Below are 54,414 nucleotides of genomic sequence, written 5' to 3'. Positions count from 1 at the left end.
GTCGCCGCCGCCGGGGACGCCGCCCACCGGGCCGCCGCCCAGGCCGCCCAGGAGTACGCCCGGCACGCGCGGCGCCTGGGCCTCGACCACGCCGCGGCCCGCGCCACCGTCCACGACGCCCTCCGCGCCACCTACGACCCCGCCTGACGCCTCACCCAGCGACCCCAGGCCACGAGCCCGGCCACCACTCCCGGCGCCCACGGGGACTCGCCCGTCCGCAGGGGGAGGCCGCACCGGTGGCCACGGCCCCGGACGCCACGGGTCGCGGCGGCGCGCGTCAGCCCCGCCTCACCGGGCAGCTCGCGTGGCAAGGCGTCGGCGCCCCGCAGGGGAGGGGCACGCGGACCGCGGGCCGGTGTGGGGGGCGGCCTCGCGGGTGGGCGGGGGTCGTTACAGGTAGAGGCCCTCGTGGGGCGGGGCGGGGTGGGTGGGGGTGCCCGCGGGGGTGACGCCGCGGCGCAGGGCGTAGAGCTCGGCCAGGGTGGCGCCGTTGGGGCCCACGCCCTCCTCGGTGCCCAGCCAGCTCACCGCCTCGGTGCGGGAGAGCGGGCCCACCTCCACCCGGGCCAGGCACCGGCCCGGACGGACCACGGCCGGGTGCAGCCGCTCCAGGTCCTCGTTGGTGGTGATGCCCACCAGCACCTTGCGGCCCTGGCCGAGCAGACCGTCCGTCAGGTTCAGCAGCCTGGAGAGGGCCTGACCGGTGGCGTGTTTGGCCTCGCCGCGGATCAGCTCGTCGCAGTCCTCCAGGAGCAGCAGCCGCCACCGGCCCTGGCCGCCGGTCTCGTCGTCCTCGCCGATGGCGATGTCCATCAGGTAGCCGATGTCGTTGAACAGCCGCTCGGGGTCGAGCACGCAGTCCACCTGGCACCAGTCGCGCCAGGCGCGGGCCAGGGTGCGCAGGGCGGAGGTCTTGCCGGTACCGGGCGGGCCGTGCAGCAGCAGGAGCCGCCCGGCCACGTCGTCGGCCGTCAGCTTCATCAGGCCGTCCAGCGCGTCGGCCACCGGGGCGGTGTAGTTGCCGCGCACCTCGTCCCAGGCGCCGGCGGCGATCTGCCGGGTGGTGCGGTGCGGGCCGCGCAGGGGCGAGACGTACCAGAAGCCCATCGTGACGTCCGTGGGCTCGGGCCGCGGCTCGTCCTCCGCGCCCTCCAGCGCCTGGCTCAGCCGCTCGTCGGCCAGCTCCTGGCTGACGGCGGTCACCGTCACCTGGGCGTTGCGGCTGCCGTAGCGGGAGACCAGCACCGTCCAGCCCGTGCCCTCGGCGAGCGTGAAGCGCCCCTCGCCCTCCCGGGCGGCCCGCAGCACCCGGGCCGCCGGGGGCAGGAGCGTGCTGCCGGGTTTGACGCGCTCCAGGGTGCGTCCGGTGGAGAAGGGCTGCGCGCCGGTGGCGAACCGGCCGAGGAACAGGGCGTCGATGACGTCGGAGGGGGAGTCGGCGTCATCCATCGTCAGCCGGATGGGCAGCGCCTCCTGGGGCGGCGGGGCGGTGGTCAGATCCTCGCGCTCGTTGGGCATGGCGCCCATGATCCGTCACCCGGACGCCGTACGCACGGGGGTTTCCGGCCCGTACCGTGCGGCGCGTCGCCACGCTGGGCCGGTGACGTCGCACTCCGCGGGCACGGCGGAGCGCCGCCGGGCGCTGCTCGCGGGTGCCGTCCCCGCCGTGGGCCTCGGCCCGCCGCCCGCGCTGTGCCGCCCGGTGCCCGGCGGCCGGGACGACGGCGGGCCTTCGCCGGAGGCGTCCGGCACGCCGGTGCCCGGTGGACGGCCCGCGGGCCCCGCGCCCGGCCGGGCTTCACCCACACGCCCTTCAGCGCCGACGCCGGGGCGGACGCCGCCCGGCAGCGGGTGGCCGAAACCCTCGCCCCGCACCGGCCGCCCCAGGTCCAGCACCTGATGGGCCGGGGCCCGGAGAACCCCGGGCCCGCCCCGGCCGGTACGCCTTCGCCGCCCCGGACAGCCGCGTCGCCCTCGTCCGCCGCGCCCGGCCCGCGGCGAGCGCGAACCGCGCGGCGGGGAGGGGTCGGCCGGCTCGGTGGCACCGCCGCCCGCGCCGTCCGCCCGCAACGCCGTCCACCCGCAACGCCGTTCATCCGCAACGCCGTTCACGCCTCGCGACCGGTGCCGGTCAGCTCCCGGGGCCGCGGACGTCGGCGGCCACGTCACCGCCCCCTCGGCGGGACGCGCCCGGACGCCGCGTGCGGGCGGCGTCCGCGCAGGCGGCGGCCAGCAGCCCCAGCGCGCTGAGCGCCGCCACGGCGGCCACGCCGCCGCGCACCAACCAGTCCCCGGTCGCCAGCATCGCCTGCGCGACCACGAGGTTGGCGGCCACGGACCCGCCGAAGGCGCCACCACGGTGCGGCTGAGCGGGTCGAGCCCGCCCAACCACCACGCCAGGGCCGCGCCCGGCGCGGTGAGCAGGAAGAAGAAGGTGAGCGGGGCGTGTACCGGCGGACCGGTCGCCCCCAGCGCGAGCCCCGCGCCGATCGCCGCCACCGCGGCGCCGGCGGCCAGCGGCGCCGCCCACCCGGGGCGGCCCGGCGGCTCCTGCGCCCCGCGCCGGTGGCGCTGCTCGCCACCGAGCCCGGCACGGCGGAGTCCACCGCGCTGAGCCCGCGGGGCCTGCCGGCCCCGGTGACCGCTGAGATCCTCTACGTCCTTCAGGCCCGCACGGACGCCGAGGTCAAGACCCCGCCCGTCCTGCTGCGAGGCGTCGTCCGACACCTGCGCGAGCAACGCGTCGAGCAGTTCGACGACATCCTGGTCCCCCGCAACACCCATCTCGCGGGCATGATCCACCGGCATGGTGACCTGCACGCTGCCGTTCTCGCCCGAGCGGGTGAACCGCCTCCCGGTGCGACGGCCGGAACGCAGGTCAGCGGCCAGTCGCTGCTGGCCGATGTCGCGAACCTCACGGCCCGCAACGGCCGCCTGTCAGAGCACATCATCCGGCTGGAACGACGTCTCTCCGAGGCCCTCGGTGGCAGGCCGCCTGGGAGGCGTCTGGCCTCGGCGCCCCCACCGACGTCGAATCGCTCACCCGCCGGGCCACCGAGCTGGAACAGCAGATCCTCGATCTCCGCGCCGAACTCGCAGAGACGGGACGAGGACCTCGCCGCCGCACGCGCCGCGCACCGGGAGCTGATGGCGCAGCCGAACCGCTGACTACCTATGTGACGCCCCTCGTCGAACGGTCCGATCATCCGGATAATGCGGCTTCAGGCGGTTGGGCAGTGGCAGAATCGGCTCCGTGACGACCGTATGTGGGGACTTCGAGCTGACCATGGATGAGCTGCGTGTCGTCGCACGCTACGTGGTGGAGAGCGCCGAGGAGGTTCTCCCCGTGTTCGAGGCCGCCAACCCCAGCGATCCTCGACCTCGTGCAGCCATCGACGCCGCATGGGAGTTCGTGAACGGCGCGAGAAGGACCAAGCTCCAGCGCACCACCTCCTTGGACGCTCACCGCGCGGCGAAGGAAGCGGCCACCGAAGCCGAACGGCTCGCCGCGCGCGCCGCCGGTGATGCCGCCTCTGCGGCTTACCTTCATCCGATTGCGAAAGCCACCCAGGTAGGCCACATCCTGCGAGCCGCTGCGAGCGCGGCGCTCGTGGGGGAACTGAACGCAGGCGGCGATTTCACCGTCGGGCTCAAGCTGATCGAGCAGGCCGGGCAACGCGCCACACCGGTCCTGATCGATGTCCTCAACCGGTACCCCCTCGCGCCAACCGGCAAGAGCCGTGCTGCACAACTCATGACGATCTTGGACAGATCCCTGCGCACGTCCCTCTGAGGGAGACCATCCGCCGCCGTCCTCGACACCTGTCGCGCACCTACCACCCACCGTCGCCTGCCGCTGAGCTGGGCAACCATCGCACTTCCCCGCCGCTCCAGCCGAGCCACCCCGGAAGAAACGCGGTGCCGGGCGCACGCCTCGCACGCGGGGGCGCACGGGGCGGGCACGGTGGCACAGCGGCGTTCCGTGCGGGGTGGGAGGGGGTGGCGGGCCGCCGCCGACGGGTCCGGTGCGGTGCCCGGAGATGTGTCAACCGCCTTGCCGGGCAGGTGAATCACATGCCCGGGATACCCGCCGGTCCCCGTCGGGCGATAGTCTGTCTCTGCCCGGGCCGGGTGCCGTTCGTACGGGTGGGGAGTGACATGGAGCAGATAACAGTCCGCAGCAGGGCGCGGGTGCCCGCGATCAACTGCCATACCGGGGGGACGGGTTCCCGTCTCGACCGGCACCTGAGCGTGATCGGCGGCCCGGCCGTGCCCCAGGGGAAGGCCGAGGAGGCCACCACCCTGATGCGGGAGATCACCACGCGCGACGTCACCCGCGGCCGCGTCAGCCGCAGCGCTCGCGTCTCCCTCTTCGCCCCCCTGCGCCGCCTGCGCCGCTCGCTCTTCGGCGACCGGGGCTGACCGTGCGGCACGGCCGGGGCCGACGCTGTGCGCGCCGGTCCCGGCCGTCCGGCGCCCGCCCGTCCGGCCCGGCCACGCGGGGCAGCGCCCGCTGCCCCGCCCACCGCGGCGTCAGTCGTCGGTGACGTTCTCCACCGTGACGGAGAAGGAGAAGCGGTCACCGCGGTAGTGGATGCGGGCCACGTCCACCACCCGCTCCCGCTCGTCGAAGGTCACTCCCGTGTAGTGCAGGATCGGGCTCAGCAGCGGCACCTGCAGCAGCCTGGCGGTCTCCGGGTCGGCCAACCGCGCCTCCACGGTGTCGGTGATCCGGCTGATGCGCACGCCCACCTCGTCCCGCAGCAGCTTCGTCATCGGCATCCGCCGGAGCGCCTCCGGGTCGACGTGCGCGGCTATCTCGGGGTGGATCAGGTTCTCCGCCCAGTTCGTCGGCTCACCGCTGTCCCGGTCCCGGCGCAGCCTGCGGTACGACACCGCCTCGGCGGTGCCGGGGAAGTGCTCCACCAGCTCGGTGGGCACGGGCGCCGGACCGTGGCCCAGCAGCGTGGTGTCCTCGCCCGACTGCTGGGCCACGATGGTGTCCACCGAGCCCAGCAGCCGCACCGGCCGGCCCCGGCGGGCGCCGGGCTCGATGAACGTCCCGCGCCGCCGGTGCCGGCTGATCAGCCCCTCGCTCTCCAGCTCCTTGAGCGCCTGCCGCATGGTGAGCACGCTGACGCCGTAGTGCTCGGCGAGCGCCTCCTCCGTCGGCAGCCGCAGCGGGGCCTGGGGCGGGCGGCCCAGTATCGAGGCCCGCAGCGACTGCGACACCTGGTACCACAGCGGCAGCTTCCGGTTGAGCTCGACCGAGTCAGGAGCGAAGAGGGTCACCGTTGGCCTCCGGGTCACCCGGGACGGACGCCGGGCGCGCCCGGTGCGTCAGTTGCGGAAGTGTCGCTGAAGACCCTGCCACACATCGTCGTAGCCCTGTTGCCGGTGTCCGGCGTCGAGGGCCTGGGCCGTGGCCGTCACCGGCCAGCGGGTCTCGAACATGAAGGCCAGCCCGTCGTCGATCTTCTGCGGGCGCAGCTCGGCGGCGCTCGCCGCCTCGAAGGTCTGCCGGTCCGGGCCGTGTGCCGACATCATGTTGTGCAGCGACCCGCCGCCCGGCACGAACCCCTCCGCCTTCGCGTCGTAGGCGCCTTCGATCAGGCCCATGTACTCGCTCATCACGTTGCGGTGGAAGTACGGCGGCCGGAAGGTGTCCTCGCCGACGAGCCAGCGCGGTGCGAAGACGACGAAGTCCACCCCGGCCAGCCCCGGGGTGTCCGAGGGCGCGGTGAGCACGGTGAAGAGGGACGGGTCCGGGTGGTCGTAGCTGATCGTGCCCAGCACGTTGAACCGGCGCAGGTCGTAGACGTAGGGCACCAGGTTGCCGTGCCAGGCGACGACGTCCAGCGGCGAGTGGTCGTACCGTGCCGCCCACAGGGTGCCGCAGAACTTGTTCACCACCTCCACCGGCCGGTCCGCGTCCTCGTAGGCGGCCGTGGGGGCGAGGAAGTCGCGCGGGCTGGCCAGGCCGTTCGCGCCGATCGGGCCGAGTTCCGGCAGGGTGAAGGGCTGGCCGTAGTTCTCGCACACGTAGCCGCGGGCGGCGCCGTCCGGCAGTTCGACGCGGAAGCGCACGCCGCGCGGCACCAGCGCCACCTCGCCCGGCCCGGCCGACAGCCGCCCGAACTCGGTGTGCAGCTGCAGCCGCCCGGACTGGGGGACGATGAGCAGCTCCCCGTCGGCGTCGCTGAAGACCCGGTCGGTCATGGACGCGGTGGCGGCGTACAGGTGGATGGCCATTCCCGCCCGCTGCGTCACGTCCCCGTTGCCGCCGAGGGTCCACAGGCCGGCGACGAAGTCCGTGCCCGGCGCCGGCTCCGGCAGCGGGCCCCAGCGCAGCCGGTTGGGGTCCGGCGCCTGGGTGAACGGCGCCGTCAGCAGGGCGGGGTTGCCGCGCTCGTCCGCCATCGGGGTGAACCTCGGGTGCGCGGCCGACGGGCGGATGCGGTACAGCCACGAGCGCCGGTTGTGCGCTCGCGGCTCGGTGAACGCGGAGCCGCTCAACTGCTCCGCGTACAGCCCGAGCGGTGCCCGCTGCGGCGAGTTCCGCCCCACCGGCAGCGCCCCGGGCACGGCCTCGCTGCTGTGTTCGTTCCCGAATCCGGAGAGGTACTCCAGTCGTCCCTCGCTGCTGCCCATCGCTCGTCTCCTGCCGCCCGGACGTATTCCTATGCAGCATCATAGGAATACAGGGGCGGTGCGCAAGGGGCCCGCCCCGGCGAGGGCCTGTCCCGGCGCAGGCCCGCCCCCGCGGGGCCCGTCCGGCGAGGGCGCGCCTGCGTCGGGGCGCGCCCGCCCCCGGTCGTCGGCTCGCCCGGTCGCCCGGTCGCTCGGTCGCCCGGTCGTCCGCGCGGAGAATTCGGGCGACCGGCGCGCGGGCGTGCTGTTAGCTTCTGCGACGTGGAACCGATGACCGAACGTGGGATACGCGCCAGTTTCGTCAACTGCTCCAAGGGTGAGGCGGGGCGCCTGCGGCTGCCGGCCGCTTTCGCCGACGTTCCCTGGGCCGAGCTGGACTTCCTCGGCTGGCGGGACCCGGGGGCGCCCGATCGCGGCTACCTCGTCGTGCCCCGGGCCGACGGCCCCGTCGGGGTCGCTCTGCGCGCGTCGCAGAACATCAACCGCAGCTTCACCAAGACCACTCTGTGCTCGCTGTGCCTGACCGGGCACCCGGGTTCCGACGTCTCCCTGCTCGCCGCCCGCAGGGCCGGCGCGGCCGGGCGGCAGGGTGACTCGGTGGGCGCCTACATGTGCGCTGACCTGGCCTGTCCGCTCTACTTGCGGGGCCGGAAGCAGTCCCGGCTGGTGGTGCGGTACCGCGAGGGGCTCCCGCTCGCGGAGCGCGTGGCGCGCATGCGCGGCAACCTCGACGCCTTCCTGGAGAAGGTGCTCGACGGCGCCCGGTGAGCGCCGCGACCGCGTGCGCGGCGGCGCCCCGCGCCCGGTCACGCGCCCGGACGTGGAGCTGTGCCGGCGCAGCGGCCCCGCACCCGTTGCGCCGGCACAGCCCCACGCCCGGACGGGCGGGGGCGCGGGCTCGCGGGGGCGCGGGTGTGCGCGGGTGCCGACGTGCGTGCGGGAGCCGCCGTCCCGACGGGTGCCGTCCCGGCGGGTGCCGCGTGGGCGGCCCCGTGACGCACCGCACCCGGCCGCGCCGCTGACAGCGGCAAACTAGCGGCGCTAGGTTGGGGGCATGCAGGCACACGACGCGCTCTACATCGACGGCGCCTGGCGGCCCGCCGCCGCCGACGCCATCGAGGTCCGCAACCCCGCCACCGAGGAGGTCATCGCCCGCGTCCCGGCGGCCACCGCCGAGGACGTCGACGCGGCCGTCACCGCGGCCCGGGCCGCGCTGCCCGGCTGGGCCGCGACGCCGCCCGCCGTGCGCGGCCGGCACCTGGGCGCCCTGCGCGACGCGCTCGCCGCCCGGCGCGACGAGATCGCCGAGACCGTCACCGCCGAGCTGGGCGCGCCCCTGTCCTTCTCCCGCGCGGTCCACGCCGACCTGCCCATCGCCGTCGCCGGGTCCTACGCCACCATCGCCGCCGAGTACGCCTTCGAGGAGCGCGTGGGCAACTCCCGGGTGCTCCAGGAGCCGATCGGGGTCGTCGGCGCCATCACGCCGTGGAACTACCCGCTGCACCAGATCGTCGCCAAGGTCGCCCCCGCGCTCGCCGCCGGGTGCACCGTGGTGCTCAAGCCGGCCGAGAACACCCCGCTGGTCGCGCAGCTCTTCGCCGAGGCCGTGGACGCGGCCGGGCTCCCGGCGGGCGTGTGCAACCTGGTCACCGGCTACGGCCCCGTCGCGGGTGAGGCGCTGGCCGGACACCCGGGCGTCGACCTGGTGTCCTTCACCGGCTCCACCGCGGTCGGCCGCCGGATCGGCGCCACCGCGGGCGCGGCCGTCAAGCCCGTCGCGCTGGAGCTGGGCGGCAAGTCCGCCAACGTCATCCTGCCCAGCGCCGAGCTGCCCAAGGCCGTCAAGGTCGGGGTCGCCAACGTGATGGCCAACTCCGGACAGACGTGCAGCGCCTGGACCCGCATGCTGGTGGACGCCGACCGGTACGAGGAGGCCGTGGCGCTGGCCGCCGAGGCCGTGGCCAAGTACGTCCCCGGGGACCCGACCGAGGACGGCACCCGGCTGGGCCCCGTCGTCAGCGCGGCGCAGCGCGAGCGCGTCACCGGGTACATCGCCCAGGGGGAGCGCGAGGGCGCCCGCCTCGTCGCCGGCGGGGCCGAGCCCCCGGCGGGGCGCGAGCGCGGCTGGTACGTGCGGCCCACCGTCTTCGCCGACGTGACCAGCGAGATGACCATCGCCCAGGAGGAGATCTTCGGCCCGGTGCTGTCGATCCTGAAGTACCGCGACGAGGAGGACGCCGCCCGCATCGCCAACGACACCGTCTACGGCCTGTCCGGCGCGGTGTGGGCGGCCGACGACGAGGAGGCCGCGGCCTTCGCCCGCCGCCTGGACACCGGCCAGGTCGACATCAACGGCGGCCGGTTCAACCCGCTCGCCCCCTTCGGCGGGTACAAGCACTCCGGGGTGGGCCGCGAACTGGGCACCCACGGGCTCGCGGAGTACCTGCAGACCAAGTCGCTCCAGTTCTGACCCCGCCCCTACCACCACAAGGAGCCACGCGCCGTGGTCCGTGCCGCAGTCCTGCCCGCCGTGGGCGCCCCGCTGGAGATCACCGAGATCGCGCTGCCCGAGCCAGGCCCCGGGCAGGTCCGCGTCCGGCTGGCCGCCGCCGGGGTGTGCCACTCCGACCTCTCCCTGTCCAACGGCACCCTGCGCCAGCCCGCCCCGGCCGTGCTGGGCCACGAGGGCGCCGGGACGGTGGCCGGCGTCGGCGAGGGCGTCACCGCCGTCGCCCCGGGCGACCCGGTGATCCTCAACTGGGCGCCCGCCTGCGGCCAGTGCCGGTTCTGTGCCGAACTGCGCGAGCCGTGGCTGTGCCCGCACGCCAACGCGGCCACCACCGTCCCCTACGCGCGCGGCGCCGACGGGCGGGAGCTCTACCCCGGGCTGTCCACCGCCGCGTTCGCCGAGGAGACGGTCGTCCCCGAGCGGGCCGTCCTGCCGCTGCCGGACGGGGTGCCGCTGGCCGACGCCGCGCTGCTGGGCTGCGCCGTGCTCACCGGGTACGGCGCCGTCCACCACAGCGCCCGGGTGCGCGCGGGGGAGTCGGTGGCCGTCTTCGGCGTGGGCGGGGTGGGCCTGTCCGCCCTGCAGGCGGCGCGCATCGCGGGGGCGGGCCCCGTCGTCGCCGTGGACGTCTCGCCGGAGAAGGAGGAGCTGGCCCGCGCGGCCGGGGCCACGCACTTCGTGCCCGCGTCCAAGGCGACACCCAAGGAGCTGCGCGGGCTGACCGGTGGCGACGGCGCCGACGTGGCCGTGGAGTGCGTGGGCCGCGCGGAGACCATCCGGGCCGCCTGGAGCTCCACCCGGCGCGGCGGGCGCACCACCGTCGTCGGCATCGGCGGCAAGGGCGAGCAGGTCTCCTTCTCGCCGCTGGAGATCTTCCACTTCGCCCGCACGCTGACCGGCTGCGTCTTCGGCGACAGCGTCCCGGCCCGGGACGTGCCCGTCCTCGCCGAGCACGTGCGCGCCGGCCGCCTGGACCTGGGGATGCTGGTCACCGAGCGCATCGGGCTGGACGGCATCCCCGCCGCCTTCGACGCCATGCTCGCCGGGCGCGGCGGCCGCGCCCTGGTGGTCTTCTAGCCGCGCCGCGCGCTCACGGGGCGTCCGGGCGCGGTCCCGGGCGCCCCGCCGCCTGCGGGTAGCGCAGTGCCAGGCCGTCCAGCAGCGCGCGCAGACCCGTCTCGAACGCGCCCTCGTCCACCCGCTGCTGGTGCTCGGCCAGCAGGTGGGCCTGGTCCAGATGCGGGTAGTCGCGGGCGTAGAGCGCGGCGTCGTCCACGAAGCCGCGGGCGAACGAACCCAGCGCGGACCCGGCCACGAAGTACCGCATCAGCGCGCCGATGTGCGTGGCGTGCGCGCGCGGCCAGCCCGCCGCCGTCATCGCGCCGAAGACCGCGTCGGCCATGCGGAGCTGGCTCGGCCGGCGCCCGGGGCCCTGGGCGAGATGGGGGACGATGTTCGGGTGGGCGGCCAGCGCCGCGCGGTAGGAGCGCGCCCAGCCCTCCAGCGCCTCGCGCCATTCCGTGCCGTCCTCGAACACCGACAGGTCCACGTCCGCGCAGACCCGGTCGGCGACCGCGTCCAGGATCTCGTCCTTGGTGCGGAAGTGGTGGTAGAGCGACGGGCCGCTGACGCCGAGTTCGGCGGCCAGCCGCCGGGTGGAGACGGCTTGCAGGCCCTCGGTGTCCACGAGCGCGAGCGCGCACTCCACGATGCGGTCGGGGTTCAGCAGGGGCTTGCGGGGGCGGGCCATGCGGCTCATAGTAGAGCCCGTCACCCAAAAACTAGCGCCGCTAGGTTAATTCGGAGGTACCGGCCGTGGATCTGGAGCTCTCCCCGGAGCAGCGGGCCGCCCGCGGCCTGGCCCGGGACTTCGTGGACCGCGAGGTCGCCCCGCACGCCGCCGCGTGGGACCGTGCCGAGTCCATCGACCGCGGCATCGTCCGCCGCCTGGGCGAGCTGGGCTTCCTGGGACTGACCCTCCCCGAGCGGTACGGCGGCTCGGGGGGCGACCACCTGTCCTACTGCCTGGTCACCGAGGAGCTCGGCCGGGGCGACTCGGCCGTGCGCGGCGTGCTCTCCGTCTCCCTCGGCCTCGTCGCCAAGACGATCGCGGCCTGGGGGGAGGAGGAGCACAGGCGGCGGTGGCTGCCGGCCCTCGCCTCGGGCGAGGCGCTGGGCTGCTTCGGCCTCACCGAGCCCGGCACCGGGTCCGACGCCGGCCACCTGACCACCCGGGCCCGCCGCGACGGCGCCGACTGGGTCGTTGACGGCGCCAAGACGTTCATCACCAACGGCACGTGGGCCGACGTCGTCCTGCTGTTCGCCCGCAGCGGCGACGAGCCCGGCCACCGCGGCGTCACCGCCTTCCTGGTGCCCACCGACTCCCCGGGGCTGACGCGCCGGGAGATCCACGGCAAGCTCGGCCTGCGCGGCCAGGCCACCGCCGAGCTGGTGTTCGACGGGGTCCGGGTGCCGGACGCCGCCCGCCTGGGCCCCGAGGGCAAGGGGTTCTCGGTGGCGATGTCCGCCCTCGCCAAAGGCCGGATGTCGGTCGCGGCCGGGTGCGTCGGGATCGCGCAGGCGGCCCTGGAGGCGGCCGTCGGGTACGCGGGGGGACGCGAGCAGTTCGGCAAGCCGATCGCCGGGCACCAGCTCGTGCAGGAGCTGATCGCCGACATCGCCGTGGACGTCGACGCCGCCCGCCTGCTCACCTGGCGCGTGGCCGACCTCATCGACCGGGGCAAGCCCTTCCAGACCGAGTCCTCCGTCGCCAAGCTGCACGCCAGCGAGGCCGCCGTACGCGCCGCGAACAACGCGCTCCAGGTGTTCGGCGGCTACGGCTACATCGACGAGTTCCCCGTCGGCAAGCTGCTGCGCGACGCCCGCGTCATGACGCTCTACGAGGGGACGAGCCAGATCCACAAGCTCGTCATCGGGCGCTCGCTCACCGGCGTCTCCGCGTTCTGACGCCGTCGCCCCGCGCGGACCCGGGCGCCGCCCCGTACGCGACCGGTCGGCGCCGCACCGTCCGCCGCACGCCGTCCGCCGCACGCTGAGCAGGCGCTCAGCGTGCGGCGGACGGCGATGTATGGTGTTCGCCCGGTCGACGGAAGCGGGGCGAGGAGCAGATGGCACAGGCGGCCAGAGCCGGAGCACAGGCCCGGGGCGGATCTCCGGACGACTCCTGGGGCGGCGTCTCACCCGACGCCGCGCGCCGCCTGCTGGTGGCCGCCGTCGAGGCGTTCGCCGAGCGCGGTTTCCACGCCACGACCACCCGCGACATCGCGGGCCGGGCCGGGATGAGCCCGGCCGCCCTCTACATCCACTACCGCACCAAGGAAGAGCTGCTCTACCACATCAGCCGGGTCGGCCACGACCGCTCGGTGCGGCTGCTGTCCGAGGCGGCCGAGGCGGCGGGCCCGTACCGGGAGCGGCTGGCCGGGGCGGTGCGCACGTTCGTGCGCTGGCACGCCGAGCACCACACCACCGCCCGCGTCGTGCAGTACGAGCTGAGCGCGCTGGGCGAGGAGCACTACGCGGAGATCGTCGGCCTGCGCCGCCGCTCGGAGAAGGTCATGCGCGACCTGGTGGCCGCCGGGGCGGAGGCCGGTGAGTTCGCGGTGGACGATCCGCGCGCGACCGCGCTCGCGGTGCTCTCGCTGTGCATCGACGTCGCGCGGTGGTACTCGCCCGGGCGGCGCACCCCCGAGGAGATCGGCGCCTTCTACGCCGACCTCGCCCTGCGCATGGTCGGCGCCGCCCCCCGCTGACCCGCTGCCCCGGCGGACGTCGGTCGCCGGCGCCCTCGCTCCCGCGCGCGGCGCCGCCGCGCTCGACGGCGCGGTGGCCGCGCCCGGTCACCGCGACGGCCCGCGCGTCGCCGCCGGCCGTGAGCCGCCGCGCCGGGGCGGGCCCTCCCGCCGGCGCCCGCACCTCCGGGCCCGGGGCGGCCCGCCGTTCCGGGCGGACGCGTTCCCCGCGACGGGCCCGGCGCACGCCGTCGGTCGGGTGCGCGGTGCCGTCGCCGCGCGCGCGGCGCGGTACGCCGTCGGACGCACCGGGCGGTGGGCGTGGGCGGTCAGACGTAGTAGCGGCTGACGCTCTCGGCCACGCACACCGGCTTGTCGCCGCCCTCGCGCTCCACCGTCACCTGGGCGGTGAGCTGGACTCCGCCGCCCGCCTCGGCGACGTCCGCGATCCGCACCCGGGCACGCAGCCGCGAGCCCACCGGCACGGTCGCGGGGAACCGCACCTTGTTGACGCCGTAGTTGACGCCCATGCGCACCCCCTCGACCCGGAGCACCCGCGGCACCAGGGCGGGCAGCAGGGACAGCGTCAGGTAGCCGTGCGCGATGGTCTGTCCGAACGGTCCCCGGGCGGCGCGCTCGGGGTCGACGTGAATCCACTGGTGGTCGCCCGTGGCGTCCGCGAACAGGTCGACGCGCTCCTGGTCCACCTCCAGCCAGTCGCTGGGGCCGAACTCCTCGCCGACCGCCGCCCGCAGTTCCTCGACCGACGTGAAAACCCGGGGCTCCGCCATCTGTGCACCCTTCCGCTGCCCTGTGGGATTGCTAAGCGCTTGCTCAGCATGCGTCGGTGCCGCGCGGCTGTCAACGCCGGGTCGACGCCGGGTCGACGCCCGTTCGACGCCCGTTCGGCGCCGGGTCGACGCCGGTCGGGGCCCGGTCGGCGGCGGTCAGCGCCCCGCCAGCGCCGGTGCCCGCGGTTCGGCGTCCACGCTCGCCTCCATCGCCGCGATCAGCCCGCGCAGCACCACGGCCAGCGGGGCGCGCGGTGGGGCGGCCGGGTCGTCGAACGGCAGCAGCGCGCGCCCGCCCCAGGTGTTGCGGTGCCAGTCGTCGAGCGCGGTGGGCTGCCGGATGCCCAGGTGCTTCTGCTCCCGGCGCCGTCGCGCGAACTCCTCCTCGTGGGCGAGCCACACCGCTCGCGCCTCCTCCAGTTCCTCCAGTGCGGCCACGAGCCGCCAGGGCTCGGGTGCGCGGTCGTCGGGCCGTATGCCGGCCCGGGTGCACAGGTGCTGCCAGGTGGCGCGGTGTCCGTAGGGAGCGAAGCGCTCCAGACACTTGCGCAGGGCCCGGCGTCGTTGGGACGGCGCCCGGGCGGGGTCGCGGACCTGTGCGGCGAGTGCTCTGAAACCGGCCAAGGTATCCCACCTCCGTCTGCAAGGGACCTCACTGGACCGAGTGGCTGCGGATGGGACGTGCCACACCACTGTTTGGCTCCCGTCTACCCGCACATGCCGCGCGCAGTGACGCGATCTGCTCCCCGTGGCCGGTGCGCCGCCCTTCCGCCCTGGCATACCGACTGGTTAGTCTGCGAGGTGGCAGGCCCGGCGGCGGCCGGGTTCCAGGCACTCCGGCGAAGGGACACCACATGGCGACGCGGCGTGACGAGGCGGTCGTGGTCACCGGCGCGGGCAGCGGCATCGGCGCCGCCCTCGCCCGCAGCTACGCGGCCCGCGGCGCGCGGGTCGTCGTCAACGACCTCGACGCCGACCGGGCCGGGCAGGTGGCCGAGGAGATCGGCGGCATCCCGCTGCCCGGCGACGCCTCCGCGATCGTGCCGGCGGCGCTGGACGCCCTCGGCGGCACCGTCGACGTCTTCTGCGCCAACGCCGGCATCGCCCCGCCCGGCGGCCCGGAGGCCGAGGAGCCGGTGTGGGAGGCGGCCTGGGACGTCAACGTCATGGCGCACGTGCGGGCCGCCCGGGCGCTGGTGCCGCACTGGCTGGAGCGCGGCCGGGGCCGCTTCGTGGCGACGGTCTCGGCCGCCGGGCTCCTCACCATGGTCGGCTCCGCCCCCTACAGCGTCTCCAAGCACGCCGCGCTGGCCTTCGCCGAGTGGCTGTCGGTGACCTACCGGCACCGCGGCATCGACGTGCACGCCATCTGCCCGCAGGGAGTGCGCACCGACATGCTGCGCTCGTCCGGCGCCGCGGGGGAGCTGGTGCTGACGCCGACGGCGATCGAACCGGAACAGGTGGCCGACGCCCTGCACGCCGCCGTCGACGCCGGGCGCTTCCTGGTGCTGCCGCACCCGGAGGTGGCCGGATACAGTGCGGCTCGCGCCACCGATCCCGACCGGTGGCTCGGCGCGATGAACCACGTCCAGCGGAAGCTGGAGCAGGGAGCCCACTGATGACCGCCGCCACGCCCCGCCGCGCGGCCGCCCAGGCCCGGCCGGACGACGCCCCGCCGCCGGTGCCCCAACGGCTGCTGGCCACCGCGACCCGGCTGTTCGCCGACCGGGGGTACGACCGCACGTCCGTGCAGGAGATCGTCGAGGGCGCGGGCGTCACCAAGGGGGCGCTGTACCACTACTTCGGCTCCAAGGACGACCTGCTCCACGAGATCTACGCCCGCCTGCTGCGCCTCCAGCAAGAGCGGCTGGACGCCGTGGCCGACCGGGACGCCCCCGTCGAGGAGCGCCTGCGCGACGCGGCGGCCGACGTCGTGGTCACCAGCATCGAGAACCTCGACGACGCGGCCATCTTCTTCCGCTCCATGCACCAGCTCAGCCCCGGCAAGCAGAAGCAGGTGCGCGCCGAACGCCGGCGGTACCACGAGCGCTTCCGCGCGCTGGTCGAGGAGGGGCAGCGCGGCGGCGTCTTCACCGACGCCGTCTCCGCCGAGCTGGTGGTCGACTACCACTTCGGCTGCGTGCACCACCTGTCCGCGTGGTACCGCCCCGGCGGGCGGCTCACCCCGCGCGAGGTCGCCGACCAGCTCGCCGACCTGCTCATGCGCTCCCTGCGCCCCTGAGCCGGACCACCCCGGCGGCACCGGCCGCGCCGGCGCCCGGCGATCCCGCCCCGCCCCGCCCCGGGCCGGGCCGGGGGGCGGCGGCGGGTGGAAGGCCTACGAACCCGCGCCGGCCGGAGATGGCGGGGGCGGGGGGTGTGCCCCGCGCCCCGCGACTCCGGCGGGCCCGGACGGCGGTGCGGACCCCGCCCCGCGCGGGGCGGGGCGGCGGCCCTGCGCGCGGGCGGGGCGCGGAGTGCGGCCCCGGCCCGTGCCGCACCGGGGCGGCGGCCCGCGCCGGACTCCGCCCGCGCGGGGTGCGGCGGTCAGCGGTAGGGCCGCAGTTCGCGGCGGGCCAGGGAGCGCTGGTGCACCTCGTCCGGGCCGTCGGCCAACTGGAGCGTGCGCGCTCCGGCCCACAGCTCGGCCAGCGGGTAGTCCTGGCTGACGCCGCCCGCCCCGTGGAGCTGCACCGCGCGGTCCAGGATGCCCACCACCGTGCGGGGCACGGCGATCTTGATGGCCTGAATCTCCGTGTGCGCCCCGCGGTTGCCGACGGTGTCCATCAGCCATGCCGTCTTCAGCACCAGCAGCCGCAACTGCTCGACCGCGACCCGGGCGTCCGCGATCCACTCCCGCACCACGCCCTGCTCCGCCAGCGCCTTGCCGAACGCCGTGCGCGCCACCGCGCGGCGGCACATCAGCTCGATGGCCCGCTCGGCCATGCCGACCAGGCGCATGCAGTGGTGGATGCGGCCGGGTCCGAGCCGCGCCTGCGCGATGGCGAAGCCGCCGCCCTCCTCGCCCACGAGGTGGGCCAGCGGCACCCGCGCCCGGTCGAAGACGACCTCGGCGTGGCCCCCGTGCCAGTGGTCCTCGTAGCCGTAGACCCGCATCGCCCGCCGCACCCGGACCCCCGGGGTGTCGCGCGGCACGAGCACCATGGACTGCTGCCGGCGCACGTCCGCGCCGCCCGGGTCGGTCTTGCCCATCACGATGAACACCGCGCAGTCGGGGTTCATCGCCCCGGAGATGTACCACTTGCGGCCGGAGACGACCCAGGAGTCGCCGTCCCGCTCGATGCGCGTCTCGATGTTGGTGGCGTCGGACGAGGCGACGTCCGGCTCGGTCATCGCGAACGCCGAGCGGATCTCGCCCGCCAGCAGCGGCTCCAGCCAGGTGCGCCGCTGCTCGGCGGAGCCGAACTCCGCCAGCAGCTCCATGTTGCCGGTGTCCGGTGCCGCGCAGTTCAGCGCGGTGGGCGCGAGCTGCGGGCTGCGCCCGGTGATCTCGGCCAGGGGCGCGTACTGGAGGTTGGTGAGCCCGGCCCCGTAGGCCGGGTCCGGCAGGAAGAGGTTCCACAGCCCCTGCCGCCGCGCCTCGGCCTGCAGTTCCGCCACCACCGGCGGGGTCCGCCAGGGGGAGTCCAGCGCCGCGCGCTGCTCGGCGGCCACCGGCTCGGCCGGGTGGACGTGCGCGTCCATGAAGGCCAGCAGCCGCTCGCGCAGCTCCTCGGTGCGTGCGTCGTAGGCGAAGTCCATGGCAGTCGTCAGCCCTTCCTCAGTGTCGCGAGGCCCGCCTCGGTGAGCCGGGGAACCAGCGCGCCGATCTGGTCGAAACCCGCGCCGACCGTCTGGCCGAGGGTGTAGCGGTAGTGGATGCCCTCGGCGATCACCGCGAGCTTGAAGTAGGCGAACGCCGTGTACCAGGAGATCCGCGACAGGTCCCGCCCGGAGGCGGCGGCGTACCGCTCGACCAGCTCCGCCGGCTCGGGGTGCCCGGGGGCCTCCCGGGTCGTGGAGATCGGCGCCCCGGCCACCGCGCGCTGCTCGCTGTACATCACCAGCAGGCCGAGGTCGGTGAGCGGATCGCCCAGGGTTGACATCTCCCAGTCCAGGACGGCGGCGATCCGGTCGTCGGCGCCCACGAGCACGTTGTCCAGCCGGTAGTCGCCGTGCACGACGGTGGGCGCGGGGGAGTGCGGCACGTCGGCGGCGAGCGCGTCCCGCAGCGCGTCGACGCCCGGCAGCTCGCGGCTGCGCGAGGCGGCGAGCTGCTTGCCCCAGCGCCGTAGCTGGCGCTCCAGGAAGCCCTCGGGCCGGCCGAAGTCGCCCAGCCCGACGGCGTCGGGGTCCACCGCGTGCAGCCGCACCAGCGTGTCCGGCAGCGCGAGCACCACGTTCCGGGTGCGCTCGGGGCCGAGGGCCGACAGTTCCGCGGCGTCGCGGTACGGCGTGCCGCGCACGTACTCCATGACGTAGAACGGGGCGCCGAGGACGTCGGCGTCCTCGCACAGCAGGACCGTCTCCGGCACCGGCACGTCGGTGTCGCCCAGCGCGCTGATCACCCGGTGCTCGCGCGCCATGTCGTGCGCCGTGGCGAGCACGTGGCCCAGCGGCGGGCGGCGCACCACCCACTCGCCGGCGCCGTCGGTGACCCGGTAGGTGAGGTTGGACCGGCCGCCCTCGACGAGCCGGGCCCGCAGTTCGCCCCCGACCAGGCCCGGACGCTCCCGGTCGAGGTGGGAGCGCAGCCGGGCCAGGTCCAGGCCGGGTGGATCGTCGGTGTGCGACGGTGGGCGCGAACTCATCGGACCTCCAGCGGGTGACGGACCGCGCGGTGCTCGCGCGGGCCCGCGCGGACGGGCGGCACGGGCACCCCCGATCATGCCGACTAGTCGGTATGGAGTCCAGAGGAAGTGACGCGCACCCCTCTCCGGCCGCCCACCCGGCCGCGCCGCCGCCCGCACGCGGCACCCACCGCCCGCCTGCCGCCCGCCCGTGCGCCGCCCGCCCGTGCGCCGCCCGCCCGTGCGCAGCCGCCCGTGCGCCGCCGCGGCCCGTGCCCGGCCGGGCGCGTCCGCCGCCGGACGGTGGCGGGCAGGTGAGGGAGTGGGAATTCGGGGTAGAGCCATCGACATGCCTGTTCGACCGCGTCTGCGAAGCTGGGACCACGCGCTCTTCACCGCGGTGGCCGAACGCCACTGGCCCGGCGCCGAGGGTCTGCTGCCCCGGCTCTCCCACAGCGCGGACCGCGGCAGACTGTGGTGGGGGATCGCCGCGGGCATGGCCCTGTCCGGCATCGGCGGCGTGCGGACGCGCCGTGCGGCCGTACGCGGTGTGGCCTCCCTCGCGGTGGCGTCCGCGAGCGTCAACACCCTCGGCAAGTGGGCGGTGCGGCGACCCCGGCCGTTCCTGGACGCGGTGCCGGCCATCCGGCGGCTCAAGCGCCAGCCGGTCACCACCTCCTTCCCCTCCGGCCACGCCGCCTCCGCCGCGGCGTTCGCCACCGGCGTCGCGCTGGAGTCCCGGGGGTGGGGCGCGGTCATCGCCCCGATCGCCTGGTCCGTGGCCTTCTCGCGGGTCTACACCGGCGTGCACTACCCCAGCGACGTGCTGGCCGGCGCCGCGATCGGTGCCGGGGCGGCCCTCGCCGTCCGCCTCGCGCTCACCCCGCGGCCGCCCGCGCCGCCCGCCCAGCCGCTCGTGGCCGCCCCCGCGCTGCCGGCCGGGCGCGGCCTGGTCGTGGTGGCCAACAGCGGCTCGGGCGGCGCCGAGAGCCTGCCCGAGACGCGGGCCGCGCTGCCGGAGGCGGACTTCGTCGTCTGGGAGCGGGAGACGGAGTCGCTCCGCGCCGCGCTGGAGAGGGCCGCCCGGCTCGCGGCCGAGCGCGGGGGCGCGCTGGGCGTCCTGGGCGGCGACGGCACCGTGAGCGCCGCCGCGCCCATCGCGCTGCGCCACGACGTTCCGCTCGCGGTGCTGCCGGGCGGCACCTTCAACCATCTCGCCCAGGACCTCGGCATCACCCGGCCGACCGACCTGTCCCGCGCGCTGGAGGGCGGCGACGCCATCGCCGTCGACCTCGCCCGCTTCACCCCGGGCCGGGACCCGGACCGCGCGGACGCGCCCGGCCACTTCGTCAACACCTTCAGCCTGGGCGCCTACGGCGAGCTGGTGGAGGTCCGGGAGCGCTGGAGCCGCCGGGTCGGCTCCTGGCCGGCCTCCGTCCTCGCCGCCGTCCACGTGCTGCGCCACGCGCGGCCGGTGGACCTCGCCATCAACGGGCGCCGCCGCTCGGTGTGGCTGCTGTTCGCCGGGAACTGCTCCTACGCGGGCCTGGGCGGCAGCGCGCCGCGGCGGCCGAACCTCGCCGACGGGCAGCTCGACGTGCACGTGGTGCACGGGGGCCGCTGGGCGCGCGTGCGGCTGCTGGCCGCGGCGGTGACGGGGTTGCTGCACCGCTCCCCGGTGCACGCGGCGGCGCGGGTGCCCGCGATCCGCATCACCGGCATCCAGCCCGGCACGGTCTGCGCCTACGACGGCGAGACGGCGCCGGCGCCGCCCAGCCTGACGCTGGACAAGGAGCGGCGCGCCCTGACCGTCTACCGTCCGCTGCCCACCTGGATGACCGGCATCGACCCCACCTGGTGAACCGCCGGACGCCCGCCGGTACTGGACGCCCCCCGGTACTGGACGCCCGCCGGTACCGGGCGTGCACCTGGGCGTGCGCCGGCGCCGGGCGCCTACCGGGGGCGCGCGTCCACCGGCGTCACGCGCCCGGCACGAGGGCGGCCGTCCGGGCCACCACCTGCTCCGGGGTGCCGTCGATCGAGACGACGCCGCCCGCCTCGTCGGCGTCCAGCCGCTCCAGCGCCTCCAACTGCGAGCGCAGCAGCGCCGGGGGCATGAAGTGACCGCTGCGCCCGGCCAGCCGCTCGGCGATCAGCTCGGGGGAGCCGTCGAGGTGCACGAAGAACAGCCGCGGCGCGGCCTCGCGCAGCCGGTCGCGGTACCGGCGCCTGAGCGCGGAGCAGGTGACGACGCCGCCGCGCCCGGCGTGCTCGGCCAGCCAGGCGGCGATCGCGTCCAGCCAGGGCGCGCGGTCCGCGTCGTCCAGGGGCGTCCCGGCGGCCATCTTGGCCACGTTGCCCGGCGGGTGGAAGTCGTCGGCCTCCGCGTACGGCACCGACAGCCGGGCGGCCAGCCGCTCGCCCACCGTCGTCTTGCCCGAGCCCGACACGCCCATGACCACGACCAGTGCCGTCACCGGAGCACCACCATTCCCACCATCGCGAGGACCACCGTGCAGAGCGCCACCGCACCGGCGGCACGCGGACGCAGCGGAGCCGGGGGCGCCGCGCCCAGCCCGCCGGTTCTGCGGTGCGCGAGACCGGCGAGCAGCAGCCCGGTCACCAGCACCGCCGCCACCGCACCGTACCCGGCGGGCCCGGGGTGATGCGCGAGCACCTGCCGCATCAGCAGCGCGCCGGCCACGGTGTAGGCCAGCGTCGTGCGCCGCCAGGCCAGCCGGGTGCGCTCGGGCTGCACCCCGGCGTCGCGCGGCGCTCTCACCGGCCCGTGCCGTCCAGCGCCACCACGGCCGCCACCAGCAGCGCGGCCAGCCCGGTCCCCACGGCCAGCGCGGCGGGGAAGCGGGACGGGGGCAGGTCCGCGCCGCGCCGCATCGCCCGCTCGCACCGCGCCCAGTGGTCGACCGCCCGCACCGCGCACACCGCGCCGGTGACCAGCAGGGCCACGGCGATGGCCGTGCGCGCGCCGGGGCCGAAGCGGGTGAGGAACTGGTCCACCGCCAGCCCGCCCGCGACCAGGGCGAGGGCGGTGCGGACCCAGGCGAGGAAGGTGCGCTCGTTGGCCAGCGAGAAGCGGTAGTCGGGCTGCGGCCCCTCCTCGCGGAGCCGCCCGGGGGAGAACCACAGCCGTACGGACCGTCCGAGCCTTCCAGTCATGCCCCGAGCGTATGCGGCGGGGGGACGGCCGGCCGCGCCCGGGGCGGAGTGAACCATTCCGGAAAGCCACAGGACGGGGTAAAACGCACCCGAGGAGTCGCAAAACGCGCACTCTGCGCGCAAGTTCGGTAGCGGAATGCTCATCTCGGGCTTGACGCCCGCACCCTCACCCGCTTGGGTGAGCACCGACCATGAACCCACCGCCCCCTTCCTTCCCGCTGGGCCGCCGGGGCCAGGGCCAGCGCACCGACCCCGCCCTGGACGACTTCGAGCTGGCCGACGCCCGCGACGCCCTGGTCCGCGGCCGCTGGGCCGACGCCCGCGCCCTGCTGCTGGCCACCGGCGCGGACTGGGACCGGCGCGGCCACCGCGCGCTCGTACTCGCCCAGGCCCCGGGCAGCGGCACCTGGGCCCGCGAGTGGCAGCTCACCGAGCCGGACAGCGCCGACGCCGCGCTCCTGCTCGCCTGCGTCGCCGTCACCCGGGCGCTGCGCGGCAAGCGCACTCCGGCCAGCGCCGAGGAACCCCTGCGCCTGGCCTCCGAGTTAGCCCCGGCCGACCCCACGCCGTGGCTCGCCCGCCTGCTGCTGGCCCGGCACCTGGGCGCCGCGGAGGCCTGCCGGGAGGCCTTCGCCGAACTGCGCGAACGGCACCCCGAGCACCACCACGCCCACCACCTGATGACGGCCCAGCTCGCGCTCGCCGAGACCCCGTCGGACCACGCGCCGCACCCGGTGTACGCGTTCGCCCGCCAGGCCGCCGAGCGGGCACCGGCGGACTCGCCGCTGGCCCTGCTGCCCGTCGTCGCGCACGCCGAGCGCTTCCACGCCCTGGCCGCCGCCGGACGGCTCCCCGCCGACCCCGCCGCCGCCGGCCACTGGACCACCCGGCGCGCCCTGCTCACCGTGCGCGGCGCCTTCGACTGGTGGCTGGAGTGGGGCACCGAGGAGACCCACCCGCGTCGGCTGGTGGACCTGAACTACCTGGCCTACGCCAAGTTCCACGAGGGCCGGATGGCGGAGGCGGCCGCCCTGTTCCAGCGCATCGGCCCGCACATCACCGGGGCGCCCTGGGACTACGGCGGCCGGGACCCGCGCACGGCGTTCCACACCGCCCGCAGCCGCGCCTTCGGCCTGGCCTGACGGCCTCCGCCCGCAGGCCCCGGCCTGAAGGCCCCGGGGGCGCGCCCGCCGGGGGACCCTCGCCCCGGGCGCCCACCGCCTGACCAGCGCACGCCGCACCCCGACCGGAGAGGACACGACATGCCGACGCCGGGCCGCACCACCGGAAGTCGCGACGACACCCCCCGCGCGCACGGCTCCCCGGGCGCCCAGCCCGCGCGGGAGATCAGCACGTACGTGGGCCAGGAGCGGGCGCTGCGCGCGGGGCGGCTGGGGACCGCGGGCCTGCTGCTGTCCGTGGTCGCCGCCACCGCGCCGCTGATGGTGGTGGCCGGCGTCATGCCCACCACCTACGCCGTCATGGGCATCACCGCGCAGCCGCTGCTGTTCGTGGTGCTCGGCGTCATCATGGCCCTCTTCGGCGTCGGCTACGCCGAGATGAGCCGGCACGTCCACAACGCCGGCGCCTTCTACGCCTACATCGCCCGCGGGCTGGGCGGCACCGCGGGCGCCGGCGCCTCCTTCGTCGCCCTGGCCGCCTACAGCGCACTCCAGGTGGGTGTCTTCGGCCTGTTCGGCTTCGAGGTCGCCACCCTCATGGAGCGCTACTTCGAGGTCGGCGTCGCCTGGTGGGTGCCGGCGCTGCTGGCCGTCGCGGCCACCGGCGTGCTCGGCGCCCGCAAGATCGACCTCAACGCCAAGGTGCTCGGCGTGCTGCTGCTCATCGAGGTGGCCCTCGTGGTCATCGTCGACCTCGCCTTCCTCGCGGACCCCGGGCCGCAGGGGCTGTCGCTGGCCGCGTTCGACCCGGCGGCGCTCGCCGGCGCGGGCGTGGGCACCGCGCTGTGCTTCACCGTCGCCGCCTTCCTCGGCTTCGAACAGGCCCCGGTCTACGCCGAGGAGACCCACCGTCCGCAGACGATCGTGCGCCGCGTGATGTTCCTGGCCGTCGGCGGCGTCGCCGTGTTCTTCGCGCTGACCTCGTGGCTGATGAGCACCGCCGCCGGCCCGGACCGCATCGTGGCCAACGCCCAGCAGCAGGGCCCGGCCCTCCTGTTCGCCCTCACCGACCCCCGGCTGGGCTCGGCCTTCACCGACGTGCTGCACGTGCTGTTCCTGACCGGCATCTTCGCCTGCATCCTGGCCTTCCACAACGTCGTCGCCCGCTACGCCTTCGCCATGGGCCGCGAGGGACTGCTGCCGGCCGCCGTGGGCCGCGCCTCGGCCGGCACCGGCGCCCCCGCGCTCGGCTCCTTCCTCCAGACGGCCGTGGCCACCGTGGTCATCGCGGCGTTCGCGATCGGCGACGACCTGCCGACCGGCGACCCCACCACGCCCGTGCTCCGGCTGTTCACCTGGCTGGGCAACATCGGCGCTCTCGGCGTCATCGCGCTCATGGCCGTGACCTCCGTCGCCGTCATCGCCTTCTTCGTCCGCCGCGGCGCGACCCGGGTACAGGCCGGGCGGCTGGTCTGCGCGGGCCTGGCCACCGTCGGTTTGGGCGTCGTCTTCGGCTACGCGCTGGCCGACTTCGACATCCTGCTCGGTGCCGACCCGCGGTCCGCGCTGCGCTGGGCACTGCCCGCCGTCGTCGGCGTCGCCGCCCTGGCCGGCGTCTGCGTCGGCCTGTTCCTGCGCGCCACCCGCCCGGAGACGTACGCCAGGATCGGCCTGGGCAACGAGGCGTTCCAACTGGAGAAGGCCGCGGGCGACGCCCCGGCCGCCCCGACCACCCCCGCGCAGTAGGAGCCCGCCATGGCCGACCACCCACTCGACCCGCTGACCGCCGACGAGATCGCCACCGCCCGGGCCGTCCTGACCGACGCGGGCAAGGTCACCGAGGCCACCCGCTTCCCCCTGGTGCTCCTGGACGAGCCCGAGCGGCACGCCGCGGCCAGCCACCGCCCCGGCGACCCGGTCACCCGCCACGTGCGCGTCACCCTCCTGGACCGCGCCACGGGACGCTCCGCCGAGGCCGTCGTCGACGTCACCGCCCGCGCCCTGGTCGCCTGGCGCGAGCTGGACGCGGCCACCGACGGGCAGCCGCCCATCCTCTTCGAGGAGTACGAACTGTGCGACGCGATCGTCAAGGCCGACCCGGACTGGCGCGCGGCCATGGCCGGGCGCGGCCTCGACGACGACGCGATCGCCCGGGCGGTCGCCGCGCCGCTGGCCGCCGGGAACTTCGCCCGCGAGCAGGAGAGCGGGCGGCGCATGCTGCGCTCGCTGACGTTCCTGCGCTGCGACGAGACCGACAACCCCTTCGCCCACCCCGTCGCCGGCCTGGTCGCCGACGTCGACCTCACCGAGCGGCGCGTGCTGCGCGTGCTGGACACCGGGGCCGTCCCCGTCCCCGCCGAGTGCGGCAACTACGACCCCGCGCACACCCCGCCCCCGCGCACCGACCTGCGGCGGCTGGAGATCACCCAGCCCGACGGGCCGTCCTTCCACCTCGACGGTCACCACCTGACCTGGCAGAACTGGGACCTGCGGCTGGACTTCAACGCGCGCGAGGGCCTGGTGCTGCACCAGCTCGCCGTGCGCGACGGCGACCGGCTGCGCCCCGTCCTGCACCGCGCCTCGCTCGCCGAGATGGCCGTCCCCTACGCCGAGCCCGACCCCGCCCGCGACTGGGTGTGCTACCTGGACGCCGGCGAGTACCTGCTCGGCCGCAACGCCAACTCGCTGCGCCTGGGCTGCGACTGCCTGGGCGAGATCCGCTACCTCGACGCCGTGCTCCACGACGACCTCGGCCACCCCGAGACGCTGCGGCACGCCATCTGCGTGCACGAGGAGGACACCGGGCTGCTGTGGAAGCACACCAACATCTTCGACGCCAGCGGGGAGACCGCCGTCGTCAGCCGCCGCTCCCGCCGCCTGGTGATCTCCTTCGTCACCACCCTGGGCAACTACGACTACGGCTTCTACTGGTATCTCCACCAGGACGGCACGATCGCCTTCGAGGCGAAGTCCACCGGCATCGTGCAGACCTCGGCCACCGAGCCGGGCGCGCACACGCCGCACGCCACCGAGGTCGCCCCCGGGCTCCAGGCCCCCTTCCACCAGCACCTGTTCTGCGCCCGCCTGGACCCGGCCGTGGACGGCCCGGCCAACACGGTCGAGGAGGTCGAGGCGGTCCGGCTGCCGATGGGCCCGGACAACCCGAACGGCAACGCCTTCACCACCCGGGCCACGCCCCTGCGGCGCGGTGCGGACGGCGGCCGCCTCGCCGATCCGGCCGTCGCCCGCACCTGGCGCCTGACCAACCCCGGGTCCCGCAACCGCACCGGCCGCCCCGTCGCCTACACCCTGGTGCCGCAGGCCAACCCCGTGCTGCTCGCCGACCCCGAGTCCTCCGTGGCCCGGCGCGTCGGCTACGGCACCCGCCACCTGTGGGTGACGAGGCACCGCGCCGACCGGCGCTACCCGGACGGCGACTACCCCAACCAGCACCCCGGGGGCGCGGGCGTCACCGCGTGGGCCGCCGCCGACGAGCCGCTGGAGAACACCGAGCTGACCCTCTGGCACACCTTCGGCCCCACACACCTGCCACGGCTGGAGGACTGGCCGGTCATGCCCGTCGACGCCACCGGCTTCACCCTGCGCCCGACGGGCTTCTTCGACCGCAACCCCACCCTGGACCTCCCCGCCGAGTCCGACCTGTCCCCCGGCGGCCACTGCCACACCTGACGGCGCGGGGGCGGACGCCGCCGCCTCCGGCGCGCCCGCCTCCGGCCGCACCGCGCGGCATGGGGCACCGGGCGGCCGGGGGCGCGGCCGTCAGCCGCCCAGCGCGTCGGAGAGGTCGTAGGTGGCGACCTCCTCCAACTGGGCGTACGTGCACTCCTTCGGGGCCCGGTCCGGGCGCCAGCGGCGGAACTGGGCCGTGTGCCGGAACCGGTCGCCCTGCATGTGGTCGTAGGCGACCTCGCACACCCGCTCCGGGCGCAGCGGCAGCCAGGACAGGTCCTTGCGCCCGCTCCAGCGGCTCGGACCGCCCGGCAGCCGGCTGGAGGCCTGCGCCTGCTCGTCGCGCCAGGCGGCCCACGGGTGCCCGGCCGCGTCCGCCATCCGCAGCGGCTCCAGCTCGGCCATGAGCTCGCGCCGCCGCGCCATCGAGAACGCGCCGCACACGCCCACGTGCTGCAGCCTGCCGGTGGCGTCGTACAGGCCGAGCAGCAGCGAGCCGACCACCGGACCGCTCTTGTGGTGGCGCACGCCCGCCACCACGCAGTCGGCGGTGCGCTCGTGCTTGACCTTGACCATCACGCGCTGGTCGGGCCGGTAGGGCAGCGTGAGCCGCTTGGCCACGACGCCGTCCAGACCCGCCCCCTCGAACCGCTCGAACCACTGCCGGGCGACCTCGACGTCCGTCGTGGCCGGAGCCAGGTGCACCGGCGGCCCGGCCTCGCGCAGCGCGGTGGCCAGCACCTCGCGCCGGTCGGCGAACGGCACGTCGAGCAGCGCGGTGTCGTCCAGGGCCAGCACGTCGAAGGCGACGAAGCTGGCCGGGGTGGTGCGGGCGAGCAGCCGCACCCGCGAGTCGGCGGGGTGGACGCGCTGCTGGAGGGCGTCGAAGTCCAGCCGCCCCTCGCGGGCCACCACGATCTCGCCGTCCAGCACGCAGCGCCGCGGCAGGTTGGCGCGCAGCGCCTCGACCAGTTCGGGGAAGTACCGGGTGAGCGGATTGGCCGAGCGGCTGCCGATCTCCACCTCGTCGCCGTCCCGGAACACGATCGCCCGGTAGCCGTCCCACTTGGCCTCGTAGTGCATGCCCGGCGGGATCTTCGCCGCCGGCTTGGCCAGCATCGGTTTCACGGGGGGCATCACCGGCAGGTCCATGCGGCGATTGTGCGTCCGCCCGGCGGTGTCCGCCCGCTGGACGGGCGCGGCCGGGCGAGGGCGGTTAGCGTGGCGCCATGGGCCAGGCGGTGGAACGGGAGATCGGCGGCCGCACGGTACGGCTGTCGAACCCCGACAAGGTGTACTTCCCCGAGCGCGGCTTCACCAAGCGCGACGTCGCCGACTACTACGCGGCGGTCGGGGACGGCATCCTGCGCGCGCTGCGCGACCGTCCGACCACCCTGCAACGTCACCCGGACGGCGTCACCGGGGAGTCCTTCTTCCAAAAGCGCGCGCCGAAGAACCTGCCCGGGTGGATTCCCACGGAACGCATCACCTTCCCCAGCGGGCGCCACGCCGACGAGATCTGCCCGACCGAGGTGGCGGCCGTGGTGTGGGCCGCGAACCTGGGCACGCTCACCTTCCACCCCTGGCCGGTGCGGCGCGGCGCCGCCGACCACCCCGACGAGCTGCGCATCGACCTCGATCCGCAGCCGGGCACCGACTACGCGGACGCCCGCTGGGCCGCCCGCCGCCTCCAGGAGCTGCTGGACGAGCTCGGGCTGCGGGGCTGGCCCAAGACCTCCGGCGGCCGGGGCCTGCACGTCTTCGTGCCGCTCGCACCGCGCTGGACCTTCGTGCAGGTCCGCGCGGCGGCCATCGCCGTCGCGCGCGAGCTGGAACGGCGGGCGCCCGAGCGGATCACCAGCGCCTGGTGGAAGGAGGAGCGCGGCGCGCGCATCTTCGTCGACTACAACCAGACCGCTCGTGACCGCACCATCGCCGCCGCCTACTCGGTACGGCCCCACCCGCGCGCCCAGGTCTCCGCGCCGCTGCGGTGGGAGGAGCTCGACGACGCCCGCCCGGAGGACTTCGACCTGGCCACCATGCCCGCCCGGTTCGCCCGCGAGGGTGACGTGCACGCCGACATGGACGAGCACGCCTTCCCGCTCGGGCCGCTGCTGGAGATGGCCGAACGGGACATGCGCGAGCACGGCATGGGCGACCTGCCCTACCCGCCGGACTACCCGAAGATGCCGGGCGAGCCCAAGCGCGTCCAGCCCAGCCGCGCCAAGCGCTGACGCGCGGGCACGGGCGCGCGGGCACGGGCGCACGGCCACCGACGCGCGGGCACCGACGCGCGGCACACGGAACGGCGCGGGGCGTGCGCGCGCGTCAGCGGCCCGCGGGCGCCGGTGGGGCGCCCGCGGGCCGTGCGGCACATCCGCGTCAGTCGTTGATGCAGACGTTGCCGAAGGTCGGGTTGAGCAGCCCGACGATGTTGATGCTGTTGCCGCACAGGTTGATCGGCACGTGCACCGGGACCTGGACGACGTTGCCGCTCGCCACGCCGGGGCTGTTGACGGCCGCGCCGTCCGCGTCGGCGTCGGCCAGCGCGGCACCCGCGCCGCCGACGACCAGGGCGCCGGCGGCGGCGGCCAGTGTGGTGGCCTTGACGATGCGCTTCATAGCGATCTCCTTCTGGGGATTGTGCTCCATGGGCACACCGCTCAACGACTCGCCGCGGAGGGGGATACGCCCGATCACCCGTTGGTGACGTTCCGTGCGCCGCCCGGCGGCGTCCGGCCGCAGCGCCCCGGCGAGCACCCCCAGGGCGCCACCGGTGGGCAAAGACCCCACTGTCCGGCAAACCGGGTGTATTGAGTGAATATCAGCGCGTCACGGCGTTCATCGGACAGGATTCTGTCAGGGTGCAGTCGACGCCCCGCGCGCTTCGCCGAGCACGCACCGCGACGGCCTCCGGCGCTGCCGCCCGAGCCCGGAGCCGTCCGCCGTCCGCCCGCCACCGGCGGACACCGCCGCCCGCCCGCACCCGCTGACCCGCCGCACCCGCCGCACCCGCCCGGGGAGGACCACGCGTGCCGCACGACCGCCACCCGACACGCCCGCTCACCGTGCTCCACGTCGCCCAGCCCGTGGACGGCGGCGTGGCGTCGGTCGTCGCCGACCTGGCCCGTGCCCAGGCCGGGCAGGGCACGCGCGTCCACCTCGCCTGCCCGCCCGGCGGCCCGCTCGCCGACCGGGCCGCGGCCGCCGGAGCCGCCGTCCACCCCTGGCCCGCCGGCCGCGCCCCGGGGGCCGCGCTGCCCGCCGAGGTTCTGCGCCTGGCCCGCCTCGTGCGCAGACTGGCCCCCGACGTCGTCCACGCGCACAGCGCCAAGGCCGGGCTCGCCGCCCGCCTCGCGCTGCGCGGCGGCGTGCCCACGCTCTTCACGCCGCACGCCTGGTCCTTCGACGCCGTCTCCGGCCCGGCCCGGGCCCTGGCCCTGCGCTGGGAGCGCGCCGCCGCCCGCTGGGCCGACCGGGTGCTGTGCGTCAGCGAGGACGAACGGCGACGCGGCGCGTCCGCCGGGATCGACGCGCGCTGGGCCGTCGTCCCCAACGGCGTCGACCTCGACCGCTTCCGCCCCGCCGGCCCCCCGCCCGGTCCCGCCGGCCCGCCGCGCCACCCCGCCGACCCGGCGTCCCGCGTCGGCCCGCCCGCGCTGGACGGACTGCCGGACGCCGCGCCGCTGCTGGTCTGCGTCGCCCGGCTGTGCCGCCAGAAGGGGCAGGACGTGCTGCTGCGCGCCTGGCCCGCGGTGCGCGCCGCCCACCCCGACGCCCGCCTCGTCCTGGTCGGCGACGGGCCCGACCGCGCCGCCCTGCTGGACGCCGCACCCGTCGGCGTCCGCCTGGCCGGGGCCGCGGCCGACCCCGTGCCCTGGTACCGGGCCGCCGACCTCGTCGTCCTCCCCTCCCGCTGGGAGGGGATGGCCCTCGCCCCGCTGGAGGCCATGGCCTGCGGCCGCCCCGTGGTGCTCACCGACGTCACCGGGGCCCGCGAGAGCCTGCCCGCCGACCTGCGCCGCGTGTGCCTCGTGCCGCCCGAGGACCCGGCGGCCCTCGCCCGGGCGCTGCTGCGGCTGCTCGACGACCCCGCCCTGCGGGCCCGCACCGCCCGCCGCGCCCAGGACCACGTCCGCGCCGCCCATGACGCGCGGCAGACCGCCGCCGCCGTCTCGGAGCTGTACCGGGAGCTGGCGGGGCGCCCGTATCCGAAGCACAGGGAGCGCATCCAGCGATGACCACCGAGAGCGCGGACACCGCCGGCCCCGGCCCCCTGCTGGCGGCCGGCCACGCCGCCCCGGCCACCTTCCCGCCGCCCCGCTCGGGCGGGCGGCCGCCCGCCCGAGCGGGGCGGCCCGGCACCCGCGCGCGCTCGCGGACCGGCCGCGCCCTGCGGGTGGCCGACTGCCTCACCGGCGTCGCGGCCGCCGCCGTCCTCGCCCTGGCCGGCACCGCCGCCACCCCGCCGGCCGTGCCGGCCCTCGCGCTGCCCCTCGCCCTCACGCTCAACGCCCGCGCGGGCCTGTACCGCCCCGGCCCGCGGGCCGCCGCGGCCGACGCGCTGCCCGCCCTGCTGGCCCGCCTCGGCGCCGCCTGGGGGCTGGCCGCCGCCGCGTGGGCCGGGCTCAGCCCCGGTCGGCCGCTGGCCCTGGGCGAGCTGCTCGCCGTCGTCGCCACCCACCTCCTGCTGGCCACCGCCGCCCGCGGTCTCGTGCTCGCCGCCCGCCGCCGCCGGGCCCGGCGCACACCGCACGCCACGCTCCTGGTGGGCACCGGCCCGGCCGGGCGGCGGCTCGCCGCGGCCCTGCGCGAGCACCCCGAGTACGGCCTGCGCCCCGTCGCCGTCGTCGGCGACGCGGGCGAGGGTGACGGCGCGGCGTCCGCGCTGCCGGTCCTGGCCACGGCGGAGGACGTCGAGCGGGCCGTCGCGCGGCACGCCGTCCGGGACGCGGTGTTCGCGGCCGCCCCGCAGAGCGACCCGCGGCTGTCCGCCCTCGCCGGCCTCCTGACGGCCGAGGGCTGCACCCTGTGGATCGCGGACGACACGCCCGGCGCCGCCCCGCCCGACACCCACCTGTGGGGCCACGGCTGCCGCCGCCTGGACCCGCCGCCCAGCGGCCTGCCGGGGGCCCTGGCCAAGCGGCTCCTCGACGTCGTCCTCGCCGCCGCGGCGCTCCTGCTGGCCGCCCCCGTGCTGCTGGCCTGCGCCGCCGCCGTACGCCTGGCCGACGGACCCGGGGTGATCTTCCGCCAGGAGCGCGTCGGCCAGGACGGCCGCCCCTTCACCCTGCTGAAGTTCCGCACGCTGCGCCCGGCCGACGCCTACGAGTCGGCCACCTTGTGGAGCGTCGCCGACGACCGGCGCATGAGCCGCGCGGGACGCCTGCTGCGCCGCACCTCCCTGGACGAGCTCCCGCAACTGTGGAACGTGCTGCGCGGGGACATGAGCCTGGTCGGCCCGCGCCCCGAACGGCCCTACTTCGTGGCCAGGTTCAGCGAGGCCCACCCCGGCTACGCCGCCCGGCACCGGATGCCCGCGGGGATCACCGGGCTCGCCCAGGTGCACGGACTGCGCGGCGACACCTCCATCGAGGACCGCGCCCGCTTCGACAACCACTACATCGCGAGCTGGACGCTGTGGCAGGACGTCCGCATCCTCCTGCGCACCGCCACCCTGCTCTTCCGGCACACGGGGAGCTGAGGTGGCGGCCACGGCGACGACCGCGCTCCGGGGCGCCGGGGGCAGCCGTCCCCGGCCGCTTCCGCGCCCGGCGGACCCGGGCGCCGGGCACCCGTTGGGCCGGGTGCGGCGCCACGCTCCGGTGCTGCCGGTGGTGGCGGTGGTGCTGCTGCTGTGCGTCCCGCCCGGCGCGGACGACGCCCGGGTCGGCCCCGCGGACGCCGCCTCGGCCGCGCTCGTGCTGTGGTGCGCCGTGCGCCTGCTGCGCACCCGGGCCCGGCCGCTGACCCGGTCGGCCGCCGTGGTCCTGGCCGCCCCGGCCGTCGCCTTCGCGGTGGCCACCGTCGCCTCCACGGACCCCGCGGCCAGCCTGCCCGGCCTCGTGCGCCACCTCCAGGTGTTCGTCCTCGTCCCGGCCGCCGTCGCGCTGCTGTTGCGGGACCGCGCGGACGCCAGGCTCGTCGCCGCCGCCGTGCTGGCCGCCGCCGTGGTGCAGGGTGGCGTCGGCGTCCACCAGTACGCCACCGGCACCGGCGCCTCCTACCAGGGCCAGGACCTCCGCGCCGTGGGCACCTTCGGGCCGCTGGACGTGATGGGCATGTCCACCGTCGTCGCGCACGGCCTCCTCGTCGCGCTCGCGCTCGGACTGGCCCCGCCCGACCGCGCCCCGCGCTGGCTGCGGCCCGCCGCGCTGGGCTGCGCCGCCGCGCTCACCGTGCCGCTCGCCCTCTCCTTCAGCCGCGGCGCCTGGCTGGCCACCGCCGTCGCGGGGGTCGTGGTGCTGCTGCTGGCCGGACGCCGCCTCGCGCTGCGCACGCTGGCCGTCGTCGCCTGCGCGGCCGTCGTGCTCGTCGGCGGGCTGGGCGTCGGCTCGCAACGCGTCGGCGACCGGCTGGCCAGCATCACCCGGGTCACCGCCGCGCCCGACCAGTCGGTCACCGACCGGTACGCGCTGTGGGCCGCCGCCGCGGGCATGTGGCGCGCGGAGCCGCTCACCGGCGTGGGCGTCAAGCACTTCCCCGCGCACCGGGACGCCCACGCCTCCCTCGCCCTGTCCTCCGGCAGCGACACCGCGGGCGCCGGGCGCGCCTTCAGCCGCGAGCCCCTGCTCTCCCCGCACAGCATGTACCTGCTCGTGCTCAGCGAGCAGGGCCTGCTCGGGATCACCGCGCTCGCCGGGAGCTGGGCGGCGCTCGTCGTACTGGGAGTGCGCCGCCACCGGCTGGAGCGCCGCCGACCGGGCGGGCGGGCCCGCGACGACGTGGGGTTGGTCGCCGTCGGCCTGCTCTGCTGGCAGCTCTTCGACTTCGCCTACGCCGACATCGGCGGCCCCTCCACCGTGCTCGCCGGTGTCGTCCTCGGGCTGGCCGCCTGGTGGGCCCTCCACCCCCACGACCCCCGCGCCGAGCGGACGGCCGCCCCGTGAGCGGAGCCGGGCAGGTGACACGGGCGGACGCACCGGGCCCGCCGGGCGCGCCCCGGGCGGGTGCGCCCCGGGCGGGTGCGGGCGGTGCGGCGCCCGGCGGGGCCCCCGGGGCAGGCCGCCCGGGGGCCGCCGGAGACGGGCCCGCCCGCGAGCGGGAGGCCGGTGCGGGCGGGGCGTCGGCGCTGGGGCGTCCGCTGGCGCGGGCGGCGGCCCTGACGGCCGTGCTCACCGCCGCCGGTGCCCTGCTCGGGCTCGTCCGCGACCAGACCCTCGCCCACCTCTTCGGCGCGGGCAGCGCCACCGACGCCTTCCTCGTCGCCTGGACGCTCCCCGAGCTGGCCGCCACGCTGCTCATCGAGGACGCCATGGCGCTGCTGCTGGTGCCCGCCTTCAGCCTGGCCCTCTCCCGCCGCGCCGCGGCGACGCGGCCCGGCCCGGCGGCCGGCGACCACGGGGCCGGACCCGCCGAGGACCCGGTGCGCGCCCTGCTCACCGCCACCTTCCCCCGGCTCTTCGCCGCGCTCGCGCTGGCCGCCGGGGTGCTGGCCGCCGCCGCCCCCGCCCTCGTCCACACCCTCGCGCCCGGCCTGGCCGACCCCGGGCTCGCCGTCGACTGCACCCGGCTGACCGCGCTGACCGTCCTCACCTTCGGCATCGCCGGATACGCCAGCGCCGCGCTGCGCGCCCACCGCTCCTTCGCGCCGCCGGCCGCCATCTACGCCGCGTACAACCTCGCCATCATCGCCACCGTCGTCGCCGCCCACTCCGTGCTGGGCGTGCGGGGCGCGGCGCTCGGGGTGGCGGTGGGCGGGGTGGCGATGGTGCTCGTCCAACTGCCCGCCGCCGTCCGCCTGCTGCCGGCCGGCCGCTCGCGCGGCCCGGGGCGCCGGGCCCGGCGCCCGCGTCACCGCTTCCGGCACCGTGCCGCCGTCCGTCTCCGTGCCGCCGTCCGTCTCCGTGCCGCCGACCGGCCGCGCGCCGACCGGCCGCGCGCCGTCGCCCGGCCGGCGCTGCTCGGACTCGGTCTGCTCGCCCCGGTGGTGCTGTTCGCCGTCAGCCGCCAGTCGCAGGTGCTCGTCGAGCGGTACCTGGCCTCCGGGCTGCCCGCCGGGGCCATCTCGCACCTGAACTACGCGCAGAAGGTGGCGCAGATGCCGATGGTGCTGTCGCTGATGATCTGCACCGTCACCTTCCCCGTCGTCGCCCGCGCGATGGCCGAGGGGGCCGCCGAGGCCGCCCGGCGCCGGGTGGAGCGGGACCTGCACCTGGCCGGCCTCGTCGTCCTGCTCGGCGCCGCCTTCGTGCTGGGCTGCGCGCCGCAGATCATCGAAGTGCTCTTCCAGCGCGGCGCGTTCGGCCCGGCGGACACGGCGGCCACCGCCTCGGTGATGCGGGTCTACGCGCTCGGCCTGCTCGGGCACAGCCTCGTCGGCGCCCTGGTCCGCCCGTTCTTCTCCGCCGCCCGCCCGACCTGGTACCCGGCGGCGGCCATGGCGGCGGGACTGGTCCTCACCGTCGTGGCGGGTGCCGCGCTGGCGCCGGTGTGGGGCGTCCACGGGATCGCGGCCGCCAACGCCGCCGGGATCACCGTGGCCGCCGCCCTGCTGCTGCACGGGCTCGGGGCGCGGGTCGTCCCCGTCTCCGTCGGCCGCCTGGTCACCGGCCTGGCGCGGCTGGTGGCCGCCGCCGCGGCCGCCGCCTGCGCCGGGTGGGCCGTCGCCGCGCTCCTGCCCGCCGCGCTGGGCGCCGTGCTGGCCGGGGGAGCGGCCGTGGCACTCGTCTTCGCCGCCGCCGGGTGCGCCCTGCGCGCCCCCGAAGTCCCCGCCCTCGTCACCGCGGCCCTGCGCCGGGCCGCCCGCATCCGTAGGACCCGACCGACCGAGGAGAGCCCCCATGTCCGCTGAACCGGCCGCCCCGCCCGCCGCGCCGCCCGCCGCGCCGCCCGCACCCCGTGCCGCGCCCGCGCCGCCGCCGCGTCCGTGCGGCCCGGCCCCCGCCGCCCGGCCGCCCGCCGCCGGCGGACGCCGACGCGGCCCCTGGGTGCTGATGTACCACTCGGTGGACACCACCACCGACGACCCCTACGCCGTCACCGTCTCCCCGGAGCGCCTGGAGCGGCAGCTCGCCTGGCTGGGACGGCGCGGACTGGTGGGAGTGGGCGTCGGGGAGCTGCTGCGCGCGCACGCGGCCGGACGGGCCGGACGGCTGGTCGGCCTCACCTTCGACGACGGCTACGCCGACTTCGTCGAGCACGCCCTGCCCGTCCTGCGCCGCCACGCCTGCACGGCCACCGTCTTCGTCCTGCCCGGCCGGCTCGGCGGCGACAACGCCTGGGACCCGCTCGGCCCGCGCAAGCCGCTGCTGGACGCCGACGGCATCCGGGCGGCGGCCGCCGCCGGCATGGAGATCGGCTCCCACGGGCTGCACCACGAGCGCCTGACCACCGCGAGCGAGGCCGTGCTGCGCGCCGAGACCGCCCGCAGCCGCGAGCTGCTCACCGAGCTGACCGGCCGCTCCCCGGCCGGGTTCTGCTACCCCTACGGCGCCGTGGACTCCCGTGCCGTGCGCGCCGTGCGGGACGCCGGCTACGCCTACGCCTGCGCCGTCGACCCCGGCCACCTCACCGGCCCGCACGCCGTGCCCCGCGTCCACGTCGGCGCCCGCGACACCGCCTGGCGGCTGCGCGCCAAGCGCCTGCTCCACCCGCTGCGCCGCACCCCGCTGCCGCCCGCGGCGCCGCCCGCCGAGGACGCCCGGTGAAGGCGCTGCACGTCATCACCGGGCTCGGCGTGGGCGGCGCGGAACAGCAACTGCGGCTGCTCCTGCGCCACCTGCCCGTCGGCTGCGACGTGGTCACCCTCACCAACCCGGGGCCCGTCGCGGTCGGCATCCGGGGCGACGGGCACCGCGTCGCCCACCTGGGCATGAGCGGCAACCGCGACCTGTCCGCCCTACCCCGGCTGGTCCGGCTCATCCGCGCCGGCCACTACGACCTGGTGCACACCCACCTCTACCGCGCCTGCGTCTACGGCCGCGCCGCCGCCCGGCTGGCCGGGGTGCGCGCCGTGGTGGCCACCGAACACTCCCTGGGCGACGCGCAGATCGAGGGACGCCCGCTCACCGCGTCCGCCCGCGGGCTCTACCTGGCCACCGAGCGGCTCGGCGGCGCGACGGTGGCCGTCTCCGCCACCGTCGCCCGCCGCCTGCGCGACTGGGGCGTGCCCGCCCCGCGCATCGAGCTGATCCCCAACGGCATCGAACCCGCCCGGTTCCGTTTCCACCCCGGGCTGCGGCGTCATACCCGGGCCCGGCTCGGGCTGCCGCAGGGCGCCTTCGTCGTCGGCGGTGTCGGCAGGCTCGTCCCCGGCAAGCGGTTCGACGTGCTCGTGCGGGCGGTCGCCGCGCTCCCGGACGCCCGTCTGCTGCTCGTCGGGGACGGCCCGCGGCGGCTCGCCCTGCGTCGGCTCGCCGAACGGCTGGGCGCCGCCGACCGGGTGCTGCTGACCGGCGAGCGGGACGGGGCCGTGGCCGACACCGCCGGAGACGAGCCCGGCCTGCCCGCGCTGCTGGGAGCCATGGACGTCTTCGTCTCCCCGTCCCACGAGGAGGCGTTCGGGCTCGCCGCGCTCGAGGCGCTGGCGGCGGGCCTGCCGGTCCGGCACGTCACCTGCCCGGCCCTGGACGAGCTGCCGCCCACCGCGGCGCCGGGCGCCCGGCGCATCGGCCCCGGGGTGCCCGAGCTCGTCACCGAACTCCGGGCGCTGCGCGCGGCCCGACTGCCCCGGCAGCCGGTACCGGCCGCCGTCCGGCGCTACGACATCACCCGCAGCGCCGACCGGCTGATGAGCCTCTACGAGTCCGTCCACGCCCGGGCGGCCGCCGCGTCCGCGCCGACCGCACCCGTCACATCCGTCGCACCCGTCGCAACTGCCGCACCCGTCGCATCGGAGAGGTGACCTGGCATGCCCGATACCGCACCGGCCGACACCGCCGACCGCCCGGCCGACACCGCCGCGCCCCCGGCGCCCGACCGCCCGGCCGGCCCCGGCGGGCGTCCCGCCGCGGCCCCCGAGCGCCCCGCCGACCCGGCCGACGGCCCGGCGCCCCGCGGGGGTTCGCGCCCGCGCCTGCCGCTGCCCGCGTCCGTCCGCCGCGCGCCGCGCCGCCTGGCGGCCCTGCGGCCGCCGGGCCCGGGCGGCGGGACCCGGCGGTGGCGCGCGAGGTGGCACGGCAGGCCGCCCGCCTGGTGGCCCGTCGGGCTGTGCGCGCTGCTCGGGCTCGCGCTCGGCGGCGCCTGGGGCCTGCTGAGCACGCCGCGGTACGCCGCCACCAGCTACGTGGTCGTGGTGCCCGGCGAGGGGTCCGACCCGGCGGCGGCCCTCGGCTTCGCCCAGGCCTACGGACGGATCGCCACCAGCGGCGCCGTCCTGCGCGACGCCCGGCAGGCCGCCGGGGCACCGACCGGGGTACTGGGCGCCAGCGTGCGCTCCGCGACGTCGCCGGACGCCCCGATGATCGAGATCACCGGCACCGCCACCCGGCCCGCCCACGCGGCCGAGCGGGCCAACGCCGTGGCCGACGCGCTGGCGGCGAGCGCCGACGCGGCGGCCGAGAGCACCGGCGTACGGCTCGTGCGGTTCGCCCGGGCGCTCCCGCCCGGCAGCCCGTCCTCGCCCTCGGCGCCGCTGTCCGCGGCCGTCGGCACCAGCGCGGGCGCGCTGGTGGGCGGCCTGTTCACGCTGGTGCGCCCCAGGGCCGCGCCCCGCGCCCCGGCACCGCCCGCGCGGCCGTCCGCCTCGGCCTGCGCACCCGGCCCCGGCCCCGTCCCCGAGCCGACCGCGCCGGTAGCGGACGGCTCCCCGGAGGCGCCCGGGAGCGCGCCGGACGCGGAGGCGCACGGCACGTCCGGGGCCGACGCCCCCGACCCGGCGCGAACCGGCACCGGGGCCGCGGAGCGCGGCGCCCCGCCCGGCGCCGGATCGCCGGAGCGGAGCGGGGACGGGGCCGCGCGCCGGAACACCGCCAAGGCCCCGGACGCGTCCCCGGGCACGTCGTCGGGCACGTCATCGGGCAAGGCGTCCGGAAGGGCGACCGCCGCCCAGCGCGGCGGCCGGACCCAGCGCGGCGGCCGCGCGCAGCGGAAGGAGTCGGCCCGGTGACCACGGCCGCCACCGCGACCGCCCCACCCGCCGGGTCCGCGCTGACGGTCACCGTCTGCCGGGACGCCCACGCCTTCGCCGCGCTCGGCCCGCGCTGGGCCGCCCTGCACCGGCGCAGCCCGGCGGCCACCCCGTTCCAGAGCCACCCGTGGCTGCACTCGTGGTGGCTGTCCTACGGCACGCCCGGACGGCTGCGCCTGGTGCTCGTCCACCAGGGGCCCGCCCTGGTCGCCGCCGCGCCGCTGATGCTGGCCTACCGTCCGCTGCCGGTGCTCGTGCCGCTGGGCGGGCCCGTCTCCGACTTCCGCGACGTGCTGGTCGACCCCGGCTGCCCGGGCGCGCCGGCGGCCCTGCTGGACGGGCTGCGGGACGCCGCCGCGGGCGCCGTCATCGACCTGCGCGAAGTGCGCCCCGGCGGCGACGCCGAGCGGCTGTACCGGCACTGGCCCGGCCCGCGCAGCCGCCTGTGCGACTCGGTGTGCCTGGAGCTGCCCGGGGCGCCGCTGGAGAGCCTGCTGGACCGGCTCCCGGGACGGCAGGCGCGGCGCTTCCGCGCCAAGCTCCGCAGGCTCGACGCGCTCGGTGTCACCGAGCGCGCCGTCCCCGCCGACGAGGTGCCCGACGCCGTCGCCACCCTGCTGCGGCTGCACGCGCTCCAGTGGCGCGGGCGCGGGGTGACGCCCGAGCACCTGCGGCCCCGGTTCGCCGAACACCTGGCGCGCGCCGCACGGCAGATGGCCCGCGCCGGTGAGGCCGCGGTCACCGAGTACCGGCTGGACGGCGAGGTGGTGGCCACCGACGTCACCCTGCTGTCCGCCGACCTCGCGGGCGGCTACCTCTACGGGGCGCACCCGGTCCTGCGCGAGCGCAAGGTGGACATCACCACCATGCTGCTGCGGCACGACGCCCGGCAGGCGGCCGGGTCGGGGCGGCGGGTGCTGAGCCTGCTGCGCGGCACCGAGCCGTACAAGCTGCACTGGCGCCCCGTGCCGGTGACCAACCAGCGTCTCCTGCTCGCCCGGCGCCGGCTCGCCCCGGCACTGTGGTGGCTGACCGCGCAGGCGGTGGGCCGTGCGGCGTGCGCGGAGCTGGCCCGGACCCGCTTCCCGGCCCTGCGGCGGTGGCCCGCGCGCCTGGCCGCCTGGCGGCCCGCCCGGCCGGGTGCCGACACGCGCCCGGCGCGGTCGGCGGGCGGCGCCGCCCCCGGCTGACGCCTCACGGCTCGGCGCGGTGGCACCAGCGGCCCGCGAGCGAGCGCTGCAGCGCGTCGCCCACCGGGGCCGGCGGGCAGCCGCCGGTCCCGTGCGGCGCGGGGGAGCCGAACGCCTCGGCGGCCCCCGCCCGCGCCCACTCCCGCCCCCGCTGCGCGAGCGTCTCGCGGTACACCGCGGCGGAGCGGGGGTTGTCCTCGCACTGCCACACGCCGTGCGGGCAGTAGTCGGTGATCGTCTGGTAGAGCGGTCGGTGCTCGGCGAACCACGCCAGCATGCCGCGCACGTACTCCGGGTTGTCCCCGTTGCGGAACAGGCCCCACTCCGGGTAGGAGACCGGCTTGCCGCGGGCCGCGGCGAACTCCACGTGGTGGCGCAGCCCGTAGGGCTGCTCGACGTGGTCCCGGAAGTCCTCGCCCGGCGGTTGGTCGTAGGAGTCCATGCCGATGACGTCGACGACGTCGTCCCCCGGGTAGCACTCGGGCCACGGAACGGCGTCGCGCCCGCGGTTCGGGGCGAAGTCGAAGCGGAACCGCTGGCCGGGGACGGCCCGCATGGTGGTGACGACGCGCCGCCAGTACGCCTTCCACGCCCCCGGGTCGGGGCCGCACCGGTGCGTGTAGGTGGTGCCGTTCATCTCCCAGCCGAGTACGACGACGGTGTCCGGGATGCCCATGCGCACCATCCGCTGGGCCAGCAGGCGGAAGTGGTGGTCGAAGGCGCCCCGCGCACCGGCCCGCAGGAGCCGGCGCACCTCGGCGTCGGGCACGTCCGCCTCGTTGCGCTCCAGCATCGGCACGTTGAGCACCAGGAGCCGGTCGGGGTCGGCGCGGCGCCAGCGGGCCCAGGCGTTGAGGAAGGCGGGCCGCCCCTCGATGTTCGACCACAGGTCACCGGGCAGGTAGGTGTGGCCCACGCGCAGCCGCGCCCCCTCCAGCCAGCGCTCCAGCGCGGGGATGCGCCGCACGCCGGTCGGCCCGGAGGCGAGGAAGGCCCCCAGCGCGGGCGGCCCCGGCGGAGCCGGCGGCGTGGTGGGCGACGGCGTGGTGGGCGGGGGCGGCGAGGGGGACGCGGTGCCCGTGGCGGTCTGCGCGACGGCGGCGCTGCGGCCGTCCGCGAGGCCGCGCGCCCCGCCCGTCCCCACGGCGCCCAGCGCCGTGGCCGCCAGCAGGCCCGCGGCCACGGCCGCGGTGGCGCCCGCCAGGGGGCGGCTCAGGGTCGGCATGGCGGCTCCTCCCGGGAGACTCGCCCTCGACCCTAGGCAGCGCCCGCCCCGCGCACCGGGACCGGACGGCCCCGCTCACCCGTTCGCGCTCCGGCGTCCGCCCGGACGGACGAGCCGCCGCCCCGCTCCGGGGCCGCGGACTCACGTCGGGGGAGCGGCACCGGTGCCGTCGTCCAGCAGGCGCCCGAGGACCTCGTGCAACCGGGCCGCCGCCGGAGCCGAGAGCACCAGCTCCAGGGTGTCGCCGGACGCGGTGTGGCCGAAGGCGCCCAGCGGTATCCGCACCTCGCGCGGTCGCTGCGCGCCCCGCCCCCCGCCGGGGCGCGCAGCCGTACCGCCCGCCGCCGGGCGTTCCACGCCACCGGTCGGCGGGCCCCCGGCGGCGCCCGGCGGGCGCGGCGCGGACCCGGCGGTCTCGGGCCCCGCGGGCAGGCGCCCGGTGGTCTGGGGCCCGGCGGGGCCGGGGTCGGGGCCGAGGTCGGGCGGGTCGGACGCGGGTAACGCCGCGGAGCCGTCGGCCGTCGCCCCCGGAACCGCCGTGCGGACCTGGTCGCCGCCGTCCCGCTTGGCCGCGCGCAGGGCGACGTCGCAGTCCAGCAGCAGCCCGAACAGCGCCTCCTGCGGCGGGCCGTGCGGCACGCACTCGGCCACTCCCAGCGAGACGGTCTGCCCGGTCAGGGCGACGGTCGCGCCGCGCCCGGTGTGCGCGCCGACGGTCTGGCCGCGCACCCCGGCCAGCGCCGTCCGGGCGGTGGCCAGCGCCTCGGACAGCGACAGGCCGGGCAGCAGCACCAGGAACTCGTCGCCGGTGTGCCCGCCGTACCGGCCCACGACCGCGCCGTCGATGCGGCTGAGCACGGCGGCCGCGGCACGCAGGACGGCATCGCCGGCGAGGTGGCCGTAGGTGTCGTTGACGCTCTTGAACCCGTCGAGGTCGGCCAGGAGCAGCGCCACCGGTTGACCGGCGTCCCGGGCGGCGGCGAGCGCGGCGAGGGCCCGGCCGTCCCACACCTGGCGGTCGAGCACGCCGGTGAGCCCGTCGACGAGGTCTCTGCCGCACTCGGCGCAGGGTCCGTCGTGCGCCGTCTGCCGGACGGCACCGGTGCGCGGCACCTGCCCGCCGCACGGGACGCCCGGCGTTACCGGGCCGCCTGCTGACCTCGGCGCGGTCCTCATCGATCCCCTCTTCCCCGCTGGCCGGTGGCAGCACCGGTTCTGGTGGCGACCAGGACCGGTCCGGCTCCGCCTCGCGACGACGTGCTGACCTGGCTGAGTTGGTGGTGCGGACCGGGCCGTGGCGCGGTGCCGCCTGTCCGGGCCCGGGTGCGGCCCGGGCGTGCCTGTACGTGCTGCCGGCTCCGTGCTGTCGGCCGTGCGTCCCGCCCGCTCCCTCCGGCCGGCCACCCGGGCGTGCGCCGGGCGGCACGGGCGGCGGTGCGGCTCCTGACCTATTCAACCGGTAGTTGATCCCGTGCGCTGTGTGAGTCTAATCGGGCGCCGGGTCCAGGTGTCAACCACGGGTTGAAGCAGGGGAGTTGGCGCCGGGTTAGGATGCCCCACAGCCGGGGTGAGGCGGGAGGGCGAGGAGCGATGCCGGAGAGCAAAGGCCTGCCGACACTGGCGGCGGCGCTCAACCACCTTTTCGACACCATCCGCCCGTACGGGCCCCGGGGCCGGCCGTACACCAACGACGAGGTCGCCGCGGCCGTGAAGGAGTCGCACCCGCACATCCGGGTCGGCGGCGCCTACCTCTCGGCCCTGCGCACCGGGACGAAGAAGAACCCCTCCACCGAGCTGCTCACCGCGCTCGCCCGGTTCTTCGGCGTGCCCGCGTCCTACTTCCTCGACGAGGCGACGGCCGCGCAGACGGACGCCGAGATCGCGCTCGCCCAGGTCGCGCACAACCTCGGCGTGCGCAACCTGGCCCTGCGTGCCCTGGAGCTGTCGCCCGAGGGGCTCGCGGCGGTGACCCGCATCGTCGAGCACGTCCTGGACGGCCGCACCGGGCACGGCGACGACGGCGCGCCCCCGGAGTCCCCCCGCACCTGAAGCGCAACGGCGTCGGCGCGCGCCCCCGGCGCGGGGCTCGCCGCCCCGCCCGCCGCGCTTCCCCGCCGCGAACGGCGTCGGCGGCGAGGCGGGCCGGACGCACGGCCGGGGGCGGCGCGCCGGGCCGCGCACGAACCGGCGGCGGGACACGGCCGGAGGCGGGGGCGGAAGCGCCGTGCAGGCCGCAGCGCACGTCCGGCCCGCCACCGCCGGATCCGCCCGACGGCCCGCCGCGCCCACGCGCGCGAGAACTGACGCGAGAACTGAGGAGCCCGCGGGGCGCCGCCCGGGGAGCCCGCGGGGCCGGGTCGCGCCACGGCCCGCGGTGCGCCGGGCCGCCGGCCGGCCTCCGGTCACACCACCGCCGGGAAACGCGGAAGACCCCTGACGAACAGGGGTCCCAGGCACTGTGTCCGAGGGGGGACGTGAACTCTCCACTCGGGCACCAGCTCATTACTTAGCTGACCTGCGGGAACGTCCCCCTAAGGCACCTTCGATCGGGTCACGGTTGGTCACCCTCACCTGCGGTTTCTGGCTGTTTCGGTCCGCTGTTGGTCATGCGTTGGTCACGTGGCCAACCCAGTTCGCGCCACTCTTCTCAGGCGCTCTTGACGCCGAGACTCAACCGGGTGACGCTCCCGCAAGTGAGTGCAACCGCATCGACATCGGGAGCAGCCATGGCCTACAAGTTCCTCGGGATCATCCCCGACACCGGCAAGGACGACTCGCCGACGATCTGGCTCCACGAGGACGGGAGACCTGCTGATCCAGTCGTACAGGGCGACCGAGCAGGAAGTGAAGGAGTGCCAGGAGGTCGGCTCAATCCCCGGCCACTCCACGGACGTGCCGGACCACGAGACGATCATCAGGCTTCCCGCAGTCATGCTTCAGTTCATCCCGCGAAAGGACGGAGACGTCGCAGATGCAGCCCCCGGCACGTGAACCGCTGTCCCGCGCCCAGCGATCCGCTGTTCACCTGGAAGTGCGCGACCACTACCAGACCGAAGACCCCGACTTTCTGGCTTGGCAAGAGGGACACCGGTTCCACTCGGGCAACCGGGAAACCCGGTGGGAGGGCTGGCACGACGCCGTGCACGATGCCGTAGCTCGGGGAGTGGACCTGCGCCGCGCTCGCGTCGTATCCGAACCGCTGTCGGAGTACGTCCGCTTCGAGTACGACTACGCCGTGACGAACCTCGCTGCGGGCGAGCAAGTTCGTTGGCTTCCACGGCGCAGGGCCAAGGACCTGGCTATTCCCGCAGTGGACTTCTGGGTCTTCGACGAGGAGACAGTCCTCTTCCATCACTTCGGCGGAAACGGGGAACTGATGGACCGAGAGTACGTCCGGGACGCCGTGCTGGCTAAGTGGTGCGTAGATTCGTTCGATGCGATCTGGGATCGTGCTACGCCACACGAGGAGTACAAGCCGGTCTGACCGGCCCGCACCATGGCAAATTCCGGATCATCGAGCGTCCAGGCCGCCCGCAAGATACTTGCCGAACGTCTTCGTGAGATTTGTACGGACGCCGGACTGGACGGCAAGACGCTCGCGCGTACGTGCGGCTGGCATCCGTCCAAGGTGTCGCGGATCTCGACGGCGAAAACGTCGCCATCGGCCGACGACATCCGGGCGTGGTGCCGGGCGTGCGGCGCGGAGGACCAGACGGATGACCTGGTTGCTTCCCTGCGTGCCGTTGAGGGGATGTGGATCGAGTGGCGCCGGGCGGAGCGTGCCGGTCTGCGACGGTCTCAGGAAGAACGTCTTCCGCTGTATGAGCGCACTCGCCGGTTTCGTTCCTACTCCTCATGGGCAATCCCGGGCCTCATCCAAACCAGCGGATACACGGAGGACGTACTCCGGACCATCCAGAGGCAGCGGGTTTCCATGGACGACGTTGCCGACGCGGTAGCAGCCCGCATGGAGCGTCAGCACGTGCTGTATGAGGGGAACCGCCGCTTTGCTTTCCTGATCGAGGAACCGGTTCTCCGGAACACGCTTAGCGCGGCGGAGACGCAGCGAACGCAGTTGGAGCAGTTGCTCATAGTGAGCCGTCTGCCGAACGTCAGCCTAGGTGTGATCCCTGTGTCCCAGCGTCGCCCCCGTCTGCCCGTCGAGAACTTCTGGATTTATGACGTAGCACAGGTCAACGTCGAGTTGGTCTCCGGCTACCTCACCATCACGCAGCCCAGCGAGATCGCTTCCTACGCTGACACGTTCGCGGGGCTGGCAGACATGGCGGTCTACGGGCCGAAGGCTCGTGCGTTGATCACTACGGCCCGGGACTCGCTCCGATAATTGGTGTGCAATCGCATGCAATAGCGTGGCCCATCGACACCCACTCTCCGTAGCGTCTTCATCACACGAATGACGCGAAGGGGTGTCGGCATGACCGAGCCAACGAAGTACTCCACTCCGCCCGTTGAGCTGCCGTTGCGCACCAAGCCCGACCCGATGCCGGTAGAGGGCTGCGCGGGCTGCATCGAGCTGGCCAACGTGCGCGATCGTGCCCGCGCGGGTGGGGACATGACGACGGTCTCTGACTGCAACGTCTTCCTCGCCCGTCACCCCGAGGGGCACTGATGGCTGCCCCGACGCCGAGTGAGCCTCGCGTTGACCGCACCTCCGGTGTCGTGTTCGTGCCGCGTGGGTCGGTCGTGAAGCCGTGCCCCTTCCCCTGCTCCATCTGCAAGGCAAAGGGGCGACAGTGAGGCGCTTATCCCGTGGCCTGTGCCGTTTCGCTGGGCCTGTGTTCGCACTGGCGACGTGGGGGACGGCAGCGCTTCTCATCACGCTCGCCGTTACCGGCAAGCTCACCTGAACCCACCGTCAGCCGCTCGCGCGCTGGCCGCGCATGCCCGCTATGGCTCACCCCAGGACGCCCCGCCTCAGCCGGGGTGGGGTCCGGAAACAACAAGTGGAAAGGAGAGTCGCCATGACCGGTTTGGCAGTCGAGACGTACGCATCTCGTACGCCTGACGCGGACGGGTGGCGGGGCATCCCGTTCGCACATCCCGCCATGGACGGTGGCAAGCACGACGGGGGGCCGATGCCGCCTGAGGCCCCGCGTCCGCCTGAGCCCAAGCCCGACGACGGCAAGTAGCCGCACGTGTAGGCATAACGGAAAGTGCGCCCCCGCCGTGTGGCGGGGGCGCAGTTGGTTTGTTCAGCGGTTGGAGCAGGGCACGGAAGGGGTTGGAAGCGGCGAGGGGTTCGGGCCGCTTCGGTTCGGGCGTTGGTTCTACCGCTGCCTCCGGGGCCGGGCGGTAGGCGTCGAGCTGGACGACCGTTGCGCGGTTCTCCTCACGCTCCGCGCTGGCCGGCGGGCGCTCTGCGTGACGGTAAGTGTCCAGGTACTGGTCACTGTCCGCGCTGGTCGGCTGCGACACAGTGTCACCGGGACTGTCTTCGCGGAGCGTGAAGACTGTGGCCGGACGGCCGGCCTGCCGGAGCGGGGTCTGTCAAACGGGCGGTGTACCAGGGCGGTTGGGGTCACTGGCGGGCTGCGGAGAGGCGGCCGTCGAAGGTGGTATCGAAGGCGTTCAGGGCGGTCTTCCAGCGCATGGTCCAGCGGGCCCGGCCCTTGCCGGTCGTCAGATCCTTCGCGGACACCGGGATCACCATCTCGTCCACGCCGGACAAGCGCTTTTGCCGCTTGCGGACGATCTGCGGCTCGAAGCTGCCCTCGCGGTCACGGGGCACGGCTGTCTCCACCGGCCCGACGTCCGTGAGCACGGTCTTGCCCCGAGTGCCGTTACGCGAGTTCCCACGGTTCTTCCCGGCCGGATCATGCTGGTCATAGCCGAGGTGGTCGGTGATCTCGCCTTCGAGAGCGGACTCCAGCAGCCGCTTGGTCAACTGCTGCAGCAGGCCGCCCTCACCGGTCAGCTGCAGGCCCTCGGCCTGAGCGCGGCCCACCAGCCCGTCGATCAGCTGGTCGTCCACAGCCTTCGACGGCTGCGGCCTACCCGGCTCGGTGGTCCCGGGCTCGGTCACGTTCCCCCTGGTCATCGGTGCGTCTTCCTTGATCGGGAGTTACACCGAACGTCTTGCAGTCCCTAAGTACCCGGCCCTGGACGATGACGGCACCGGGCGGTTCCTGTCCTCGGTCTGGGAGCCGTGCGGCAACCGCCTGTGACGGCGGTCTGACGCACCACTGCCTGAGGGACGCTCCTCTGTGGACCGTCTACGCCGCCACGGGCGTCCGCCGCAGCGAGGCCCTGGGCGTGAAGTGGCCCCTCGTCCGCTGGGACGAGGGAGCTGTTGAACTGGGCTGGGTCGTGGTCGGAGAGGGCAACTCCTACCGGCTGCGGAAGCTCACCAAAGACGGCGACGACAACGCCGTCATCTACGTGGACCAGGCAGTGATGAACGTCCTCAAGTGGCAGAAGGAGCGCCAGGACGCCGAGCGGAAGCGTCTCGGCTCCGCCTGGACGGACCATGACCTGGTGTTCGCCCGCGACGGCTGCAAGCTGTACCGGGGCGAGGCAGGCGGACCGCAGGACCCGGAGAAGGTCTCGGCCCGCTGGCGCACCCTGCGCACCCGGTTGAGGCTGCCCGAACAGTTCCGCATCCACGACTGGCGGCACAGCAAGGTCACAAACGATCTGGGGTCGGGGAGAACCCCGTAGAGGTCTCCGCCAACGTCCGGCACCACTCGCCCGGCTACACCATGGCCTGATACGGGCACTCTCGTAAGGGCGGAGCGCGGCGGCTGGCCGCCTCCGGTGCAGGCCGACTCGGCCTGTCATCCCTGGTCTGACCTGGGGAATCGCTGGGCCGTTGGTCACGTGGTTGGTCACGCCACTGCCCAGGAAAGCAGAAAACCCCAGATGAACCGGGGTCTTCGCTGGTGTCCGAGGGGGGACTTGAACCCCCACGCCCTTAACGGGCACTAGCACCTCAAGCTAGCGCGTCTGCCATTCCGCCACCCGGACCGGTGGGCCGCGCGGGCTGTGCCGCTCGGCGCGACGCCCACGATAGCACTGGATTCCGGGCCGCCGATCCCCCTGGCCTTGGGGGAGGCCGCGCGAGGCGCCAGGATGGGGGAGGACCCCCGTCACCACCTGGAGGCAGTGTGAGCGAGTCGAGCCCGACCCCGGCAGACAGCGCCGTCACCGGCGAGGACGAGGTCGTCGGCATCTGCCGCGACCTCATCCGCATCGACACCAGCAACTACGGAGACGACAGCGGCCCCGGCGAGCGGGCCGCGGCCGAGTACGTCGCGGGACAGCTCGCCGACGTCGGGCTGGAGCCGGAGATCTTCGAGTCCCGGCCCGGGCGGGCCTCCACCGTCGTGCGCATCCCCGGCGTGGACCGGTCCCGGCCCGGCCTGCTCATCCACGGCCACCTCGACGTCGTCCCGGCCAACGCCGACGACTGGCGGCACCACCCGTTCTCCGGCGAGGTGGCCGACGGCTGCGTGTGGGGCCGCGGCGCGGTGGACATGAAGGACATGGACGCCATGACCCTGGCCGTCGTGCGCGAGCGCATGCGCACCGGCCGCAAGCCCCCGCGCGACATCGTGCTCGCCTTCCTGGCCGACGAGGAGGCCGGCGGCCGCTACGGCGCCCGCCACCTCGTCGACCACCAGCCCGGGCTCTTCGAGGGCGTCACCGAGGCCATCGGCGAGGTGGGCGGCTTCTCCTTCACGGTGAACGAGAACCTGCGCCTGTACCTGATCGAGACGGCGCAGAAGGGCATGCACTGGATGCGGCTCACCGTGGACGGCACGGCCGGCCACGGCTCGATGACCAACAACGACAACGCCATCACCGAGCTGTGCGAGGCGGTGGGGCGGCTCGGCCGGCACAGGTTCCCCGTCCGCGTCACCAAGACGGTCCGCGCCTTCCTCGACGAGCTCTCCGACGCGCTCGGCGTCGAACTCGACCCGGAGGACATGGAGGAGACCCTGGCCAAGCTGGGCGGCATCGCCAAGATCATCGGGGCCACGCTGCAGAACACCGCCGCGCCCACCCAGCTCGGCGCGGGGTACAAGGTCAACGTCATCCCCGGCCAGGCGACCGCACACGTGGACGGCCGCTTCCTGCCCGGGCACGAGGAGGAGTTCCTCGCCGACCTCGACCGCGTCCTCGGCCCGCGGGTCAGGCGCGAGGACGTGCACGCGGACAAGGCGCTGGAGACCACCTTCGACGGGGCCCTGGTCGAAGCCATGCAGAGTTCGCTCGTCGCGGAGGACCCGGTCGCCCGGGCCGTGCCCTACATGCTCTCCGGCGGCACCGACGCCAAGCAGTTCGACGACCTGGGCATCCGCTGCTTCGGCTTCGCCCCGCTGAAACTGCCCCCGGAGCTGGACTTCGCCGGGATGTTCCACGGAGTCGACGAGCGCGTGCCCGTGGACGGCCTGCGGTTCGGCGTGCGCGTGCTCGACCGGTTCATCGAGCAGTGCTGACGCGCCCCCGCCCGGGCCCGCCGCCGGCGGGACGCCGGGGCCGGGCGGGGCGTCGCGGCGCCGCGTGGGCCGTGCGCGCGGCTGCGTGCGACCAACGTCGGGCGTGTGTGCGGGTTTCACCGGCACGGGTGAATGCGCCGGGCGAAACGTAGCCATGCCTTCCACTCCTCGTTACACGGGATGCGGTCCGTGGCTGGGACCGCATTGCCAACAAGGAGGAACAATGATCAAGAAGGTCGTCGCCGCTGCGGCTGCCACCGGTGGCCTGGTTCTCGCGGGTGCGGGCGTCGCCGTCGCCGACGCCGACGCCGACGGTGCCGCCGTCAACTCGCCGGGTGTGCTGTCCGGCAACGTTGTCCAGGTGCCCGTGCACATTCCGGTGAACCTCTGCGGTAACACCATCGACATCATCGGCGTGCTGAACCCGACCTTCGGCAACGTCTGCATCAACGACTGACGTCACGGTTGACTGAGCCCGTGAGGGCCTGATGCCGAGCCCCGGAGCGCGCGCCACGCGCTCCGGGGCTGTCAGTTCCGGCGAGCCGAGGTCCGCGGGCACTGCGGAGCCGCCTCGCCGTCCCGCCAGCAACGAAGACAGGAAGCAACCATGCGACAGGTCACCAAAAAGGGCCTGATCACCGTCGTGGCCGCGGGCGGCGCGCTCGCCCTCTCCGGCGTCGCGGCCTACGCCGACGCCGACGCCGACGGTGCCGCCGTCAACTCGCCGGGCGTGCTGTCCGGTAACACCGTGCAGGCGCCCGTGCACGTGCCGGTGAACGTCTGCGGCAACACCGTGAACGTCGTCGGCGGGCTCAACCCGGCCATCGGCAACAAGTGTGCGAACGTCGGCGACGACAGCCATGACGACGGTCACCACGACGACGGTCACCACGACAGCGGCGCCGAGGCCGACGGCGCGGCCGTCGGGTCGCCGGGCGTGCTCTCGGGCAACACCGTGCAGGCGCCGGTGAGCGTGCCGGTGAACGTCTGCGGCAACACCGTGGACGTCGTCGGCGTCCTCAACCCGGCCATCGGCAACGACTGCACCAACGGCGGCGCGCCCGAAGGACCGGGCGAGGAGCGGCCGGAGGAGCCCGGGGGCGAGGAGCCGGGTGGCGAGGAGCCGGAGGGCGAGAAGCCGGAGGGCGAGAAGCCGGAGGGCGAGAAGCCCGAGGCCGAGAAGCCGGAGGCCGAGAAGCCGGGCGACACCGCGGGCGACGGCGGCGAGACCGGCGTCACCCCGGCCGGTGACCGGCACGAGCCGCAGGCCGAGCTCGCCGAGACCGGCGCCTCCGCGCTCACCACCGTGCTCCCGGTCGGCACCGCGCTGATGCTCGGCGGCTACGTGCTGTACCGCCGCGCCCGCGTCGCCGCGCAGCGCTGACCCGACACACCGCGACCGCGGGTCCCGCCGGTGCGGCGGGATTCGCGGTCACCCCGGCGCGCCCGGTCACCACGTGGCCCGCACCTGGCGGATGATGCGGCGCCGCAGCCGCACCCGGCGGCTGCCGTCCGGGTACAGGCGCAGCCGGTCCAGTTCCCAGTGGCCGTACTCGGCCTGCTCGGTCAACGACCGCGTGGCGGCGCTCCGGGAGACCCCACGCGGGACGTACACATCGCGAAATTCATATTCCGGCATCGCATCCATTGTGCGGATAGGGCCCGCCTCCGGATAGCGTCTGCGGTATGTCTGATGCTGCGCAGCCCACCGCCGCCGAGGTCCGCGCGTCCGTCGAAGCCCTGAAGTCCGCCCTCGACCACCACCTCGAGGTGGTCGAACGACGGGCCCGCGGCACCCGAGGGGCTGCCGCCGACGCCGCCGTCAACGCCGCGTACGACGACCTCGCCGCCGCGGGCGAGGCGTACGACGCACTCCTGTACGGGGCCTACGACGAGGTCACCCCGTTCGAGATCCCCGGGGGCGAGAGCGCCCACGGCTACCTCGGGCCCGACGAACCCACCGCCCTGAGCGTCTACATGCGCCGCGACTACACCGTCAGCGACCCGCTGCGCCTGCTCGCCCAGGCCCAGCGCGTCACCGACCTGGACCCGGACGCCGTCGACCCCTCGGAGGGCGACGCCGACACGCCGGGCAGCAGCGTGCACGCAGCGCTGGGCGTCCTCTTCGGTGAGTTCGAGCCCGACGAGCTCGCCACCCGGCACAAGGAGTTCGGGCTCACCGAGGGCGACTCCACCCTGTGGGTCGTCGCCGACGACGAGCCCGCGGAGCCGGGGGAGTGGCTGGACCAGCCGTTCGACGGCGCCGACCCCGAGCGCGTCGTCTGCCGGTACGACATCAGCACCGTCTTCGACGACGAGGACACCGAGGACATCGAGGACACCGAGGACACCGAGGACATCGACGCCGACGACGCCGACGACGCCGACGCCGACGCGGCCCCGGGGGCCGGGCAGGGCGCCGCGCGACGGGGTGCGGGGGGCTACGGCGCGGGCGGCGGGGAGTCGGAGGACGACGCGGCCGTCTCCGCCCGCTGAGCCTCCTTAGCTCCGGGCCGCGGCTGCGGGCGCAGCAGCGTCCGCAGCCGCGTGGAGCGGGGCGCTCCCGGCCGCTCCGCCACCGCGCGCGGCAGCGCGCCCTCCACTCCCTGCACGACGGACAGGTGCCGCTCCGCACGCCCGAACGCCGTGTAGACCCACGGCCGGTCCAGCGCCTCGGCCGCGTCTCCCGGCAGCACGGCCACCACCGCGGGCCACCGCAGGCCCGCGGCCTGGTGTGCGGTGACCGCCCACCCGTGCCGCAGCGCCGTGCCCACGCGCTCCTTCGCCACCGTCCACGCGGAGCCGTCCGCCCCCGTCACGCGCAGCCCCCGGTCGTCGGCCCCGGCCACCGTGCCCAGGGTGACGCGGCCCGGCGCCACCGAGTACACCACCCGGTCGCCCGGGTCGAAGCCGCCGAAGCGGCCGGGGCCGGGGTTGAGCCGCTCCTTCAGCGCGCTGTTCAGCGCCCGGGTGCCGGCACCGCCGCCGTGGCCGGGCGTGACGACCTGGGTGTCCGCGGCGTCGATCCCCAGCGCGCGCGGCACCGAGTCGGCCACGAGCTGCACGGTGCGGTGCACGGCCTCGGCGGGCTCCCGCACGGGCACGATGACCACCTCCCGGTCCGGCGCCTCGACCCGGACCAGCTCACCGGCGCCGACGCCGGAGACCAGCTCGCCCAGGGGGCCGGGGTCGGGCGTGCGGGAGACGACGCGGGGCGCGACGCCGGCCGCCAGCACGTCAGCGAGCACCTGCCCCGGACCGGCCGAGCCCAGCAGGTGCAAGTCTCCGCTCAGGACCAGGCGGGCACCGTCCGGCAGCGCCTCGACGAGCGCCGCGGCGGCCTCCGTGTCCAGCAGCGGGGCGTCCAGCACCGCCAGCACGTCCAGCGCCAGCGTGCCGTCCTCCTGCCGCGTCGGCCCCTCCCGGCCACTCAGCAGACCGGCGACGGTGACGGCCCCGCCCGTGGGTTCCGCCTCGGTGCCACCAGCCCCGGCGTGCTCGACGCCACCAGCCCCGGCGTGCTCGGTGCCACCGGCCCCGGCGTGCTCGACGCCACCGACCTCGGGCATGCCGGGCGCGGGCGGCCCGGGTGCCGGGGCGGCGAGCGCTTCGCCGGCCGCCGCGACCAGGGCCGCGAGCCGCTGCCTCCCGTTTGCGGTGTGCGCCGCCGCGCACGCGCGCAGCCCGGCCGCCCGGGCGGCGGCCACCAGCGCGGCCACCTCGGCGCGGGCGGCCTCCCCGCCGGTGTGCACCACCAGGCCGCTGTCCGCCGCCGCCCGCACCAGCTCGGCCGCGGACGCGGAGGGCACGCCGTCGGCCGCCGCCGCCCACCGCCGCGCCTCGTCGGCGTCCGGCGCCGCGAACGTGCCGCGCAGCCGCTGGAGCCCGTCGGCCAGGCTCTCCTCGGCCAGCGCCCAGCGCTCCAGGCCCAGCAGCAGCGGCACCGGGGCCTCGGCGTCCTGTGGCTCCCCCTCGAAGACCAGCACCGCTCCGGCGTCCACCGCCTCGCGCACCGCTTCCCCCGGGTCCGGCACGCCGTACCGCGCGAGCCCGCGCTCCAGGGTTTCGGCGCCGAGCACGGTGTGCCCCGAGCGGGCCGCCCGCTCCAGCAGCCAGCCCGCCAGGGCCTGGGCCCGCCGGGGCTCGCCCGTCCCGCCCTCGGCGCCCAGGGCCGCGGCGAAGGCGTCCGCTTGTTCCGGCGCGACCCCGGCGACCGCCAGCAGGCGCCACGGGTCCTCCCGCAGCTCCTCGGCGGCCTGCGGGCCCAGGGCCTCGACGACGGCCGGGGCCAGCGACTCCGGCGCGCCGCCCGCCGCCAGCACCCGGGGCACCTCCGGCGGCACCACCACGGCGTCGCCCGCGTCGGCCCGCGGGCCGACGCGGGCCGCCCCGGGGGCGGGGGCGCGGCGGGGGGCGCGGGGCGGCTCCGGGGCCGGGAAGAACTCGGCGGCCGACCGCTCACCGCGCTCCACCGCCCGCACGGCGGCCATCAACTCCGCCGCCTTGCCCCGGGGCTCCCCGCCCCCGGGTTCCCCGGCACCGGACTCCCCGCCTCCAGGCCCACCGGCACCGGGCCCGTCGCCGCCCGGACCGCTCGCGGGGGCCGGGCCGCCCGGGCCGCCCGGGCCGGCCGAGCCGTCGGTGGCACCGGGGGTGCCGGGGGTGCCGGGGGTGCCCTCGGAGGTGGTCACAGCGTGCTCCAGTCGTGGTCGGGGTAGCGGTGCAGCGGGGCCGAGACGTCGTCCAGGGCCCGGGTGATCTCGTCAGGCAGAC

Annotated in this window: 51 protein-coding genes, 1 tRNA gene and 3 pseudogenes (1 of these 55 only partly in view); 35 read left to right on the top strand and 20 right to left on the bottom strand. The window is 76.1% G+C overall.

All coding sequences use genetic code 11. The annotated features are described in order from the left end of the window. On the top strand, positions 1 to 147 hold the final stretch of the coding sequence (locus OSB71_RS16240; protein WP_265948787.1) for a GntR family transcriptional regulator. 231 nt of this gene lie to the left of the window's left edge; only the last 147 of its 378 coding nucleotides appear in the window; its start codon lies beyond the left edge, outside the window; its stop codon occupies positions 145 to 147. Positions 148 to 390: 243 nt separating this feature from the next. Here the strand turns inward: OSB71_RS16240 and OSB71_RS16235 are convergent, their stop codons facing one another. Continuing rightward, positions 391 to 1,518, bottom strand: coding sequence for a DUF5925 domain-containing protein (locus OSB71_RS16235; protein ID WP_265948786.1), 1,128 nt, complete (start codon positions 1,516 to 1,518; stop codon positions 391 to 393). A 613-nt stretch (positions 1,519 to 2,131) separates the two neighbouring features. After that, entirely contained in the window at positions 2,132 to 2,335 is a 204-nt protein-coding gene (locus OSB71_RS16230; protein WP_265948785.1) for a hypothetical protein, read from the bottom strand. 110 nt (positions 2,336 to 2,445) lie between these two features. Between OSB71_RS16230 and OSB71_RS16225 the strand changes: the two genes are divergently transcribed. The 3 genes from OSB71_RS16225 (at position 2,446) to OSB71_RS16215 (ending at position 4,422) form a co-directional block, all read left to right on the top strand. Next, positions 2,446 to 3,168 (top strand): hypothetical protein, encoded by a 723-nt coding sequence (locus OSB71_RS16225; protein ID WP_265948784.1) that lies wholly within the window; start codon positions 2,446 to 2,448, stop codon positions 3,166 to 3,168. An 85-nt stretch (positions 3,169 to 3,253) separates the two neighbouring features. Further along, positions 3,254 to 3,793, top strand: coding sequence for a putative immunity protein (locus tag OSB71_RS16220; RefSeq protein WP_265948783.1), 540 nt, complete (start codon positions 3,254 to 3,256; stop codon positions 3,791 to 3,793). A 365-nt stretch (positions 3,794 to 4,158) separates the two neighbouring features. After that, positions 4,159 to 4,422 (top strand): hypothetical protein, encoded by a 264-nt coding sequence (locus tag OSB71_RS16215; RefSeq protein ID WP_265948782.1) that lies wholly within the window; start codon positions 4,159 to 4,161, stop codon positions 4,420 to 4,422. A 111-nt stretch (positions 4,423 to 4,533) separates the two neighbouring features. Here OSB71_RS16215 and OSB71_RS16210 read toward each other — a convergent pair whose 3' ends face one another. Then, the gene (locus OSB71_RS16210) at positions 4,534 to 5,292 is read right to left on the bottom strand and encodes a GntR family transcriptional regulator (protein ID WP_265948781.1); all 759 of its coding nucleotides are present in this window, start codon (positions 5,290 to 5,292) and stop codon (positions 4,534 to 4,536) included. A gap of 48 nt (positions 5,293 to 5,340) precedes the next feature. Next, positions 5,341 to 6,651 carry a homogentisate 1,2-dioxygenase gene (gene hmgA, locus OSB71_RS16205; RefSeq protein ID WP_265948779.1) on the bottom strand — a complete coding sequence of 437 codons (1,311 nt, stop codon included), beginning with the start codon at positions 6,649 to 6,651 and terminating at the stop codon, positions 5,341 to 5,343. A 270-nt stretch (positions 6,652 to 6,921) separates the two neighbouring features. Between hmgA and OSB71_RS16200 the strand changes: the two genes are divergently transcribed. The 3 genes from OSB71_RS16200 (at position 6,922) to OSB71_RS16190 (ending at position 10,237) form a co-directional block, all read left to right on the top strand. After that, the gene (locus OSB71_RS16200) at positions 6,922 to 7,419 is read left to right on the top strand and encodes an FBP domain-containing protein (RefSeq protein ID WP_416237276.1); all 498 of its coding nucleotides are present in this window, start codon (positions 6,922 to 6,924) and stop codon (positions 7,417 to 7,419) included. 286 nt (positions 7,420 to 7,705) lie between these two features. Beyond that, positions 7,706 to 9,121: an aldehyde dehydrogenase family protein gene (locus OSB71_RS16195; RefSeq protein ID WP_265948776.1), complete on the top strand. Its 1,416-nt coding sequence runs from the start codon at positions 7,706 to 7,708 to the stop codon at positions 9,119 to 9,121. A gap of 33 nt (positions 9,122 to 9,154) precedes the next feature. Next, positions 9,155 to 10,237 carry a Zn-dependent alcohol dehydrogenase gene (locus OSB71_RS16190; protein ID WP_265948774.1) on the top strand — a complete coding sequence of 361 codons (1,083 nt, stop codon included), beginning with the start codon at positions 9,155 to 9,157 and terminating at the stop codon, positions 10,235 to 10,237. A gap of 13 nt (positions 10,238 to 10,250) precedes the next feature. Here OSB71_RS16190 and OSB71_RS16185 read toward each other — a convergent pair whose 3' ends face one another. After that, a complete protein-coding gene (locus OSB71_RS16185) occupies positions 10,251 to 10,910 on the bottom strand; it encodes a TetR/AcrR family transcriptional regulator (protein ID WP_265948772.1) in 660 nt (219 codons plus the stop codon). A 65-nt stretch (positions 10,911 to 10,975) separates the two neighbouring features. Here OSB71_RS16185 and OSB71_RS16180 point away from each other — a divergent pair, with 65 nt between their 5' ends. After that, the gene (locus OSB71_RS16180; RefSeq protein WP_265948770.1) at positions 10,976 to 12,127 is read left to right on the top strand and encodes an acyl-CoA dehydrogenase family protein; all 1,152 of its coding nucleotides are present in this window, start codon (positions 10,976 to 10,978) and stop codon (positions 12,125 to 12,127) included. Between the two features lie 161 nt (positions 12,128 to 12,288). Further along, a complete protein-coding gene (locus tag OSB71_RS16175; RefSeq protein ID WP_265948768.1) occupies positions 12,289 to 12,930 on the top strand; it encodes a TetR/AcrR family transcriptional regulator in 642 nt (213 codons plus the stop codon). A 308-nt stretch (positions 12,931 to 13,238) separates the two neighbouring features. Here the strand turns inward: OSB71_RS16175 and OSB71_RS16170 are convergent, their stop codons facing one another. After that, positions 13,239 to 13,700 carry a MaoC family dehydratase gene (locus tag OSB71_RS16170; protein WP_265948767.1) on the bottom strand — a complete coding sequence of 154 codons (462 nt, stop codon included), beginning with the start codon at positions 13,698 to 13,700 and terminating at the stop codon, positions 13,239 to 13,241. A gap of 204 nt (positions 13,701 to 13,904) precedes the next feature. Further along, positions 13,905 to 14,324 (bottom strand): annotated as a pseudogene (locus OSB71_RS16165) (hypothetical protein); the annotation flags it as partial. A gap of 230 nt (positions 14,325 to 14,554) precedes the next feature. Here OSB71_RS16165 and OSB71_RS16160 point away from each other — a divergent pair. Together OSB71_RS16160 and OSB71_RS16155 are read left to right on the top strand one after the other, a co-directional pair. Then, a complete protein-coding gene (locus OSB71_RS16160) occupies positions 14,555 to 15,319 on the top strand; it encodes an SDR family oxidoreductase (RefSeq protein WP_265948765.1) in 765 nt (254 codons plus the stop codon). Beyond that, positions 15,319 to 15,942 (top strand): TetR/AcrR family transcriptional regulator, encoded by a 624-nt coding sequence (locus tag OSB71_RS16155; protein ID WP_265948763.1) that lies wholly within the window; start codon positions 15,319 to 15,321, stop codon positions 15,940 to 15,942. The genes OSB71_RS16160 and OSB71_RS16155 overlap by 1 nt, the downstream gene beginning before the upstream one ends. Before the next feature lie 305 nt (positions 15,943 to 16,247). Here OSB71_RS16155 and OSB71_RS16150 read toward each other — a convergent pair whose 3' ends face one another. Both OSB71_RS16150 and OSB71_RS16145 read right to left on the bottom strand, forming a co-directional pair. Next, the gene (locus tag OSB71_RS16150) at positions 16,248 to 17,462 is read right to left on the bottom strand and encodes an acyl-CoA dehydrogenase family protein (RefSeq protein ID WP_265948762.1); all 1,215 of its coding nucleotides are present in this window, start codon (positions 17,460 to 17,462) and stop codon (positions 16,248 to 16,250) included. 8 nt (positions 17,463 to 17,470) lie between these two features. Further along, positions 17,471 to 18,511: a phosphotransferase family protein gene (locus OSB71_RS16145; protein WP_265948761.1), complete on the bottom strand. Its 1,041-nt coding sequence runs from the start codon at positions 18,509 to 18,511 to the stop codon at positions 17,471 to 17,473. Between the two features lie 328 nt (positions 18,512 to 18,839). On the opposite strand from OSB71_RS16145, the gene OSB71_RS16140 reads away from it, so the two are divergent. Next, positions 18,840 to 20,351: a bifunctional phosphatase PAP2/diacylglycerol kinase family protein gene (locus tag OSB71_RS16140; protein WP_265948760.1), complete on the top strand. Its 1,512-nt coding sequence runs from the start codon at positions 18,840 to 18,842 to the stop codon at positions 20,349 to 20,351. Positions 20,352 to 20,469: 118 nt separating this feature from the next. Here OSB71_RS16140 and OSB71_RS16135 read toward each other — a convergent pair whose 3' ends face one another. Genes OSB71_RS16135 through OSB71_RS16125 form a run of 3 tightly spaced genes read right to left on the bottom strand, consistent with a single transcriptional unit; the run spans position 20,470 to position 21,667 of the window. Further along, complete coding sequence (locus tag OSB71_RS16135; protein ID WP_265948854.1) at positions 20,470 to 20,946, bottom strand: gluconokinase; 477 nt, start codon at positions 20,944 to 20,946, stop codon at positions 20,470 to 20,472. Positions 20,947 to 20,963: 17 nt separating this feature from the next. Then, positions 20,964 to 21,272: a DUF202 domain-containing protein gene (locus OSB71_RS16130; RefSeq protein WP_265948759.1), complete on the bottom strand. Its 309-nt coding sequence runs from the start codon at positions 21,270 to 21,272 to the stop codon at positions 20,964 to 20,966. Further along, complete coding sequence (locus OSB71_RS16125; protein ID WP_265948758.1) at positions 21,269 to 21,667, bottom strand: YidH family protein; 399 nt, start codon at positions 21,665 to 21,667, stop codon at positions 21,269 to 21,271. Before OSB71_RS16125 ends, OSB71_RS16130 begins: the two co-directional genes overlap by 4 nt. A gap of 191 nt (positions 21,668 to 21,858) precedes the next feature. Here OSB71_RS16125 and OSB71_RS16120 point away from each other — a divergent pair, with 191 nt between their 5' ends. The 3 genes from OSB71_RS16120 (at position 21,859) to OSB71_RS16110 (ending at position 26,478) form a co-directional block, all read left to right on the top strand. After that, positions 21,859 to 22,809, top strand: a complete 951-nt coding sequence (locus tag OSB71_RS16120; protein ID WP_265948757.1) for a hypothetical protein — start codon at positions 21,859 to 21,861, stop codon at positions 22,807 to 22,809. 120 nt (positions 22,810 to 22,929) lie between these two features. Next, positions 22,930 to 24,534: an APC family permease gene (locus OSB71_RS16115; protein ID WP_265948755.1), complete on the top strand. Its 1,605-nt coding sequence runs from the start codon at positions 22,930 to 22,932 to the stop codon at positions 24,532 to 24,534. Positions 24,535 to 24,543: 9 nt separating this feature from the next. Beyond that, positions 24,544 to 26,478, top strand: coding sequence for a primary-amine oxidase (locus OSB71_RS16110; protein WP_265948754.1), 1,935 nt, complete (start codon positions 24,544 to 24,546; stop codon positions 26,476 to 26,478). Between the two features lie 90 nt (positions 26,479 to 26,568). On the opposite strand, the gene OSB71_RS16105 is transcribed toward OSB71_RS16110, so the two are convergent. After that, positions 26,569 to 27,630 carry an ATP-dependent DNA ligase gene (locus tag OSB71_RS16105; protein WP_265948753.1) on the bottom strand — a complete coding sequence of 354 codons (1,062 nt, stop codon included), beginning with the start codon at positions 27,628 to 27,630 and terminating at the stop codon, positions 26,569 to 26,571. Between the two features lie 77 nt (positions 27,631 to 27,707). Between OSB71_RS16105 and ligD the strand changes: the two genes are divergently transcribed. Then, positions 27,708 to 28,712: a non-homologous end-joining DNA ligase gene (gene ligD, locus OSB71_RS16100; protein WP_265948752.1), complete on the top strand. Its 1,005-nt coding sequence runs from the start codon at positions 27,708 to 27,710 to the stop codon at positions 28,710 to 28,712. Positions 28,713 to 28,860: 148 nt separating this feature from the next. Here the strand turns inward: ligD and OSB71_RS16095 are convergent, their stop codons facing one another. Beyond that, positions 28,861 to 29,100, bottom strand: a complete 240-nt coding sequence (locus OSB71_RS16095; protein ID WP_265948751.1) for a chaplin — start codon at positions 29,098 to 29,100, stop codon at positions 28,861 to 28,863. A 410-nt stretch (positions 29,101 to 29,510) separates the two neighbouring features. Here OSB71_RS16095 and OSB71_RS16090 point away from each other — a divergent pair, with 410 nt between their 5' ends. From OSB71_RS16090 to OSB71_RS16055, 8 genes are all read left to right on the top strand, one after another. Then, the gene (locus tag OSB71_RS16090; RefSeq protein ID WP_265948750.1) at positions 29,511 to 30,719 is read left to right on the top strand and encodes a glycosyltransferase; all 1,209 of its coding nucleotides are present in this window, start codon (positions 29,511 to 29,513) and stop codon (positions 30,717 to 30,719) included. After that, positions 30,716 to 32,182 carry an exopolysaccharide biosynthesis polyprenyl glycosylphosphotransferase gene (locus OSB71_RS16085; protein WP_265948749.1) on the top strand — a complete coding sequence of 489 codons (1,467 nt, stop codon included), beginning with the start codon at positions 30,716 to 30,718 and terminating at the stop codon, positions 32,180 to 32,182. Before OSB71_RS16090 ends, OSB71_RS16085 begins: the two co-directional genes overlap by 4 nt. A gap of 94 nt (positions 32,183 to 32,276) precedes the next feature. Further along, entirely contained in the window at positions 32,277 to 33,587 is a 1,311-nt protein-coding gene (locus OSB71_RS16080) for an O-antigen ligase family protein (protein ID WP_265948853.1), read from the top strand. After that, a complete protein-coding gene (locus OSB71_RS16075; RefSeq protein ID WP_416237273.1) occupies positions 33,584 to 35,491 on the top strand; it encodes a lipid II flippase MurJ in 1,908 nt (635 codons plus the stop codon). Before OSB71_RS16080 ends, OSB71_RS16075 begins: the two co-directional genes overlap by 4 nt. Further along, a complete protein-coding gene (locus OSB71_RS16070) occupies positions 35,481 to 36,347 on the top strand; it encodes a polysaccharide deacetylase family protein (protein ID WP_416237272.1) in 867 nt (288 codons plus the stop codon). The genes OSB71_RS16075 and OSB71_RS16070 overlap by 11 nt, the downstream gene beginning before the upstream one ends. Further along, entirely contained in the window at positions 36,344 to 37,543 is a 1,200-nt protein-coding gene (locus tag OSB71_RS16065; protein WP_265948747.1) for a glycosyltransferase, read from the top strand. The genes OSB71_RS16070 and OSB71_RS16065 overlap by 4 nt, the downstream gene beginning before the upstream one ends. A 6-nt stretch (positions 37,544 to 37,549) precedes the next feature. After that, a complete protein-coding gene (locus OSB71_RS16060) occupies positions 37,550 to 38,746 on the top strand; it encodes a YveK family protein (protein ID WP_265948746.1) in 1,197 nt (398 codons plus the stop codon). Next, positions 38,743 to 39,957, top strand: coding sequence for a GNAT family N-acetyltransferase (locus tag OSB71_RS16055; RefSeq protein WP_265948745.1), 1,215 nt, complete (start codon positions 38,743 to 38,745; stop codon positions 39,955 to 39,957). Before OSB71_RS16060 ends, OSB71_RS16055 begins: the two co-directional genes overlap by 4 nt. Before the next feature lie 4 nt (positions 39,958 to 39,961). Here the strand turns inward: OSB71_RS16055 and OSB71_RS16050 are convergent, their stop codons facing one another. Together OSB71_RS16050 and OSB71_RS16045 are read right to left on the bottom strand one after the other, a co-directional pair. Next, a complete protein-coding gene (locus tag OSB71_RS16050) occupies positions 39,962 to 41,182 on the bottom strand; it encodes a glycoside hydrolase family 26 protein (RefSeq protein ID WP_265948744.1) in 1,221 nt (406 codons plus the stop codon). A gap of 141 nt (positions 41,183 to 41,323) precedes the next feature. Then, the gene (locus tag OSB71_RS16045; protein WP_265948743.1) at positions 41,324 to 42,358 is read right to left on the bottom strand and encodes a GGDEF domain-containing protein; all 1,035 of its coding nucleotides are present in this window, start codon (positions 42,356 to 42,358) and stop codon (positions 41,324 to 41,326) included. A gap of 414 nt (positions 42,359 to 42,772) precedes the next feature. Here OSB71_RS16045 and OSB71_RS16040 point away from each other — a divergent pair, with 414 nt between their 5' ends. The 6 genes and pseudogenes from OSB71_RS16040 to OSB71_RS16015 all read left to right on the top strand — a co-directional run bounded on the left by OSB71_RS16040 (position 42,773) and on the right by OSB71_RS16015 (position 46,332). After that, positions 42,773 to 43,231 carry a helix-turn-helix domain-containing protein gene (locus OSB71_RS16040; protein ID WP_265948742.1) on the top strand — a complete coding sequence of 153 codons (459 nt, stop codon included), beginning with the start codon at positions 42,773 to 42,775 and terminating at the stop codon, positions 43,229 to 43,231. A 677-nt stretch (positions 43,232 to 43,908) separates the two neighbouring features. After that, a pseudogene (locus OSB71_RS16035) lies at positions 43,909 to 44,173 on the top strand (hypothetical protein). Further along, complete coding sequence (locus OSB71_RS16030; RefSeq protein WP_265948741.1) at positions 44,154 to 44,666, top strand: DUF6879 family protein; 513 nt, start codon at positions 44,154 to 44,156, stop codon at positions 44,664 to 44,666. Before OSB71_RS16035 ends, OSB71_RS16030 begins: the two are co-directional and overlap by 20 nt. 12 nt (positions 44,667 to 44,678) lie before the next feature. After that, a complete protein-coding gene (locus OSB71_RS16025) occupies positions 44,679 to 45,527 on the top strand; it encodes a helix-turn-helix domain-containing protein (RefSeq protein ID WP_265948740.1) in 849 nt (282 codons plus the stop codon). Positions 45,528 to 45,617: 90 nt separating this feature from the next. Next, the gene (locus tag OSB71_RS16020; protein ID WP_265948739.1) at positions 45,618 to 45,812 is read left to right on the top strand and encodes a hypothetical protein; all 195 of its coding nucleotides are present in this window, start codon (positions 45,618 to 45,620) and stop codon (positions 45,810 to 45,812) included. Positions 45,813 to 46,164: 352 nt separating this feature from the next. Continuing rightward, positions 46,165 to 46,332: a hypothetical protein gene (locus OSB71_RS16015; RefSeq protein ID WP_265948738.1), complete on the top strand. Its 168-nt coding sequence runs from the start codon at positions 46,165 to 46,167 to the stop codon at positions 46,330 to 46,332. Positions 46,333 to 46,811: 479 nt separating this feature from the next. On the opposite strand, the pseudogene OSB71_RS16010 reads toward OSB71_RS16015, so the two are convergent. Then, positions 46,812 to 47,240: pseudogene (locus tag OSB71_RS16010) on the bottom strand (transposase); the annotation flags it as partial. Between the two features lie 68 nt (positions 47,241 to 47,308). On the opposite strand from OSB71_RS16010, the gene OSB71_RS16005 reads away from it, so the two are divergent. Continuing rightward, positions 47,309 to 47,860 (top strand): tyrosine-type recombinase/integrase, encoded by a 552-nt coding sequence (locus OSB71_RS16005; RefSeq protein ID WP_323055300.1) that lies wholly within the window; start codon positions 47,309 to 47,311, stop codon positions 47,858 to 47,860. 219 nt (positions 47,861 to 48,079) lie between these two features. Here the strand turns inward: OSB71_RS16005 and OSB71_RS16000 are convergent. Then, a tRNA-Leu gene (locus OSB71_RS16000) sits at positions 48,080 to 48,166 on the bottom strand. A gap of 140 nt (positions 48,167 to 48,306) precedes the next feature. On the opposite strand from OSB71_RS16000, the gene OSB71_RS15995 reads away from it, so the two are divergent. From OSB71_RS15995 to OSB71_RS24520, 3 genes are all read left to right on the top strand, one after another. Then, positions 48,307 to 49,641: a M20/M25/M40 family metallo-hydrolase gene (locus OSB71_RS15995; RefSeq protein WP_265948736.1), complete on the top strand. Its 1,335-nt coding sequence runs from the start codon at positions 48,307 to 48,309 to the stop codon at positions 49,639 to 49,641. Between the two features lie 223 nt (positions 49,642 to 49,864). After that, positions 49,865 to 50,098 carry a chaplin gene (locus OSB71_RS15990; RefSeq protein ID WP_265948735.1) on the top strand — a complete coding sequence of 78 codons (234 nt, stop codon included), beginning with the start codon at positions 49,865 to 49,867 and terminating at the stop codon, positions 50,096 to 50,098. Positions 50,099 to 50,248: 150 nt separating this feature from the next. Next, on the top strand, positions 50,249 to 51,025 hold the full coding sequence (locus OSB71_RS24520) for a chaplin (RefSeq protein ID WP_323055296.1): 777 nt from the start codon (positions 50,249 to 50,251) through the stop codon (positions 51,023 to 51,025). Positions 51,026 to 51,091: 66 nt separating this feature from the next. Here the strand turns inward: OSB71_RS24520 and OSB71_RS15975 are convergent, their stop codons facing one another. After that, the gene (locus OSB71_RS15975) at positions 51,092 to 51,280 is read right to left on the bottom strand and encodes a DUF5703 family protein (RefSeq protein WP_265948734.1); all 189 of its coding nucleotides are present in this window, start codon (positions 51,278 to 51,280) and stop codon (positions 51,092 to 51,094) included. A gap of 47 nt (positions 51,281 to 51,327) precedes the next feature. Here OSB71_RS15975 and OSB71_RS15970 point away from each other — a divergent pair, with 47 nt between their 5' ends. After that, complete coding sequence (locus tag OSB71_RS15970) at positions 51,328 to 52,137, top strand: hypothetical protein (protein WP_265948732.1); 810 nt, start codon at positions 51,328 to 51,330, stop codon at positions 52,135 to 52,137. Here OSB71_RS15970 and OSB71_RS15965 read toward each other — a convergent pair. Then, complete coding sequence (locus tag OSB71_RS15965) at positions 52,083 to 54,332, bottom strand: helix-hairpin-helix domain-containing protein (protein ID WP_416237271.1); 2,250 nt, start codon at positions 54,330 to 54,332, stop codon at positions 52,083 to 52,085. The two genes, OSB71_RS15970 and OSB71_RS15965, sit on opposite strands and share 55 nt — an antisense overlap. Between the last annotated feature and the right edge of the window lie 82 nt (positions 54,333 to 54,414).

The organism is Streptomyces marinisediminis (assembly GCF_026262575.1).
In the GTDB taxonomy this organism is placed as follows: Bacteria; Actinomycetota; Actinomycetes; order Streptomycetales; family Streptomycetaceae; genus Streptomyces; species Streptomyces marinisediminis.
Note: the sequence above shows the minus strand (reverse complement) of the source record. Positions and strands in the feature narration are given on the sequence as shown.

What these genes read in the sequence shown, in the direction of transcription:
- OSB71_RS16105 (WP_265948753.1), bottom strand. Translation starts at nt 27,630, where the DNA reads ATGGACCTGCCGGTGATGCCCCCCGTGAAACCGATGCTGGCCAAGCCG.
- OSB71_RS16155 (WP_265948763.1), top strand. Translation starts at nt 15,319, where the DNA reads ATGACCGCCGCCACGCCCCGCCGCGCGGCCGCCCAGGCCCGGCCGGAC.
- OSB71_RS16215 (WP_265948782.1), top strand. Translation starts at nt 4,159, where the DNA reads ATGGAGCAGATAACAGTCCGCAGCAGGGCGCGGGTGCCCGCGATCAAC.
- OSB71_RS24520 (WP_323055296.1), top strand. Translation starts at nt 50,249, where the DNA reads ATGCGACAGGTCACCAAAAAGGGCCTGATCACCGTCGTGGCCGCGGGC.
- OSB71_RS16005 (WP_323055300.1), top strand. Translation starts at nt 47,309, where the DNA reads ATGACGGCACCGGGCGGTTCCTGTCCTCGGTCTGGGAGCCGTGCGGCA.
- OSB71_RS16185 (WP_265948772.1), bottom strand. Translation starts at nt 10,910, where the DNA reads ATGGCCCGCCCCCGCAAGCCCCTGCTGAACCCCGACCGCATCGTGGAG.
- OSB71_RS16020 (WP_265948739.1), top strand. Translation starts at nt 45,618, where the DNA reads ATGACCGAGCCAACGAAGTACTCCACTCCGCCCGTTGAGCTGCCGTTG.
- OSB71_RS16115 (WP_265948755.1), top strand. Translation starts at nt 22,930, where the DNA reads ATGCCGACGCCGGGCCGCACCACCGGAAGTCGCGACGACACCCCCCGC.
- OSB71_RS16015 (WP_265948738.1), top strand. Translation starts at nt 46,165, where the DNA reads ATGACCGGTTTGGCAGTCGAGACGTACGCATCTCGTACGCCTGACGCG.
- OSB71_RS16045 (WP_265948743.1), bottom strand. Translation starts at nt 42,358, where the DNA reads ATGAGGACCGCGCCGAGGTCAGCAGGCGGCCCGGTAACGCCGGGCGTC.
- OSB71_RS16040 (WP_265948742.1), top strand. Translation starts at nt 42,773, where the DNA reads ATGCCGGAGAGCAAAGGCCTGCCGACACTGGCGGCGGCGCTCAACCAC.
- OSB71_RS16120 (WP_265948757.1), top strand. Translation starts at nt 21,859, where the DNA reads ATGAACCCACCGCCCCCTTCCTTCCCGCTGGGCCGCCGGGGCCAGGGC.
- OSB71_RS16200 (WP_416237276.1), top strand. Translation starts at nt 6,922, where the DNA reads ATGACCGAACGTGGGATACGCGCCAGTTTCGTCAACTGCTCCAAGGGT.
- OSB71_RS16150 (WP_265948762.1), bottom strand. Translation starts at nt 17,462, where the DNA reads ATGGACTTCGCCTACGACGCACGCACCGAGGAGCTGCGCGAGCGGCTG.
- OSB71_RS16170 (WP_265948767.1), bottom strand. Translation starts at nt 13,700, where the DNA reads ATGGCGGAGCCCCGGGTTTTCACGTCGGTCGAGGAACTGCGGGCGGCG.
- OSB71_RS16085 (WP_265948749.1), top strand. Translation starts at nt 30,716, where the DNA reads ATGACCACCGAGAGCGCGGACACCGCCGGCCCCGGCCCCCTGCTGGCG.
- OSB71_RS16070 (WP_416237272.1), top strand. Translation starts at nt 35,481, where the DNA reads ATGTCCGCTGAACCGGCCGCCCCGCCCGCCGCGCCGCCCGCCGCGCCG.
- OSB71_RS16175 (WP_265948768.1), top strand. Translation starts at nt 12,289, where the DNA reads ATGGCACAGGCGGCCAGAGCCGGAGCACAGGCCCGGGGCGGATCTCCG.
- OSB71_RS16025 (WP_265948740.1), top strand. Translation starts at nt 44,679, where the DNA reads ATGGCAAATTCCGGATCATCGAGCGTCCAGGCCGCCCGCAAGATACTT.
- OSB71_RS16125 (WP_265948758.1), bottom strand. Translation starts at nt 21,667, where the DNA reads ATGACTGGAAGGCTCGGACGGTCCGTACGGCTGTGGTTCTCCCCCGGG.
- OSB71_RS16050 (WP_265948744.1), bottom strand. Translation starts at nt 41,182, where the DNA reads ATGCCGACCCTGAGCCGCCCCCTGGCGGGCGCCACCGCGGCCGTGGCC.
- OSB71_RS15990 (WP_265948735.1), top strand. Translation starts at nt 49,865, where the DNA reads ATGATCAAGAAGGTCGTCGCCGCTGCGGCTGCCACCGGTGGCCTGGTT.
- OSB71_RS16095 (WP_265948751.1), bottom strand. Translation starts at nt 29,100, where the DNA reads ATGAAGCGCATCGTCAAGGCCACCACACTGGCCGCCGCCGCCGGCGCC.
- OSB71_RS15975 (WP_265948734.1), bottom strand. Translation starts at nt 51,280, where the DNA reads ATGCCGGAATATGAATTTCGCGATGTGTACGTCCCGCGTGGGGTCTCC.
- OSB71_RS16235 (WP_265948786.1), bottom strand. Translation starts at nt 1,518, where the DNA reads ATGCCCAACGAGCGCGAGGATCTGACCACCGCCCCGCCGCCCCAGGAG.
- hmgA (WP_265948779.1), bottom strand. Translation starts at nt 6,651, where the DNA reads ATGGGCAGCAGCGAGGGACGACTGGAGTACCTCTCCGGATTCGGGAAC.
- OSB71_RS15970 (WP_265948732.1), top strand. Translation starts at nt 51,328, where the DNA reads ATGTCTGATGCTGCGCAGCCCACCGCCGCCGAGGTCCGCGCGTCCGTC.
- OSB71_RS16110 (WP_265948754.1), top strand. Translation starts at nt 24,544, where the DNA reads ATGGCCGACCACCCACTCGACCCGCTGACCGCCGACGAGATCGCCACC.
- OSB71_RS16030 (WP_265948741.1), top strand. Translation starts at nt 44,154, where the DNA reads ATGCAGCCCCCGGCACGTGAACCGCTGTCCCGCGCCCAGCGATCCGCT.
- OSB71_RS16195 (WP_265948776.1), top strand. Translation starts at nt 7,706, where the DNA reads ATGCAGGCACACGACGCGCTCTACATCGACGGCGCCTGGCGGCCCGCC.
- OSB71_RS16160 (WP_265948765.1), top strand. Translation starts at nt 14,555, where the DNA reads ATGGCGACGCGGCGTGACGAGGCGGTCGTGGTCACCGGCGCGGGCAGC.
- OSB71_RS16140 (WP_265948760.1), top strand. Translation starts at nt 18,840, where the DNA reads ATGCCTGTTCGACCGCGTCTGCGAAGCTGGGACCACGCGCTCTTCACC.
- OSB71_RS16145 (WP_265948761.1), bottom strand. Translation starts at nt 18,511, where the DNA reads ATGAGTTCGCGCCCACCGTCGCACACCGACGATCCACCCGGCCTGGAC.
- OSB71_RS16135 (WP_265948854.1), bottom strand. Translation starts at nt 20,946, where the DNA reads ATGGGCGTGTCGGGCTCGGGCAAGACGACGGTGGGCGAGCGGCTGGCC.
- ligD (WP_265948752.1), top strand. Translation starts at nt 27,708, where the DNA reads ATGGGCCAGGCGGTGGAACGGGAGATCGGCGGCCGCACGGTACGGCTG.
- OSB71_RS16060 (WP_265948746.1), top strand. Translation starts at nt 37,550, where the DNA reads ATGCCCGATACCGCACCGGCCGACACCGCCGACCGCCCGGCCGACACC.